This is a genomic window from Selenomonas ruminantium subsp. ruminantium ATCC 12561 (genome assembly GCF_000424065.1).
GTDB classification, from domain to species: Bacteria; Bacillota; Negativicutes; order Selenomonadales; family Selenomonadaceae; genus Selenomonas_A; species Selenomonas_A ruminantium.
In genome coordinates this window covers 1-51332 of sequence record NZ_AUJE01000031.1, presented here as the reverse complement: position 1 = coordinate 51332, position 51332 = coordinate 1, and the positions used below count along the sequence as shown (strand labels likewise).

Below are 51332 nucleotides of genomic sequence, written 5' to 3'. Positions count from 1 at the left end.
TGGAAAAACGCTTCGATTATGTAGTTAAGACCGATAAGATGATCTATGGTATCGAAACCAATTTCTACGGCAGCGGCGGCAGTAAGCTTAATGAAACCGCCAGAAGCTACAAAACGCTGTCCATGGAAAGCGATACGATTGATGGTTTTACCTTTGTATGGTTTACGGATGGCAAGGGCTGGACGAGTGCCAAGCATAACCTTGAAGAAACCTTTGACGTTCTGCCCCATATTTATAACATAAAGGATATGGAACAGGGCATTATGACCGAGGTATTTATCTGATGGCCAAGAAGATTACTAAGTGGGAGCCGGATGATTTCGAGCTGGAAATGACCACACATTGGACATTTCCCAAGCGCGGCGATTGGGCTACCCATGATGCCAAGTGGCGCGGGAACTGGTCGCCCTATATTCCCCGCAATATCATGCTGCGCTACTCTAAGGAGGGCGATTGCGTTCTTGACCAGTTCGCTGGTGGTGGCACTACGCTTGTTGAGGCCAAGTTATTGAACCGCAATATTATTGGCGTGGATGTAAACGATGTTGCCCTTGAACGCTGCCGGGAAAAAACGAACTTCGAGCATGAAGGAGCCAATGGTAAGGTCTATCTAAAGAAGGGAGATGCCCGTAATCTTTCTTTTATTTCCAATGAGCATGTTGACCTTATCTGCACCCACCCGCCCTATGCGGATATTATCAAGTACAGTGAGGATATAGAAGAAGACCTCTCCCGTTTGAAGATAGCCGACTTTTTGGAAGAAATGAAAAAAGTCGCCGGGGAATGCTACCGCGTACTCAAAAAGGATAAATTCTGCGCCATCCTGATGGGCGATACCCGTAAAAAAGGCTGCATGGTTCCTATGTCCTTTGACGTAATGAAAATTTTTGAGGAAGCTGGCTTTACCCTCAAAGAATTGATAATCAAAGAACAACATAATTGCCGGGCTACTGGCTATTGGAAAACCAACAGCGTCAAGTATAATTTTCTGCTGATTGCCCATGAATATTTGTTTGTTTTCAAAAAAACAATGAAATAAAGGAGTTTGTTTATGATAAAGAATGGAAAAGGTGGAGGAAATACAATAACGGGGCTAATATTCGAAGGGAAAACAGATTTAGGAACATTTCTTTCAACTCAAAAAGGGTATTCAGTTCGAGACGTTGAGGAACAAATTTATTCAAACGGAAATAAGGTCACCATAAAAGTACGAGCAGTGTATTATAATAACGAGAAGGTTGCAGAGTTATATAAGAAATATGAGTTTTATAAATCATTGTTGATAAAATTGGATATTGACTGGAAAAAGTATATATCAAAAAGACTTTTGCCAGACGATAGTATATTCGTGATAATTAAAAATACAGTATATATTATTGAATGTAAACATCAACAAGTAGGTGGCTCTGTTGATGAAAAACTACAAACTTGTGATTTCAAAAAGAAGGAATATAAGAAGTTGCTTTCAAAAGCAAATTTGGATGTTGAATACATATATCTTCTTGACGACTGGTTTAGAGATGAAAAATATAGAGATGTGTTAGATTATATTCATAGTGTAGGATGTGATTATTATTTCGAGTATATACCGTTATATCGCTTTGGGTTACCAGTGCCGGAATATAACAAAGATTAAGGAGAGTGGGGCGAATAATTTCTAAATCATAGGTAGGACAATAAAAAATCGCTGGACGAAAGTCCAGCGATTTTTTTATCTGCATATAAGCAACAAATGAAATTATTTGATGCCAGCGCCATCGAGAGCGGAACGAACGCTCTGAGCAGCTTTGTGCATCTTTTCGAGTTCATCGTCAGTGAGGTGAACTTCGAAGGAGCGCATGATACCATCAGCGCAAACCATACGAGGAATGGAGAGGGCAACGTCTTTGATGCCATATTCGCCTTCGAGAACTGCGGAGCAGGGCAGGATGGTGTGTTCATCATAGAGAACGGACTTGATGAAACGGCAAGCAGCCATAGCGATACCGGTGTTCGTGAAGCCCTTCTTGTTGATAACATCGTAAGCAACCTGAACGAGTTCCTGTTCAACAGCTTCGTGGCTGAGTTTTTCCGTACGATGGAAATATTCATCCAGATCATCAATGGGGAAACCAGCGCAGCCAGTCGTGGACCAAGCAACGAAAGCAGCGTTGCCGTGTTCACCGAGAACATAACCATTGATGTTCTTCGGGTCAACCTGGTACTTGTCAGCCAGGATGCGACGGAAACGATAGGTTTCGAGCATCGTACCGGTACCGAGGATGAGGTTGCGCGGATAATCGAACTGCGTGGAAACAACATAAGTAGCAACGTCAAGCGGGTTGGTGATCATGATGATCATAGCTTCCTTCGTGCGCTTAACGATTTCGCCCATAACGGAGCTCATGATCTTAGCATTGGTGCCAGCCAGCTTCAGGCGGTCCGGAGTTTCACCCGGGCGGATGGACGGGCCAGCAGTGATAACGATGATGTTTGCATCTTTGCAGTCTTCGTAGTCACCGAGGTGGAATTTGATGTTGGTGCTGTATACGCAGCTCGTTGCATGGCTGGAGTCCTTAGCTTCGCCCCAAGCCTTGTCTTCGTTGAGGTCGATGAGGACTACTTCCGTAGCCAACTGGAAATCAGCAATCTTGTTTGCAACTGCAGAACCAACGTTGCTGGCGCCGATAACGACGATTTTTCTTCTGTTGTTCATTTTGTTATTACCCCCTGATTGAAATGTGAAATATATCCCTAAGTCGTGTTAATCGTAGCACTATTAAGACCTAGTGTCAATAAGGAAATGCAAAGAAACAAAAGCAATATTTTTCGCAAAATTAGTGAAATGTTGTAAATGAAGGGAAAATGTGTAAATTTTTGCAGGGGAAAAAAATAAAGCGGATTTTATGAAGGAAAGCTGTTGTAATTGGCAGGGTTTTATTATATATTATAGATTGTTTGTTGTAAAAGAATGAGACCTTCGGAAGGAGATTGTTCCATATATGTTTGGTATGTCGTTGGATATTGGTATTGACTTGGGTACCGCGAATGTGTTGGTGTATGTGAAGGGGAAGGGAATCGTCCTGCGGGAGCCCTCAGTTGTAGCTGTGGACAGGGATTCAAACCGTGTTTTGGCTATCGGTGAAGAGGCCCGGCAGATGATTGGCCGTACGCCCGGTAATATTGTAGCAATCCGTCCGCTGCGTGAAGGCGTTATCGCGGATTATGATATCACGGAAAGCATGCTGCGCCATTTTATTGAAAAGGTCGTGGGACGTCGTTTTGTGTTCCGTCCCCGGATTATGATCTGTATTCCTTCGGGTTGTACGATGGTGGAACAGCGGGCAGTACAGGAAGCTGCTGAACAGGCAGGTGCCCGTCATACACAGCTTATTGAAGAACCGCTGGCCGCAGCCTTGGGGGCTGGCCTTGATATCGTTGAGCCGCGCGGCTCCATGGTGGTGGATATCGGCGGCGGCACGACGGATATCGCGGTGATTTCTCTTGGTGGCATTGTTACCAGCGAATCGCTGCGTATTGCCGGAGATAAATTCGATGAAGACATCGCTGCTTTTGTGAAAAAAGAATTCAACATCATGATTGGCGAGCGCACAGCCGAGGAAATCAAGATGCGGGTTGGTGCTGCTTTTGTCGGTGCCCGTAATGAAGTTCTGGATATCCGGGGACGCGATATGCTCTCCGGTCTTCCGAAGACGGTGCAGATTACTACGATGCAGGCGGCAGAAGCCACGCATAGCAGCGTAGTGAAAATCGTCAGCTGCGTGAAGAAGGTGCTGGAGGAAACTCCGCCGGAACTGGCAGCAGACGTGATGAACTGTGGCATTGTGCTCACGGGCGGCGGTGCTATGCTTTACGGCTTAGATGAACTTATCCGCCGTGAGACGGATATTCCCACGGCACTGGCAGAAGATGCTATGAGTTGTGTGGCCCTTGGCTGTGGCATGGCATTGGACAGCTTCAGCAAATTTGATGGCAAGGCCAAAAATGTAAAAACCGGACATTAAGAAAAAAATTTACTAAAGGCGAAACCCCTGAGAGGAGTTTCGCCTTTTTGCACGAAATATACAGGCAAGGATAAGTTTGGAATGTGTTAAGGAGTGACCGATTATGTGGCGTGGTCTTTATACGGCGGGGACAGGCATGATTACGGAAACCAAGCGTACCGATACGCTGGCCAATAATCTTGCCAATGCCAATACTACTGGTTTTAAGCGGGACGAAGCCATCAGCCGGGAATTTGAACCCATGCTGATCAAACGTATCAACGATGGAATAAATAAGAACGATGTGACTAGTTTCAAACAGTTCCATGTAGGGGAAAAGTATCCCTCGGTGGGCACTTTGGGCCTGGGCTCTTACATTGACGAAATTGCTACGGAGCATAGTCAGGGCGCGTTTGAAACCACAGGCAATCCGCTCGATTTAGCCATTTCCGGCGATGGCTATTTTGCCATTCAGACCCCAAATGGCGTGCGTTATACCCGTGATGGTAATTTCTACAAGTCGGCAAGGGGACAGATTCAGACGGTGAACGGGCAGACGGTGCTGGGGCGCAATGGTCAGGGAATCACCATTCCGCCGGATACCACCAGCATCATGGTCGGTGCCAAGGGGGAAATCTATGCCGATAATGTGCAGGTTGGCCAGCTGCAGTTTGTGCAGTTTGACAATCGGCGGGCTGTGCTGAAGCAGGGGGATAATCTTTATTATCCGCAGGAAGGTGCAAGGCCTGCGCCTGCAACCGGCGATATCCAGCAGGGGCTTTTGGAGCGCTCCAATACCAATGTGGTATCGGAAATGGTGGAACTCATCAATAACCATCGGTTGTATGAAGCCGGGGCGAAGGCTGTCACCACACAGGATTCGATGCTGGATAAATCGGTCAATGAGGTGGGACGTCTTAGCTGATAATGCTTAAGTTTTTGTCCGTTTTGTTCGATATATATTGGAGATATGTTTCTATACTTTTTGTTATAGCCTTCTCACAGAGGAAGGTGCAAGGGAGGTTTTCTCATTATGATGAGAGCACTATGGTCGGCGGCTTCGGGTATGAAGGGGCAGCAGACGAATATGGACATCATTGCCCATAATATTGCCAATGTGAATACTTACGGCGGTAAAAAGGTCCGGGCTGAATTTCAGGATTTAATCTATCAGACGCTCCGTGATGCTGGCGCGCAGAGCGGGCAGGATAATCAGTATCCTACGGGCTTGCAGGTCGGTCTGGGGACGCGTGTAGCGGCAACCCAGCGTGTGATTACGCAGGGGCCTTTGCAGACAACGGAAAATCCAACCGATGTTGGTATTCAGGGCGAAGGTTATTTCCGCGTTACATTGCCGGACGGTTCTACAGGGTATACCCGTGATGGTTCATTTAAGCTGGATTCCCAGCGGCGTTTAGTGACGACGGACGGTTATCTGCTGGCTGATGGCATTACCTTTGGTGAAAATTCACCGGTAGATTCCATTGTTATTGCCGGTGATGGTCAGGTTTCGGAAACGCCGGCAGGTGGTACCCAGCAGAATGTAGGCCAGATTACGCTGGCGCGTTTTGTGAATCCTGCGGGTCTTACCGCTATTGGCAAGAATCTGTTTATCGTGTCAGAGGCATCTGGTGACCCCATTGAGAGCAATCCTGGTACAGATGGTGCAGGAACGTTGACGCAGGGGACACTGGAAATGAGCAATGTGCAGATCGTAGAGGAAATGGTCAATATGATTGTTTCTCAGCGTGCTTATGAATCCAATTCCAAGGCAATTACGACTTCCGATTCCATGTTGGAAATCGCCAATGGACTTAAACGCTGATGAAAACGAAAAGAAGCCGCTCAGCCATTCGCAGCATATTCTGTATGCTATGGAGTGGCTTCTTCTGTCTGTTTGCTTTTGCATTTCCGCCGCAGGCAGAAGCTCTTTATGGCGGCGGTATGCAGGCGGACGCTTTTCCCCAGGTAATCAGTTCGCAGAAACTGGCGGGGATTGCCCGGCAGCAGCTGGAATTGGAACTGCATAAAATGGGAGAGTCGCGGCGGCATGTGCTGACACTCACCAGTGCGCCGGGAAATATCCGCCTGCCCGCAGGCAAACTGCGTTATGAGGCAGAACTCCCGGGGAAAATACGCTATAGCGGCGTGCAGCCGGTACATATCCGTTTGTTTATTGATGAAAATCTCTATCGGCGGGTAATCTGCTATTATCGGGTGCAGGTTTTTGAAAAAGTACTGGTAGCAGGCATGGATTTGGGCCTGGAAAAAACGATTGCGCCCAACGCTGTACGCATAGAGGAAAGGGAAGTAGCGGGCGGTCAGGGCAGGTATCTGGAAAAATATGAAGATATTGCCGGACGTGTGCCGATACGCTATATTCACATGGGGCAGCCTATAGAGCAGAATATGTTGCAAAATCCCGTGGTAATCCATACCGGAGCTCCCGTAAGACTCGTAACGAACCATAAGGGGATACAGGTCAGTGCTGAGGGCATTGCCATGCAAAAGGGGCGTGTCGGCGGCCGGATAAAAGTTCGCAATGCACATTCTTCACGCATATTGCAGGGCAAGGTTATTGATGCCTCAACCGTGGAGATAGGCTGATGATAAAGGCAGGTAGTGACGATGAAACAATTATATAAGAAACAAATTGCCGGAGTCTTGGCAGCGGGAACTTTGTTTTTGGCGCTGGCACCGGTAGCAGATGCCCAGTCGCTTTGGGCTGTGGCTGGGGGCAGAACCCGCAATATTTTTGCTGACCGCAAGGCACAGGACGTGGGGGATATTCTGACCATTGTTATCAGTGAGTCCACTACAATATCGGATACCCGCTCCAATTCCAACAGCAAGAGCGGCAACAACAATTTGAGTGCAGGGGTCGGTATATTTGACTTCATCAAGGCCGCATCCATCAGTGGTTCGGATTCGTTCAAGGCCAATGGAGCGGCATCGTCAAAGAATACCACGACCGGTAATGTCACCGTGACTGTGGTCGATGTGCAGCCTAACGGCAATCTGGTGCTGGAAGGCACGCAGTCTATCTGGAATAACAAGAATGAACATAAGATAACGTTTAAGGGGATTTGCCGTCCGGAAGATATTACGGCGAGCAATACGATTCCCTCCACCAAAATTGCAGCGGCAACGGTGCGGTTTGATGGCAAAGGCCCGCTGAATGCCAAACAGCGGCAGGGCATACTTACGCAGATATTTAATTTCTTGTTCTGAGGGGATATGGAGGCATTTTATGAAAAAATTATTGGCTTGTTTACTTGCTGGGGCTTTGGTGCTGGGCGCTATGCCGGCACCGGCTTCGGCAGATAACGCGGTAGCCAGGATAAAGGATATTGCCAAGGTGCAGGGCGTACGCTCCAATCAGCTGATGGGGTATGGCCTCGTGGTGGGGCTTAACGGTACTGGTGACTCCAATAAGTCCGTGGAAACGGTGCAGTCCATCGTGAATATGCTGAAAGCTTATGGCGTTGCGGTAAACCAAAGTTCCCTGAAATCCGATAATGTGGCAGCGGTTATGGTAACGGCAACGCTGCCGCCGTTTGTACGGGAAGGGGACACCATTGATATTACCGTATCCTCCATCGGCGATGCGGACAGTATTCAGGGCGGTACCCTGTTGCAGACTCCCCTCAAGGCTGGTAATGGCGAAGTGTATGCGGTAGCGCAGGGGCCTGTATCTACAGGCGGCTTTGCTGCTGGCCGTGGCGGCGGCAACTCTACCGCTACCAAAAATTTTCCTACTGTGGGCATGACACCGAATGGTGCAATCGTGGAACGTACGGTGGAAGATGATTTGGGGCGTAATGGGCGTCTTTCACTTTCTCTGTCCAATCCGGACTTTACCACAGCTACCCGCATGGCGGAAGCCATCAATTCGCAGTATGGCGGCGTGGCGCAGGCGGTAAATCCCGGCCGTATCGACATCAATATTCCTGCCTATTATAAAGGCAATGTGGTCGGTTTTGTCGCTTCCATTGAAGAATTGCCGATTATGCCGGATAAAGTGGCTAAGATTGTGGTCAATGAACGTACAGGCACCATTGTTATGGGCGGAGATGTGACTGTAGATGAAATCGCCATCACACAGGGCGGCCTTTCCATTCGGGTACAGAAAAATGAGGAGGCTAATCAGCCTGAACCCTTCAGCTATGGCACGACCATTGTTACGAAAAAAAGCGATGTGGAAGTGACTGAGGACAAGGCCAGTACCGTAGTATTGCCGGCAACGGCGAACATCAATGATATTGTAGGTGCGCTTAACGCTGTAGGAGCAACACCGCGTGATACGATTTCCATTTTGCAGGCCATGAAGGCTGCCGGGGCTATTCATGCGGAACTGCAGCTGATTTGATGACAGGTTAAAGGCGGGTGATGGATATGCAGATACCACCATTGGCTGCCCCAGGAATGGGGGCACATAGCAACAACAGTTATGAGTCCTCACGGGCGGCGGCAGAATCGGCGAAATTTTCCCAGATTCTAAACGAACTGAAGAATAAGACTGAGAGTGCGTTAAAACCTGAAGAAGCCGCAGCACTCAAAGAGGCGAAAGCCGCTGAGAAGCGGGATAAGGACCTGAGAAAAGCCTGTGAGGGCTTTGAGGCGATGTTCCTCAATATGATGTACCGGCAGATGCGGGCCACGGTACCGGAAGATACCTTGTTCGGCGAGTCCAATGCCTTGAAAATCTTTCAGGATATGCGTGATGATGAGCTGATGAAAAATGTGGCTGCAGGCGGCGGCATTGGTATTGCAGATATGATGTACAAACAGCTTAAACCGCAGGTTGAGAGTCGCAATGCGGCACAAAATATGCTAAAATAAAGGGCGGCGGGACGGCTTTCCAGCCGTCCCTATTTATTGCTTGATTGCTTGGGAGGTTCTTTCTTTTGTTTATCAAAAAACGCAGTTTAGCTGCTTTGACCTTAGCGGTTTCTCTTTTGGGTGCCCCGATGCTGGCTGAGGCGGCTGACTTGAATTCTGTCCGCTATCACAGCGGTTCAGAGCATGACCGGATTGTTTTTGACTGGTCGTCTATGCCTCGTTACAACACGACGGTATCGGGGGATAAACGGCAGCTGACTTTAGATTTCTTTGGCGTTGACCGGAATAGCATCAGTGAGAAAAACTTCAGCAGTTCCCGGATTGAGAGCGTGCAGTTTACGGAAAAAAATGGTCATCTGCTGGTGACGGTGCGGCTGAAAGCCGGACTTTCCTACAAGGTGGAAAAGTTGGCAAACCCTGCCCGGATTTTTATTGATGTGGTGCCGGAAACTGCAGATAGAAACCTGAGTAAAAAGCCCGCTGCAGTTCGGCCTAAGCCGGTGGCAAAAAAGCCTATACCGGCAACGGCTGGCAATGTGCTGAATCTTAACTTTGACGGACTCTATACGGAGATGGTAGGCCCGGGGCTGGCCCGCCGGGAGTATGTCTACTGGGATTCAGCAGGACAGATTTCCGCTTATTTTATCGAAGCGGACAAGAATCTTTACAGTATTAAACCGGTGCTGGCCCGCGGGCGGGTGCCGGGGCTGCAGACCACAAGCGGCATGTCGGATATGACCGATGCTATTGCGGCGGTGAATGCGACTTATTTTGCCGGTAACGGTGATGCCATTGGCATGGTAAAAATTGACGGCGATATGGCAGGCACGACCTATTATCGGCGTACGGCATTAGGAATCGGCAAGGACGGCAAGCCCTTTATGGGACCGGTAAGTTATACGGGGTATGTAACGATAGGTGATGTGACCCTGCCGGTATCCGGCGTAGATGCAGAACGCGGCTATGACAATCTGACGTTGTACAATCACTGGTATGGCAGCCGCACCGGCACCAATGAATATGGTATGGAATATACGGTAGTTGACGGCGAAGTTACGGCGATAAATAATGGCAATTCACCCATTCCGAAAAATGGCTGTGTGGTATCGGTGCATGGTTCGGCGGCAGAAGCCTTTTCAGGCGTACAAATTGGTGACAAGGCGGTTATTTCTCAGGAGATGAGCAGTCCTTGGAATCAGGCTGTCTATATCATGGGGGCCGGGCCGCGGCTGGTGCAGAATGGCATGGTCAATGTGACGGCCGGCAATGAGCAGTTCCCCTCGGATATCCGTTATGGGCGTGCACCGCGCAGTGCGGTGGCAATCCTTAAAAATGGCAATTATCTGTTTGGGGTAGTGGACGGAAGACAATCTTCCAGCCGCGGGCTCACGCTGACCGATTGGGCCAAACTGTTGGTCAAGATGGGAGCAAGGGACGCCATGAACCTTGATGGCGGCGGCTCCAGTGCTTTGGTCGTGGGCGGCCTGCTGCAAAACTCTCCCAGTGATGGGCGGGAACGTTCGGTCGGTTCAGCTTTGATTATTACACAAAAATAATCTTGTAGGACTTTATACCTATAGTAAAACCGATGTGATGGCGTTATAATGAAGGGATAACGAATAAAGCGAGCAAATGAGGTGAATTATTTTGCGTAAATATATAAGGAAAATGGCGGCTTTAGGATTGGCCGCCATGCTGACGATTCCGCCGTCTACCGGATTGGCACTGGACCCCATTCTGCCTCATGATAAAGTTACAGAGGGAATGGTCGGTACGGCCTATACCGTTATCGACAGCAGCGGACAGCTGCGGGATTTCCAAGTGGATATCGTGGGCAATATGGAAAATGGCAAGGGCTCACAGCCGATGATTATGGCCAAGGCTTCAGGGCCGGTGGTTGAACAGACCGGCGGCATATTACAGGGAATGAGTGGCAGTCCGGTATATGTGGACGGTTATCTTATTGGTGCGGTAGCAGCCGGTATCAAGGATATGACGCCGTATACATTTTTTATCACGCCGATTGATGAAATGCTGCCGCTATGGTCCATGCCGGATAAGAAGAACAAGACCCATATCTCGACCATAAATATCAAGAAGGCTGCGGAAACCAGGGAAAAGGCTGCGGCAGAGAAGAAAAAGCAACAGGAAGAACGTGCTAAATCTACAGATAAAAAGGTCTATGGCGATGAACTGATGGACCGTGCGCGGGCAGCAGTGGTAGCCGATAAAGACAAGGAAAAAGCTGGGGCCCAAGAGGCTGCTTCAGAGGAAGAAACAGCGGAAAATGGACAGCCGGTGGAAGAGCAGCAGATGGAGCCGTCAGATGAGCAGGTGAAACAGGAGACTGAGCAGCCTGATGAGGCCGATGTGCAGACAGAGCCAAAGGACGTCATGTATTTTTCCGGTTTTAATCAGGCAGGTCTGGATTTCTTGAAACGGCAGATTGACCCACAGGGGACGTATTCCTTCCTGCCGATGGGCGCGCCCAGTGCAGCAGATATGAACAAGACAGAATATCATGCTACGCTGGAACCGGGAGCGGCTGTAGGCGTGGCTGTGACTTACGGGGATTTTGCAGTAGGTGCAACAGGTACGGTAACGGCAGTGGACGGTGACCGGATTCTGGCATTTGGGCACCCTTTCCTGCATCGGGGTAATGTCAATTACTTTATGACCGATGCTACGGTAGTAGGCACAATCAGTGGCCAGAGCAATGGCATGAAAGTGGCCAACATTGGTAATATTATTGGCCGGATCAGTCAGGACCGGGCGACAGGCATTGCCGGTACTTTGGGACAATTTCCCTCGGTGGTGCCCATCAAGGTAAGCGTCAGGGATAATGGGCTGGCCCGCAGTGAAAACTATGGTGCGCGGATTGCCTATGACGAGGATTTCCTGCCGCAGCTTTCCGGTGGTATTGCTTATGCAGCACTCTCCAAGACCAGTGACAACTTAAGCGGCAGCACTGCTAAGGTGGGCTTTAAGATTCGCACAGATGCCGTGAAAGACGGTGTGGTATCGCGGGATAATATGTTCTACAACACCGCTGATGTCGGACAGATTGCTATGGCAGAACTCATGCAGGCCATGAGCACAATCTGTCAGAATACCGACAAGGAATCCGATATCATTGATGTGCAGGTGGATATCACACTGGACGGCGGCAGAAAGACCGCGTCACTGATTTCCGCAGTGCCGGACAAGAAAAAGGTAAAACCTGGTGATACGGTTCGATTTACCACCACCATCAAGCCTTATCGCAAGGCACAGGAAACCTTGATTATTCCATATAAAGTGCCGGATGCACAGCCGGCAGGAACGTTGAATCTGGACATTCGCGGCGGCGGACTGGTGCCAGTTACGGCACTGATGCTCCTGCAGCAGTCGGGAGTAGATGTGGCTAACCCGGCAGAAAACAGGCTGACGACGGAAGACCGCCTGCGCAAGCTGGAGAAATCAGGGAAAAATAACGAAATCGTGATTGCGCCCGGGCCTGTACAGACTCCGCCCAGCAAGGAAGCCTTGCGCAATGCCCAGCAGGACGCCATGCTTAAGAGCAGATCCCAGGTCAGCAAGCTGGCTTATTTTGATAAGCAAGCGCCCACTCCAGGTGAAACAAAATTCGCTACCGGATATATAATTGATAACGTAATCCATTCCGCTCTGACAGTAGAGCGCAGCTAACGTACTTTCTGCTTAGCAAAGTGCAATCCCCTATTGTAAAGACTGGCGGTTAATGGTAAACTATTGGTTGGTGCTTTTTAGAGAGCATGACTATTAGGAGGATAAAGAACTTAATGGAAAAGTTGATTATACATGGGGGACGTCCGTTAAAGGGACGCGTAAAAATCAGCGGGGCCAAGAATGCCGTTTTGCCGATTATTGCGGCAACTCTTTTGGGACAAGAGTCGGCCAGCGTATTGGACGAAGTTCCGGCGTTGGAAGATGTGCATACCATTACCGAGGTTTTGAAAAAATTAGGGGTCAAAGCAGATTTTGATGAGTCGAAACATCAGCTGCGTGTAGACAGCACGGTTATTGGCAGCTGCGAAGCGCCTTACGATTTAGTGCGGAAGATGCGGGCATCGTTCCTCATCATGGGGCCGCTGCTGGCCCGCTGCGGACAGGCGAAGATTTCTCTGCCTGGCGGCTGTGCCATTGGCACCCGTCCCATTGACTTGCACCTGAAAGGGTTTGAGGCACTGGGGGCGCAGATAAAGATTGGTCATGGCTATATCGAAGCTACGGCTCCGGACGGTCTCAAAGGAACGAAAATCTATTTGGATTTCCCCAGCGTGGGGGCTACAGAAAATATTCTGATGGCCGCATCTATGGCTGAGGGCGTCACGGTGCTGGAAAATCCGGCACAGGAACCGGAAATCGTAGATTTGGCGAATTACCTCAATGTGATGGGTGCCAAAATTCGCGGTGCGGGTACGAATGTGATTAAGATTGAAGGTGTACCCAAACTGGTCGGCCGTGATTATACCATTATTCCTGACCGCATTGAAGCAGGTACCTATATGGTGGCTGCTGCGATGACGCAGGGCGATGTTTATATCGAAAATGCCATCAGTGAGCATTTGAAGCCCGTGATTGCCAAGCTGAAGGAAGCTGGCGTCACCATTGAAGAAGACGTGGATGGCATTCGCGTAACCTGCAGCAAGCGCACCCGTGCTGTGGACATCAAGACCATGCCTTATCCGGGTTTTCCGACGGATATGCAGGCACAGTTTATGGCTATGCTGGCGATATCGGAAGGCACAGGATTAGTCACGGAAACGGTCTTTGAAAACCGCTTTATGCATGTGGACGAGTTAAAACGTATGGGGGCCAATATCAAGATTGATGGACGCACTTCCGTGGTGGAAGGCGTGGATACCCTTACGGGCTGTCAGGTGAAAGCAACAGACCTTAGAGCTGGTGCTGCGATGGTACTAGCTGGGCTGGTTGCTGAAGGTGAAACCCAGGTGGGTTATATTCACCATATTGACCGCGGCTATGACAATTTGGTAGATAAATTAGTGGGACTGGGGGCAGATATCTGCCGCCGGGAATCGTAAATAGGAAAAGCCTTGGCATTTTGCGGCCAAGGCTTTTCTTTTGGGGATTTTTCTGTTATACTTATTATGTTGCGGTTGTAGCTCAGTTGGATAGAGCGTCCGCCTCCTAAGCGGCAGGTCGCGCGTTCGAATCGCGCCAATCGCACCAGTTTGTAAATGGAAAAGCTGTGAAGTCGAAATCGTACTTCACAGCTTTTTTTATTTCTGGCTGGGGTTATAACCGGCCAAGCGGCAAATTTTTTGGACAAACCAGCCTTCGAACAGGCCGATGATATTGCCGCCGTTGATATAGAGAAAGGCCAGTATGAGGTTGAACCAGTAATCCGGATGTACCGGAAAGCCGTTCAGATAATAACCGGCAAAGATGCAGGAGAAGGCATTGAAGCCAACCAAAGGCTGAATGCCGGGAATCTTGAACGTCAGAATCAGCAGCAGGATATTGGGAAAAACACCGATAATATTGGGCAGCAGCCAAGGAAGATAAGGTTTCAATAAATCGATGCAGACTACTGAGGACAGCGCCAGTACACCGCCTAAGATGCAGGTGATGGTGCCTTCTTTTATGGCGCGGACATTGGCGCCGATGGACAGATACCATGTCCAGCCGATGAATACAGCCCAAACGGGGATATCCAACAACATAAAGAGTGCGGTCAGCCCCGAGGCCGTTGCCATGATGAAGTCTTCCCGATTGGCATTCTTGATTGCATAGATTAATTTTTCCATTGATACACTCCGTTAAATGGTTTGTTTTTTGATGGAACGACCGTTTACATAAACTTCCCGGATATCCTGGGCTGTGCCGTGGTAAATGAAGTATTGCAGCTGTTCTTCAACGGTACGGTCTTGCTGGAAATCCGGTATGTCGGTTATGAGGAAGTCGGCGCTGCAGCCAGCTTCCAAGCTGCCTGTCTGCCCAAAGAAGGCACCGCCGGCCTTGGTGGCCAGATAGAAGGCTTCACATAGCTTCAAGGGCGTTTCTTCCGGATGGTAAAGGCTGCGGATTTTTGATATTTCGATGGCCCGGACAATCTCATGCGGCATATAGAGCGTATGACCGCCGCCGATATCGGTGCCCAGGGCAACATTGACTCCGGCGTTCAGCAGCTTGCGCGTGGGCATCAGACCGCTGGCAAGATTGAGATTGGAAGCAGGGCAATGAACCGCATAGACTTTGCGTTTGGCCATAATGTCTATTTCCTCATCGGACAGATGAATGCAATGAGCCATCAGGGTCGGTGTCTGTCCAAAAAGCCCAAAGCGTTCATAAACGCTCATATAGTATTTATCCTCTGGGAAAAGTTCCTTGACCAGCTGGATTTCACCGGGATTTTCGGATAGGTGACTTTGCACGGGGATATGATATTCCTGTGCAAGTTTGCCCAGACCGGTCATCATCTTTGCGGTGGTGGAAGGCACGAAGCGCGGCGTAACGATGGGCTTGACCAAATCATGCTTTTGCCATTTTTGGATAAAAGCTTCCGTATCGGCTAAAGACTGTTCAGTATCTTCGGTCAGAGCCGGAGCAGAGTTCGTATCCATATTTACTTTGCCGACATAGGCACGCAGACCTTTTTGGGCAAGAGTGTCGCACAGGATATCGGTGCTTTCTTTATGAATGGTTGCAAAGATGGCGGCAGAGGTAGTACCGCAGTTAGCCAGTTCGTCTACCAAGAGTGGATAAATCTTGCGGGCAAAGTTTGGATCAGCAAATTTTGGCTCTTCCTTAAAGGTGTATTGGTCGAGCCAGTCCAGCAACTGGTCATCCATGCCCATGCCAATCTGAATGTATTGTGGTGCATGGAGATGCATATCGGCAAAGCCGGGCATAATCAGTTTGCCGGAGCATTCCTTGAGGGGCAGGCTGCTGTAATCAGCAGGTTTTTGTGCAGAAATTGCTGTAATCCTGCCGTTTTCTATGACCAGGTAGCCGTCTTTAAGACTGACAAAATGATCTTTATCCGGTGTATAGATAATATTTCCCTGCAGAACAAAAGAAGTTTGTTTTTCCATAGCTAACACTCCAAATCAGGTTTTAATTTGTTCTATTCGTTTTCATCTTTATTTTATGAAAAAATGGACGAAAAAAGAAAGGACATATGACCGTGATTTGCTGGACGCCGAAAAAAAGAGAGAAGGCATTACAGGCGGGATGCCGTTCATTTTCGGCAATAAGAATAAGACACTGTGGGGAAAGTGCCTTCGCATTTCGTCACAGTGCCTTAAGTGCTGCTGATGGTTTTAGGAAATTGGACAGGAGGGCGTAGTATCGCCACGTTCTGCCGTATGCTTTCCCTCGAATAGTGCCTGACTGACTTTGCGCATCAGTTCGTCTTGTTCAGCGGCAGCAGAGAAGACAACCTGTTTGTTTGGCGTATCGTTTTCTGCATCAACTTCCGTAATGGCCAGCTGTAGGCGATGACTTTTGTCTTTGCGGAAGGAATAACTGCTGCGCGTAGCAAGCCATTCCGTAATCATTTCGATATTCTGAAAGGAAGCAACCTTATTATAATCCTTGTAAATTTCGGCGGCCATAGCAGCGGCCTTTTTTTTGTCGGCAGCAGCGCCGATAAGGGAGAACTCGGTATTACTTTCCTCTGTTATAAGACAGGTAACAATGTAGAGCATGATAAAACCTTTCTTTCTCAATATAATCATGGACGTATAGTCCGCTATTATTGTAACAAATATCCTCTAAATGTCAATTTACAGGAAGGAGTGGTGTATACAAGTTGTGGACATTTTGAATTGTTGTAGTCCTTAAAGTACATATTTACATATAAGATAAATTTTTTGTGTTATTTTTATAACATACAATTCTTTATTGAAGGATATATTGCTTGGTTATATGGATTATGGCAAAGAAAAAAGACAAATGTCTTTGATTTAGAGAGGAGAAAAATGTATAGTTGTCTATGTAACAGTTTTTACACTTATGGGCAGTTTGCAGATACTTCAATTTGTGCTATAATGTCTACTCGTAACAAACATTGTGAAAAAACGATGTTATGTGTGTATTTTTGTAAGAAGTTAGGAGAATGATTATGGTGGAATCACATCCAGTAAACCGTAAAAAAGCATTTAATATGCTCTTTTTCCTGGAATTCTGGGAGCGTTTTGGTTATTATGGCCTGCAGGCTGTGTTGGCAGGGTTCTTCGTTAAGAGCCTGGGCATGGAAGATGCAGAGTCCTTTGTTGTATTCGGTGCATTCAGTGCCATGGTATATGGTTATGTATCCATCGGCGGCTTTATCGGCGACAAGGTGCTGGGAACGCAGCGTACGATTACTTTGGGCGCCGTGGTGCTGATGATTGGTTATTTCCTGATGGGCATGGCCGGCAGCAACAAGGACATGGTGTTCCTGGCACTCGGTGCTATCGCCTGCGGTAACGGTATCTTTAAGGCCAACCCGTCCTCCCTGCTTTCTAAGCTCTATGAAGGGGCCGAGGAAGAACTGGATAGTGCATTCACCATGTATTATATGGCGGTAAATATCGGTTCGTTTATTTCCATGTTGCTCGTACCGATTGTTGGTGCACAGTATGGCCTTGATTTGGGCTTCATGATTTGTGCTATGGGTCTTGTGCTGGCTATTGGCGGCTTTGTGAGCTTCCGTTATCTGGTCAAGGGCATTGACTCTCCGGCTGGTGCTCAGCCACTCTCGATGGTGAAACTGGCGGCTACGATTGCCGGTGTTGTCATCATGACGTTTGTATCCAGCTGGCTCCTGTCGCATCTGTCTGTTGCGCATTGGCTGCTCTTAATCATCGGTATTCTCGTTTATGGCGTGTTCTTCAAGATGATTTTCCAGTCTACGGGGGCAACCCGCAGCCACATGATTGCGGCAATGATTCTGATTGTGGAAGCTATCGTGTTCTTCACGCTGTACAATCAGATGCCGACATCACTGAACTTCTTTGCGATTAAGAATGTGGAACACAGCATTATGGGGATTGATATTCCTGATGCACAGGTGTTCCAGACCCTCAATCCGTTCTGGATTATGCTGGCCAGCCCGATTTTGGCTTTCCTTTATTCCCGTTTTGGCAGCCAGGGCAAGGATTTGTCCATGCCGGCTAAATTTGCTCTGGGTATGCTGCTGACGGCAGCTTCCTTCCTGGTGGTTGGTTTCTCGGCTAACTTTGCCAGCGAAGCCGGTATCGTATCTGCTTGGTGGTTGGTGGGTTCCTACTTCCTGAGCTCCATCGGTGAGCTCTTGATCAGTGGTTTGGGCCTGTCCATGATTTCCAAACTCGTGCCGCAGAAACTCATTGGCTTCCTGATGGGCGCATGGTTCCTGACCACGGCTATTTCCTCCATTATCGGCGGCTGGGTAGCCAGCCTTACGGCTGTGCCGAAGGATGTTACGGACCCTGTGCTGACGCTGGGCGTTTACTCTGACGTATTTACGCAGATTGGTATGGTTACGCTGGGCGTAACAGTGGTTATGGCTTTGACGGTTCCCCTGCTCAATCGTTTGATTAACAAACAGGACGATGCTGAAGCTGTAGTGGAAACAGAAGCTGCTTTTGAAAAATAATTAAAAAAAAGTATTGACATCTGCTCTCGGAGTCGCTATAATAATTCTTGTTGATTGCGAGAGCAGTTGACCAATGACTCAGTAGCTCAGTTGGATTAGAGTATTTGACTACGAATCAAAGGGTCGGGGGTTCGAGTCCCTCCTGGGTCACCATATTGAAATATGATAAGGCTTCTATCCGATGGGTGGAAGTCTTTTTTGTAGCGAAAATACTTGCATATCATATTGTAATTGTGTTACTATTGATTGGAGACTGTAATAAGGGGAGGCTTATCTAATGCTTACCATTTTGATGATAATAGATGCTATTGTGGCCATTGGCCTTATCGCATCGGTACTGGGACAGGAAGCAAAATCCGCTGGCATGGGCGGCATGGGCGGCGGTGCAGATACCGTCTTCTCCGGCAAGGCACGGGGAATGGATGCCCTGCTGGCGCGGGTGACGGTGGTACTTGCCATCTTGTTTGCCATTATCACCATGGTGATTGCCAAAATGACAAGCTAATAGCGCTATCGCGGTAAAATCCCTGTTCTCTTACGAGCAGGGATATTTTGGGTTTTGGGGGTGGAATGATGATTTTACCGGGAGCGGAGCCCTTTTTTATGCCTGGTGGGAAAAAGGGGGTGCTCCTTATCCACGGGTTCACGGGGCTGCCGGCAGAACTTTTGCTGATGGGGCAGCATTTGAATAAGGCAGGCTTTACGGTACTGGGCGTGCGGTTAGCCGGCCATGGCACGACCGTAGAGGACATGAGCCATATGACCTGGGAAGACTGGATGGATTCGGTGCGGGATGGTTATGCCTTGCTGTCTGGTTATTGCGAGGATATTTCCGTTATCGGTCATTCGATGGGCGGGCTTTTTGCTCTGCTTTTGGCTACGGAAGAAATCGTCTCCCATGTGGTGACGCTGGCGGCCCCCATCTTTATCCCCGAAGAACGTGGGCTTGCGGCACTGCCGCCAAGGGAGGCCTGCTATGGCGGTTTTGTGCCCAAGGCGCGCCGCCGCCTGAAGGATGTTCCACCGGCTGCCAACTGTACCTATCGGAAAATGCCGTTGATTTCCATTCATGAACTGGTGGACGTTATTGAAAAGACCAAGGGAGCTATCGAGGAAGTAACGGCTCCGGTGCTCATCATGCACAGCCGTGATGATCATACGGCCGCGCCGGTGAGTGCGGATTATATCCTGTCCCATGTAAAGGGGCAGGCGCGAATCGTCTGGCTTAATGAATCCGGGCATCTGTTGCCTCTGGCCAGCGAAAGAGAGAGAGTTTTTGAAGAGGCTGCGGCCTTCCTACAGATTTAGTACTTTTCTTTGGTGCAAAGAAAAGTACCAAAAGAAACTGTGGCCTGAAATCCCATCCGGGGATTTACGGCCACGGGCACCCGTCCATGGGTGCCAAGGAAACGGACAACTGTGGGAGAATCGAAATTTGTAAGGAGAACAAATGGACTTAAAAGAAAGAATCCTCGCTTATATGCGGGAAAGTGCCTATAAACCTTTAACCGAAGAGGATTTAGGCGAAGCGATGGGGCTGACGGATGAGGAGTTAGTGGATTTCCCCGTGGCGCTCGAAGAACTGGAAAGAGAAGGCGCCATTATCAAGAACCGCAGTGACCTGTATGGTGTGCCGAGCCGGATGCATCTGGTGGTGGGGCGCATCTCCATGACGGCCAAGGGCTTTGGCTTCATTATTCCCGATGTGCGGGAAACGGAAGAGGAAACGGATGTATTTGTGCCCGCCAATGCTGTGGGCTCTGCCATGCATGATGACCGCGTGGTGGCCCGTGTCATGCCGGCACAGGAGGAAGGTCGTTCCCGCGAAGGGGAAATCATCCGCATTTTGGAACGTGCCAATGAAAAGATTGTGGGCACTTTCGAGCGCAGCAAGAACTTTGGTTTTGTTACGCCGGATAACGTGAAACTCACGCAGGATATCTTTGTGGCGAAAAAGTTTTTCAAGGGTGCCAAGACGGGCAGCAAGGTGGTCGTAAAAATCACCAAGTGGCCGAATGGCCGCCGCAGCGCGGAAGGAGAGGTCATTGAGGTGCTGGGCAAGGTGGGCGACCCCGGTGTGGATGTGCTCTCCGTTATGCGCCAGTATGATTTGTCAGAGACCTTCCCCGAAGATGTGCAGGCAGAAGCCACGGCTACGGAAACGGAACCGAATCCGGCCGAATACGCAGGACGCCGCGACAGGCGTGATTTGCAGATTGTGACCGTTGACGGTGAGGATTCCAAGGATTTGGACGATGGCGTCTATGCCCGCAGGAATCCCGATGGTTCCTTCTTCCTGGGCGTGTATATCGCCGATGTGAGCCATTATGTCCGGGAGCATGCGCCGCTTGACCGGGAAGCCTACGCCCGCGGGACGAGTGTGTATCTTGTTGACCGCGTTATTCCCATGCTGCCCAAGGAGCTTTCCAATGGCATCTGCAGTCTGAACGCCGGCGTTGACCGCTTGTCCATGGCCTGTGAAATGCAGATTTCCGCAGATGGCGAGGTAACAAGCTATGAGATTATCCCGACGGTTATTCATGTTTACCGCCGCCTGACCTATAATATTGTCAACAAGGTGCTCGTGGATAAGGCCGAGCCGTTCCTGTCGGACAATGAGGATATCCTGCCCATGCTGGAAACGCTGGCCGAATTGCGCCATGCCTTAAAGGCCAAGCGTCATCGCCGCGGCTCGATTGATTTTGACCTGCCGGAGGTCAAGGTGAAATTGGACGAAAAGGGGCATCCGGTGGCGCTGATTAAGCGCGAAGGCAGTCTGGCCGAATCCATTATTGAAGAATGTATGCTGATTGCCAATGAGACTGTGGCCCGCCATATGGACACGAAGAATCTGCCCTTTATGTACCGTGTTCACGAGCAGCCGAGTGAAGAAAAAATCGAGCGGCTCAACAATCTGCTGGCGGCTTTTGGACTGTTCGTCAAGCAGGACGAGCAGGGGCATATCCAGCCCATGGACGTGCAAAAGGTACTGGAAAAGGTCGAAGGCCGTCCGGAAGAACGGATTATCAGTACAGTATCCCTGCGTTCCATGCAGCAGGCCCGTTACAGCGAGCTGAGCCTGGGGCACTTCGGCCTGGCTGCCCGCTACTATACGCACTTTACCTCACCGATTCGCCGCTATCCGGATTTGATTGTGCACCGGTTGCTCAGGGAGACTTTTGCTACGGGCAGTCTGCCTGTAGAGCGTCAGGCCAAGCTCAAGATGGTTCTGCCGGAGATTGCCGACCATACTTCTCAGCGGGAGCGCGTGGCCATCGAGGCGGAACGAGAAACCACGGACATGAAGAAAATCGAGTACATGGCGCAGTTCGTGGGTGAGGAATTCACCGGCGTTATCAGCGGTGTGACCGCCTTTGGCATCTTTGTGGAGCTCGATAACGGCGTGGAAGGTCTGGTTCATGTTTCCACCATGACCAATGACTATTATGAATATGTGGAAGAACAATATGCGATGATTGGCGAACGCACCCGCACGCGGTACCGTTTGGGTGACGAGGTTGAAGTAATCCTTGCGCGCGCCAATGTGGAGGAACGGAATTTGGATTTTGTGTTAAAAGACAACGGCCAGTATGTGCCGGAGCGCCCTGCACAGAAGGGCCAGAACAGCAATAAGGGCAAAGGGGAAAGAAAGCCCAAGGCTCCGCGCCCCAAGAAAAAGCCGCTGCTGGAAGAGGACTTGATTGCGGAACCCATGTTGACGGAAGAAGAAATCAAGCAGAAAGAGCATAAACCGCGAAAGCATAATGGGCATAAAAAGCGCGGTGCTTCCGGGGAAAAATTGCCCCATACGGATAAGCGCGAGGGCGAAGTCCGTAAGCCTAAGGCTGACCGCAGCCGCCGTCAGGGCAAGGCAGAGCGCGCCGATAAGGAAAGCCGCATGGGCACAGGTTCTTTCCGTGGCGAAAGCCGCCGCAATCGCGAAGAACGCCGCAGCGACAAAGAGGTGGGCTACCATCGCGTTTATGTGACGGGGCTCAACAGCGCCGTCTGGCCGGATCCTCCCGGATACCATGAAAAGAAGGAACGGGAGATGGCAGCAGCGGCAGCTAAAGCCGAAAAGGAAAAGTCCAAGAAATCCCGCGGCTCGCGCCGTCCTCGTCCGCATCGCAAGACCGAAGGCGGTACGGCTAACAGCAAATAATGAGGTGATGAGATGGGCAAGAAAAATATCGGCATGAAGGTGGTCTGCGAAAACCGCAAGGCGCGCCACGATTACTTCATACACGAAACCTTTGAGACGGGGCTTGCCCTCGTGGGGACAGAGGTAAAATCCCTGCGTGCAGGCAAGGCCAACCTCAAGGACAGCTATGCCATGATTAAGGATGGGGAGATTTTCGTGGAAAATATGCACGTTTCTCCTTATGACCAGGGCAATATCTTCAACCATGACCCGCTGCGGGCCAGAAAACTCCTGATGCACAAGAGTGAGATTGTCAAGCTCTTTGCCAAGACTCGCGAAAAAGGGTTCACACTGGTGCCGCTGAAAATCTACTTCAAAAACGGCAAGGCCAAGCTGGAACTGGCATTGGCCTCCGGTAAGCACAACTACGACAAGCGGCAGGATTTACATGAAAAGGCCGCCAAGCGGGAAGTGGAACGCGCGCTCAAAGATAGACAGCGCTACTGATTTGTAATATTGTAAAGTACCTGCCTTTAATGTTATAACGACATGTTAACATGTCGTTGAAACGCTGCAAGGAAGATTTTGCCGATGGCAAAATTTGAACAATTGCGTTATAATAGGCAGGTACTTTTAATTTTGAAGGGGAATAATTTTATGAATGAGAATGGTAACTTAAAGCGGGGGCTCAAGAACCGCCACCTGCAGATGATTGCCCTGGGCGGTGCCATTGGCACGGGCCTGTTCTACGGTTCGGCCTCGACCATTGCGCTGGCAGGGCCGGCGGTGATGCTGGCCTATCTGATTGGCGGCATCATGATTTTTTTCATCATGCGCATGTTGGGGGAAATGGCAGTAGATGAACCGGTGTCCGGCTCGTTCAGCCATTATGCGACGAAATATTGGGGCAAGTTTCCCGGCTTTATGTCCGGTTGGAATTATTGGTTTAATTATGTGCTGGTATCCATGGCCGAGCTTACGGCGGTGGGCATTTATATGCAGTTTTGGTTCCCGGACTTGCCGCAGTGGATTGCGGCGCTCATCTGTCTGGTGGCCATTACGGCGTTGAATCTGATTAATGTACGGTTGTATGGGGAAACCGAATTTTGGATGGCGCTGATTAAGATTACCGCCATCGTGTTGATGATTGTGCTGGGCGTATATATCTTGCTCGGCAGTCCGCAGCCCTTCCCCGACAACCTCAGCAATCTTTGGTCCTATGGCGGCTTTTTGCCCAATGGTGTATGGGGATTGGCGCTGGCTATTGCGGTGGTCATGTTCTCCTTTGGCGGCATTGAGCTTATCGGTATCACCGCCGGTGAAGCGGAGAACCCCGACAAGACCATTCCGACGGCCATCAATCAGGTTATCTGGCGTATTCTCATCTTCTATGTGGGCACGATGGCGGTTCTTATGGCACTTTGGCCCTGGAAGGAAGTCGGCATGGAGGCCAGCCCCTTTGTGCAGATTTTCATGAGCGTGGGCATTCCGGCGGCAGCGCATATCCTCAATTTTGTAGTGCTGACGGCGGCAGTGTCGGTTTATAACTCCGCTATCTACAGCAATAGCCGTATGCTCTATGGTCTGGCGGCTAAGAATGAGGCGCCAAAGTTCTTAGGCGAGCTTTCAAGCCGCGGCGTGCCGGTGCGGGGGATTTTCGTTTCCTCGGGCATAACGCTTATCTGCGTGGCGTTGAATTACTTTTTCCCAGGACAGATTTTTATGCTGCTGATGTCCATTGCCACGATAGCGGCGACCATAAGCTGGCTTACGATTGTCATCACCCATCTGAAATTCCGGGCATATTGCAAGGCACACGGAAAGGACACAAAGTTCAAGTCGCCGCTCTATCCCTTCATCAACTATCTGTGCATTGCCTTCCTGCTTAGCATTTGGGGCTTAATGACCCAAATTGAAGGTATGGACTTAGCCGTTTATATCCTGCCGGCATGGCTTCTGTGCTTATGGCTCGGTTTTAAGTATCAGAACAATTAACCACAACGTTACCGAAAAGACCTAGATGCCTTTTTCATAGCTGACTCGTCAAGTGACGGGTCAGTTTTTTATTGGGGGTACCCGCCTTTTGCAAAAAAAAATTACAATCAAGCAGGGATATCCACGGGGGGGAGAATAGTATATCTAGGGAGTGTACATATACACAGATAAGGTCAACAGTCAGCCTGACCGTTAGGATATAGATGGTGTGCATTCATAAAATAATGGGGAGAGATTAGTATGCAAAACCATGGGAATAAAGAACTACATTCCGTTCTCTTGCAATCCTTAGCTGCCTTGAGGGAATACGATAAAGTTGCGCATTGGGACGAGGATATGCAGGATGAAGTCCGGGCTTTGCTCATGAAAATGACAAAAACCATTGAGAAGGAACGTCTCTTTTACGCTATGAATCGTGATATAAAACTGACGGATGATTAAAACAGCCTTTCGCTAAATATCTGTGGCTATATTTTACCCTTATAAATATCAGTTACAGATATTATTCTGTTACGATTTAGGAGATGCACCCGCTATGTATTTCCTTTCTGGTGACAGGCGTACAGGCAGCTCCTACCGCTTAATGTGGTAGGAGTTTTTATTTCATCTACGGAGGTTCGATCATGCTTGATGAAAATGATATTACCACCAGTCACATGGTTATCCTAAACTGTATCCGCCAGCTGAGTCAGTATGACATGCTGGACATTTGGGATGAGGATACGCGAAAAATGATTTCCGGTCTAGTAGATGACCTTCACCATCATGCCGAACTGGAAGCCAATTATTATAAGAAATTAATCGGCAGGGCTGTACAGCCCACAAAAGAAAAAATATTCCCGTGTGAAGCCGAAGACGATCAGACGTAAAGTCATTACCTGCCACGGGACGGATGAGTTCTCACAGAGCCTTTTTCGGGAAACTCATTTAGCCCGAATATTGACGAATACATCATAAAAGGCTGTTCCTGGCGCCCCATTCACCAGCTCGCCCAAATCCGTGGATAGTCCCTTATACAGGCGATTGAGCCCACCGTTAACGCTGGCGCCCTGCATGCTCAAAATGATATCCGGGGCTAAATCCTCGCGGAAGTGAACCGTTACCGTGATACTGCCCTCATCATTCCAGAGGATGGCCGGATGTTTATCCTGCAGGTTGACTTTTTCTCCTGCCGATGGATGGAGGTAAACCTGCGGATATTCCGGCAGATTCTTGAGCAGGGGATGGCTTTGGCTATTGATATGTTCCTGTGCATGTGGAGTGAGCAGGTGGAAGGGATATTCCTTGGTTGGCTGCAGCTGGTAAAATTTTTCCGGCAGTGTACAGCAGTGGAATTTGCCGTCAGCCGTGGCAAATTTTCCCTCCTGCCAGGGGGGCGTGGGTGGGCGGTAGCGGGCAGGGCCTTGGTAAAGGTCCTGCCATTTTTTTATCTGCAGCTTTTCGCAAATATCCGGCGTAAATTCTGCACTCAAAAATTCTTCATCACTCAGATGCGCCGGGAAAGTGCTGGTGCCGGGAGCTAATTCATTCAACCGTCTGGTCAGCAGGCGTGCGATGTCGATATCGCTTTTGGCCTCGCCGCGCGGAGGAATGGCCGGTTCGTTGATGCCTAAATGCTGGACAAAATAACCGCCGGCGACATCTAAATGTTCAAATTCTGTGGTAACGGGCAGCAGAATATCGGCCATTCTGGCTGAATGGGTCATAAATTTATCGGCGACGACCACGAATTCCAACTGTGACCAAAGCTTGTTCAACTCGGTCAGGTTTGCGTCCTGCCGCAGCACATTGCGTCCAGCTATCCAGAGGAATTTTATGGGCGGGTCTTGCAATGTTTTTAGGCTATGGGCAAAGTTATTGATATCGATAAAACGGGTATCGGAGCGCTCCAGCATGAACTTAAAGTCGATGTTTTCCACAAGTCCCATATCGGCATAGTTTACGCCGCCGCCGGCTATGCCGATATTGCCTGTGAGCATGGACAGGGCGTCGATAAGGCGGACGGCGATCCCGCTCTCTACATGGCGCTGCAGGCCATAGCCGCACCAGATATGGGCGGGATGATTTTGTGCCAGCAACTCCGTCAGAACATCGATGGCATCTGCGGAAAGTCCGGTGGCTTTGCGCAGTTTTGCAGTCGGGGCTTTTAGGGTTGCGGCAATGAGTTCATCAGCACCGGTGACCTGCTGCGGATTATAGGAAAGCTGCTTGTTTTGTGCGAGTTTTTGCAGCAGCAGGGTCGCTAATGCGGAATCGCTGCCGGGGCGCAGTTCAAAATAATAATCGGCCTTGCGGGCGGTTTCCGTGAACACGGGGTCGATTACCACAACTTTTGCCCCGCGCTCCTGCGCCGCATAAATCACGGGCATGGTATGGATGGAGGTCCAGGCAGGATTGGCACCCCAGAGAATAATCAGGCGCGATTCCCGCAGCTGGCGGATATCGCAGGTAATATTGGCACCGAAATCCAGATTTTGCGCATCAATGCCTGAGGAAAAACAGGGGCTGCCGATGGTCTGCGTGGTCGCACCCAAGCCGTTGAACATTCCTTCTACCGCATAGTGCAGCAGGCCGAAATTCCCCGAATATTTATTGAGGCACAGGGGCAGCGTGGAGTTATAGCGTTCTTTGAGGGAGAGTATTTTCCGGGCAATGGTATCAATGGCTTCCTCCCAGGTAATCTTCTGCCAGTTGCCGGAACCGCGGCCGTGCTGTTTTTGTGGGTAGAGAATCCGTCTCGGGTTGTAAACCGTGGCCAGAATATCCTCACGCTTGCTGCAAAGACGCGCAGAAGAACCGGCGCTTGTATCGCCGGTGATGTATTCGATTTTGCCGCCACGGGTATAGGCGAGAATAGGACAGGCATCATAACAGTTGCGGGGGCAAATATGGCGGGTTACCTGATAGTTGCCATGGAAAAACATGAAGGACTCCTTTCGAAGGTGATTTATTCGTTGTGCTGCAAGATTAGGGCAGATTGCGGACAGTTGTTGACACAAAGACCGCAGGCTGTGCATTTTAAGGGATTAAAATCAAGCGCAGGTTTATTGGCTTCCTGGCGGATGGTTAGCGCTTTTTCCGGGCAGAGCATATGGCAAAGACCGCAGACGGTGCAGTTTTTTGCAAGTGAGAGATGAGGAAAAAGTCCGTTTGGGGTGGTATTTTGCTTGGTTAGCCAGATTACCGGGTCAAAGGCATATTGCCGGTTCGTCTGTGCTGCGGCGATTTCAACAGCCGTTTCGGAAGCTGCATGGAACAGGGTTCGGAAAAAAGAACGGCGGGCGACTGGCTGGGGCGCAGGGGCAGATTCCTTGACATGAACCAGCTTTATCGGTGCTTTGTTTGCTTCTTGCAGCGCAGTATTGCAGGCTTCGATTTCACCGTCAAGCCAGCTGGCTACAGCAGGATTGCAAGTATGGCAGCGGCTGGTGTCGATGGCAAGTGCCTGTTTTTCCGCCAGTGCCCATAGCAGGCGGCGGTTTAAGGCACCTAAACAAGGCATGGCTTGCGGAGACGCTTTTTTGCACATCAAGACTGGCGGCGAAAGGTTTTTTACAGCCGTGAGCATGGTATCATAATCGGTATCGCTTTGGATGGCTCCCGTGGAACAGACAGCGGTGCACAGACCACAGTTATCACACTTTTCGGAATCAATTTTGTGGTTGCAGATGGCCTGCTGCGGACAGATTTCCTGACAGCGGTTGCAGGTGATGTTGGTATATTGAAAAAGACAGCGGTTAATGTCGATATTACGCAAGGCCATGGAACTTCACCTCTAAAACGGATTTTCTTCATTATACCGCTAGTGAAGAGGATTTGACAAATAAAAGGGCGTATAATTAACAGTGAAATATGCGTAGGATATAGGGGAGAAGGCGGGGATGTTATGCTGAAAGATGGTTTGTATGAAAAAGTAGTTAGTGATTCATTGTCAAATGAGCTGGCTGCTTTACCTCATAAGTATAAAGAACTGGCCGCTATTGATAAGGCTGAGGCAGCTAAGATTTTGGCGCAGTATGTAGCAGCTGTGGTCGAGCGAGGCTTAAAGTCGGTGCGGGATAATAGTGAAGATATTGCGAGCCAGGTATCTCTAGTGAATGAAATTATCACTACGGTTCAGGAGAAAACGCAGGAACAGGATTTTTCTGCTATGAAGGTAGATGAGACAGGACAGCAACTGTTGGCATTGTATGATCGGCAGGATAGCATTTTGGCTTTGGGGGCTAAAGGAAAGGATAAAGTTGACCGTCCGGAGACCTCGCTGGCGCAATCCAGTCTGTTTACCGGGGCTGTTCATGAGCCGCAGATGTATACGGAGTTAAAAAAGGAAATTGCCAGTTGTAATCGTATTGATATGTTGGTGTCTTTTATTAAGTGGAGTGGCTTGCGGCTGCTGATGGAGGAGCTGCAACATTTCACCCAAAATGGTGGCAATTTGCGGATTATTACCACTTCCTATATGGGGGCTACAGATGTTAAGGCAATCAAAGAGCTCAGCAAATTGTTAAATACAGAAATCAAAGTAAGTTATGATACCCAGCGTACGCGGTTGCATGCCAAGGCGTATGTGTTTTATCGGGATACGGGGTATACGACGGCTTATATCGGTTCATCTAATCTTTCGCAGGCGGCCATGTCCAGCGGTTTGGAGTGGAATGTAAAAATCACGGCGCAGGATCAGCCGGAAACTTTGGCTAAAATTGCGGCTACGTTTGCCAGCTATTGGGAAAGCCGGGAGTTTGAAACCTATACAGCAGCTGAGGAATTGCGATTGTATAGGGCCTTGCGTGATGAGAAATATTTTAAAGATGGTAACACCACGCGCTATACATTGGATGTGCGGCCCTATTCTTATCAGCAGGAAATACTGGATAAACTTGCGGCGGAGCGGGCTGTGCGGGGACTATATCGCAATCTCTTAGTGGCTGCCACTGGTACAGGCAAGACGGTTATTGCCGCCTTTGATTATGCCCGCTTTTGCAGGGAGAATCCTGGGAAGTCGAATCGGTTGCTCTTTGTGGCACATCGGCAGGAGATTTTGAAGCAAAGCCGTTCAACCTTTCAGGCGGTGCTGAAGGATAATAATTTTGGTGAACTTTTTGTGGGGCAATATACGCCACATGGTATTGACCAGCTTTTTATCTCTATCCAAACCTTTAATTCGCAGGATTTTACCACGAAGACCAGCCCTGACTTTTACGATTTTATCGTGGTGGATGAAATTCATCATGGACCGGCTGACAGTTACCAAAAGCTGCTGAATTATTACCAGCCCCAGGTTTTGTTAGGGCTTACAGCCACGCCGGAACGACTGGATGGAAAAAGTGTCCTGCCTTACTTCGGGGATAGGATTGCAGCGGAAATCCGGTTGCCGGAGGCCATCGAGCGGAAGCTCTTGTGTCCCTTCCAGTATTTTGGTGTTACCGATAATGTGGATTTGACGGATGTAAAATGGACGGCAGGTGGTTACGACAAGCAGGCACTTAGCAATGTGTACAGCCTCAGCGGCAAGGTCGCAGAACGGCGGGCGGATTTAATCGTCAACTCGTTGCAGCGCTATGTAACGGATGTAGTGGCGGTGAAGGGGCTGGGCTTTTGTGTCAGCGTCGAACATGCCAGATTTATGAGTGACTATTTCAATCAGATGGGGATTCCCTCCTTGTGCCTTACGGGGCAATCTCCCCAGGCTGATAGGGATAGCGCACGAAAGCGGTTGGCGCAAGGGAAGCTGAACTTTATCTTTGCCGTGGATATCTATAATGAAGGGGTAGATATTCCGGAGATCAATACGGTACTCTTTCTGCGCCCGACGGAATCCCTGACCATCTTTTTGCAGCAGTTGGGGCGTGGATTGCGTCTTTCGCCGGAAAAGGAATGTTTGACCGTACTGGATTTTATCGGGCAGGCCAACAAAAAATACAGTTTTACGCACAAGTTTGCGGCGCTTTTAGGCAATACTTCTCATAGTGTGCAGCAGGAAGTGGAAAACGGCTTCGTTTCTGCACCTAAAGGCTGCTATATTCAGTTGGAAAAACAAGCGGCTAAGTATATTCTGGATAACATCAAAGGGGCTTATGATACCCTGCGGGGGCTGGCTGGACATATTGCCAGCTTTGCCGATGATAGTGGGCTGACCTTGACGCTGGCAAATTTTTTGCACTACCATCACATGGATCCGCGCCAGCTTTACCGGCAAAAGAGTTGGCAAAGTTTCACCCGCATGTGTGTGCGGGCGGGCGTACAGGTCGATTTTGAGCCGGAACCATTGGAAGAGCAGGTAAATCTGAGTATCGTCTTTCAGAAACTCGCTGTGGCAGATTCCCAGCGGTGGATAAAATTTTTGCTGAACTTGTTGCCTCGCTTGGCGGAGACGGATTTTGACCGTCTTTCCTTGTTAGACGCGCGGATGTTGCAGATGTTTTACGTAACGGTATGGGGCGAATATGCAAGTGATTGGCAGGATGGGAAAGTGCAGGATAATCTCGCAGTACTGGCAGCTAGTCCTCATATTTTGGCTGAAATGCAGGAGCTTTTGCGCTATCAGTTGGATAGCATTGACTTTATTGATGAACCGGTGGATATTGGTTTTGACTGCCCATTGGATTTGCATTGCACTTATACTCGTGACCAGATATTGGTAGCGATGGATTTTGACAAGCCAAACACTGTGCGGGAAGGAGTTAAGTGGTTGGAAGATAAGCAAACGGATTTGTTCTTTGTAACCTTGAACAAGGCGGACAAAGAATATTCGCCCACGACCATGTATGATGATTACTCATTAAATGAATGGCTGTTTCATTGGCAGAGCCAGAGCGTAACGACGGTGGAATCGCCTACGGGGCAGAGGTATATTCATCATCAGGAACAGGGAAGTACCATCCTTTTGTTCGTGCGGGAGTTCAAGAAGGACAATCTGACTGGCGGCGCCGCGGCCTATACCTATTTGGGGCGGGCGAATTACGTAAGCCATGAAGGCGAAAAGCCCATCAATATCGTGTGGAAACTGGAGCAGCCCATTCCAGCAAAATTCCTGAAAAAGACCAATAAACTCGCGGTGGGCTGATATATTTTGGTGATAAAAAAGCTGTTGCACATTTTTGCGCAACAGCTTTTCCTGTTCGATTATTTTGCGGTCTGCACTTCCGGCAGTTCTTCATTGTTTATTTTGTTGGACAGATAATTGGCGGCAAGTGAGCCGGAGATGTTGTGCCAAACACTGAAGATAGCGCCGGGGATGGCAGCGGCAGGACCGAAGTGGAGCATGGCCAGGCTGGTTGCCAGGCCAGAGTTCTGCATGCCGACTTCAATGGAGATGGCCTTGGCTTTGGCAATGTCCATATGAAGCGCCTTGGCCAGCAGGAAGCCGGTGCCGTAGCCCAAAAGATTATGGCACATAACCACCGCCATAATCAAGAGACCTGTTTCCATGATTTTCTGAGAGCTTACGGCAACTACGCCGCCGACAATCAGCACAATGGCGATAACGGAAACGAGTGGCAGGACTTTGACGACTTTCTGTACCTGAGCCTCAAAGAAGGAATTGATGATAAGTCCTGCGACAATGGGCAGAATGACCACCTGTACAATGGACATCATCATGGCCGCCAGGGAGATTTCCACCCAGGCACCAGCCAGCCACCAGGTCAGGAGCGGGGTAACAATCGGAGCCAGTACGGTGGTGGTCATAGTCATGGATACCGATAGCGCCACATCCCCGCGGGCCAGGTACGTCATGACATTAGAGGAGGTGCCTCCGGGGCAGGTGCCGACGAGGATTACACCAGCGGCCAGCTCAGGTGGCAGGCCGAAAGCTGTGGCTAGAAAATAAGCCAGCAGAGGCATAATGGTGAACTGGGCTAGCGCGCCGATGAATACATCCCGGGGGCGTTGGAACACCAGCTTGAAATCCGCAAGTTTTAAGGTCATGCCCATGCCGAACATGACAATGCCCAGCAGCATGGTGATGTTCGGGGCTGCCCATTTGAAGCTCATGGGTTCAATCAGGGCAATGGCCGCGATGGCGATAACCAGTACCGCCATGTACTTGGAGATAAGAGCACTTAGTTTTTCCAGATAATACATAAGACCAAATCCTTTCCTTTATGATGTTTACAATGTTACAAGTGGATATAAGAAAAGTCAAGGATAAAAATGGATAATTGTTTCTATATAACGGAAAAATATTACACCTAGTATTGAACTGGGTGAGGAAAAGTGCTACAATGTGTCCATATTGAGCAAAAGGAGGAGTTTTATGCATACTTTGAATGTAGAAAAAAGCCGCTGGACGGCGCGAGAGATTAGTCTTACGGCGGCCATGACGGCTGTGGTGTTCTTATTGACGTTTGTGCCCAAGATTCCCATCCCTTTGGGCTATGCCCATTTGGGCGATGCGGCCATCTTTGTGATGGTCTGTCTGGCAGGGCGGCGGGAAGCCTTGGTGGCCGCCTGTGCCGGTTCCATGCTGGCGGATTTTATGGGAGGATTTCCCCTGTGGATAGGGCCGACCCTCATCATCAAATGGGCCATGGCTGAAACCTTCCTGCATGTATCTGACATGTCAAATGAGGATTTTATAAAATCTCCCCGCACGCTGTTGGCGCTCGTGCTGGCCTGCCTGGTGATGGCGGCCGGGTATACGGCCTTCGGGGCGGTGCTCTATGACAGTCTGGCCGCAGGACTCGCTTCAGCCCCGGGGCTTTTGGCTGAAGGTGCCGTGAATATTCTGGCCTTCTATGGTGCTATCAAGCCGTTGGAAAAACTGTTTCAAAGCCGTTTGTAATTGTATAAGTCATGAAAGACTGCTAACAAAGCAGTCTTTTTTACATCTTACAATGATATAAAAATAACAAAAATAATATATGATATTGTTTTTATCCTTGCAAATAACAGGAGGGCATGTTATAATGACTTTGTGAATGAAAGATATATAACATTTTATATAAGGAGTGATGATAGTGAATATTCAATATCGTCAGGAATCCGTTTGGATTGGCATTGATGTGGGAACCACCGGGGTTCGTGCTATTGCCTATGATATTACCGGCAGAAAGGTAGCGGCAGCAGAAGCCTTTTATCCGTTGCTTACGCCGCACCCGAATTGGGCTGAGGAAAATCCGGCGCAGATTTTTTCAGCAGTGCAGGAGGTAGTTGGCAAGGCCGCAGCTGACTTGAGATACAAGAGCCGTCAGCTGGCAGGTATTTCGTTGAGTACGGTCATGCATAGTTTTGCTGGCTTGGACGCGAACTATCAGCCGCTGATGGATATGCAGACCTGGGCAGACAGCCGCAGTGCGGAAATCGTGCGGGAGATGAAAAAAGACGAAGCGTTGTGCTGCCGTTTTTATGAAAAAACCGGCTGTCCAATCCATGCCTCCTATCCGCTTGCTAAAGTACTCTGGCTGCGCAAGAATCATCCGGATTTGTTTCATCAGATGCGTTATGTGGGTTCGTTGAAGGATTATCTCTTCTATGGGCTGACAGGCAAATGGCTCATTGATCACTCGGCGGCCAGTACCAGTGGCTTATACAACGAAGTGAAGATGGATTGGGATGATGAAATACTTGACTATGCGGGCCTAAAAAAGGCGCAGCTTCCGCCAGTGGTTTCCACGATACATATGGAGAAATTGCAGGACGATGCAGCTCAAGCTATGGGGCTGCCTGCAGGCCTGCCAGTGGTTATTGGTGCAACAGACGGCGTGCTGGTCAATGTGGGCATTGGGGCCGTACAGCCGGGGCAGCTCAGTGCAACAATCGGCACTAGTGGTGCTCTGCGAATGCTGACGGAAAAACCGCTGACGGATAAGAAGATGCGGACATGGTGCTATAATCTCGTGGACGATATGTGGGTAGCCGGTGGTGCTATCAATAATGGTGGCATGATTCTGCGTTGGGTGCGGGATAAGGTTTGCCACTATACGCCGCATCATCTGGAAAATCTCGATGTAGATGGTTATGATCTCATGACTATGAAGGCAGCTCATGTAGCGGCTGGAGCGGAAGGCCTCATTATGCTGCCGAGCTTTACCGGAGAACGCGCGCCTTATTGGAATTCGGAGCTTCGAGGGATGTTTTTTGGACTGTCTCTGAATCACAGCCGTTCCCATATGATTCGTGCCTGTATGGAGGGCATTGCTTATAGCATGAACGCGGTAATGCTGGCCTTGCGGGATTTTGGGGAAATCAAGGATATCCGGGTTAGCGGCAGTTTCACTAAGTCAGAACTTTGGCTGCAGATTCTGGCTAATGTTCTCAATGAGGAACTGATTTTACCCGATAACAGCGAAGGCGCAGCTTTTGGGGCGGCGGTGCTGGGCTTTATTGCCAGTCGTGAACTGGCAGGTATCGGTGCGACTAAAGAATTGGTTAAACCCAAGCGTATTATCCGTCCAGATGAGGACGACGTAAAAGTTTATCAGGAACTTTATCGGATTTATGACCAGTTGTATTGGAAATTGCAGCCAGAACTTGCGGCTATCGCAGCGTTCCAACAGGCGCAGGCATAAGGAGGAAGGATAATGGAGAAGAAAATGGATATCGGCATGGTGGGGATGGCCGTGATGGGCAGTAACCTGGCCCTCAACATGGCTGACCATGGTTTTGATGTAGCTTGTTACAATTACACGCCGGATTTGACAGAAAAAGTGTTGCGAGAGCATCCACATAAGCATATGCATGGTTTTTTCAATCTGCAGGAGTTTGTGGATTCACTGCAGAAACCTCGCCGCATTATGCTGTTGATTATGGCAGGGGAACCGGTGGATTCCATGATTGAGCAGCTCACGCCGCTTTTGGAGCCGGGGGATATTATTCTCGATGGAGGTAATTCTTACTTTGGGGATACTCGGCGGCGGCAGACAAAGCTCCAACAGGCCGGTATCCATTATTTTGGGGTGGGAATTTCCGGCGGGGAAAATGGCGCCCGCAGAGGCCCATGTATCATGCCTGGGGGAGATAAGGAAGCTTATGAATTTGTACGGCCGGTCTATGAGGCTGTAGCGGCTAAGGCAGATGGTCAGCCCTGCTGCAGTTATATCGGCCCGGATGGCGCTGGGCATTATGTGAAGATGGTGCATAACGGCATTGAATATGCAGATATGCAGTTGATTGCCGAAGCTTATCTGCTATTGAAATATGCTGGGGGCTATAGCAACAGGCAAATTGCCGAAATCGTTCATCAGTGGAATCAGGGAGAACTCAGGAGTTTCCTGATTGGCATTACGGCAGATATCTTCGCTGAAGATGACGAGGCAGGCGGGCAGCTGCTGGATAAGATTGTGGACAGCGCCGGACAGAAGGGCACGGGGCGCTGGACCAGTATTGAGGCCTTGCGGCAGGGCGTGAATACTTCCCTGATTACGGCGGCCTGCAATGCCCGGGTGATGTCGAATCTGCTGTCAGAAAGACAGGCGTTGAGAAGAATCATTCAGCCTGCCTGCGCGGAGGCAAAGGCAGATGCTGGTTTTGTGGAAATGGTGCGGCAGAGTCTGTACCTGGGCAAGATTGCTGCTTATGCGCAAGGTTTTGCGCTTTACCGTTCCGCAGATGTGCATTATGGCTGGCAACTGGATCTGGGGCAGATTGCCGCAATTTTCCGGGCAGGCTGCATCATTCAGGCAGACTTCCTGAATCGGATTACCGCAGCCTTTACCGCGACTCCGCAGCTGGATAATCTGTTGCAGGATGCGTTCTTCGCAGGCAAGGTTAATGAAAACCTCGCGGCTCTGCGCCGGACGGTGGCCAGTGCTGTGCAGCTGGGGATTCCGGTGCCGGCACTGGCTTGTGCGGTGGAATATATTGATGCCCTGCGTGGTACGCCGTTAGGGGCTAATCTGATTCAGGCACAGCGGGATTATTTTGGAGCACACACCTTTAAGCGTATCGATAAAGAAGGCTCGTTCCACCATGAATGGCAGAAAAATTTCTAAAATTCGCATTTACCTTTGACAAGGGAGGTCTATGATTATGCCGCTTATCATTTTGGCAGTTGGTATTCTCTTTTTGTTTTTCCTGATTGTGAAGGTAAGGCTTAACAGCTTTTTGGCCTTGCTGCTGGTCGCTGGTTTGGTCGGGTATGCCGAAGGGCTGCCCGAAGGCCAGATTATCCCTGTGATTGAAAAAGGTCTGGGAGGAACCCTGGGCGGCCTGGCTATCGTCGTGTCCTTTGGCGCCATGCTGGGAAAGCTCATGGCAGAAAGCGGCGGTGCCCAGCGCATTGCCACCACGCTGATTGATGTGTTTGGCCGCCGCTGGGTCAAATGGGCTGTGGCCTTGACCGGCTTTATCGTCGGTATAGCGTTGTTCTATGAAATCGGCTTTGTATTGCTGATTCCTCTGGTCTTTACCATTGCCACGGCAGCGAAAATTCCCTTGCTGGAAGTGGGCATTCCGATGGCAGCAGCTTTGTCCGTAACCCACGGCTTTTTACCCCCGCATCCCGGTCCTACGGCCATTTCCATCATTTACAATGCCGACATTGGCTTGACACTACTCTATGGTGCCATCATTGCCATCCCTACGGCCATCGTGGCCGGCCCAGTCTTTGCCAATACCACGAAGCATATTCAGCCGGAAGTGCCTGAGGGCATGCAGAGCAGCAAAGTGTTTGCTGATAATGAAATGCCGGGCTTTGGCATTTCGGTGTTTACAGCTATGGTTCCCGTGGTCTTGATGGCAGCTTCGGCTATTGCCAAGTTGACATTGGCTCCCGCTTCGTCGTTCTATCAGTGGCTGACATTTTTAGGCACGCCGGATATGGCGCTGACCATTGCTGTGGCTGCAGCTATTTACACCTTTGGCCTGCGGCAGGGTAAGTCTATTCCTGAAATCATGAAAATATGTGAAAGTGCTGTATTGACCATTGCCATGATTCTTCTGATTGTGGGCGGCGGTGGTGCGCTGAAACAGATTCTTATCGACAGTGGCGTAGGCAATTATATCGGTGAGATTGCCGCCAAGTCGCAGTTATCTCCCCTGTTGCTGGCGTGGACGGTGGCAGCAGTAATTCGTACGGCTTGCGGCAGTGCAACGGTAGCTGCCCTGACTGCAGGGGGCATCGCCGCACCGGTGGTGGCCGTGACCGGTGTGAATCCCGAACTTATGGTGCTGGCTACAGGTGCTGGCAGCCTGATTTTCAGTCCCCCGAATGATCCAGGGTTTTGGCTCTTTAAGGAATTCTTCGGCTTGACGGTCAAGCAGACCGTGCGTACCTGGTGCGTGCTGGAGACAATCATCTCCGTGATGGGGCTGGCCGGGGTTCTGGTTCTCGAAGCGATAATCTGACATTATACAAAAAGCCTTCCGTTTCATTGGGAAGGCTTTTTACATAGGGAAAAATCATGTATAATATCCCTGAAGGATGTTAGAAAAGAGGAACCAATATGAAGGATCAGGTTTTACCGATTTTACGCAGTGCTTATGAGGATTTGACAAAATCGGAAAAAAAAATAGCCGATTACATAACCGGCCATAAGGATGAGATTATGGGGCAGACAGTGGCGGAAATTGCCAAAAACACCGCCAACTCGGAAATTACGATTTCCCGCTTTTGTAAGAAGTTGGGATTCAGCGGTCTGCAGGGATTGAAGATTGCATTGGCCACGGAACTATCGGCGGCTGGTGAACAGTCCTATCAGGATATTCACAAGACGGATGATGAGGCAGCTGTGGCGGGGAAGATTTTCCGTAATATCACAGACGGTCTGCAAGATACATTGAAGATTTTGGATTTTTCCCTGATTGCAGCAGCGGTGGATCTTTTACAGTCAGCCCGCCGGGTGGCCATCTATGGTTTTGGTAATTCAGCAACGGTCTGTCAGGACATGGAAACGCGCCTTTTGCGTTTTGGCATGGCAGTACAAGCTTTCAATGATGTGCATATGCAGGTGACTTCAGCCGCGTTGCTGGATGCCCGCGATGTGGTGATTGCCGTATCCCATACGGGTGCTAATAAGGATATTTTGGAATCCTTGCGCATAGCTCGCCAAAATGGGGTGAAAATCATTGCTATAACCAGCTATGCGCAATCTGAGCTGGCCCGCAGTGCGGACATAGCTCTGGTGGGCATGGGCCGGGAGGTCCATTACCGTTCGGAAGCGGCTGCCTCACGGCTGGTGCATATGGCTATTGGCGATATCCTTTATACCTGTCTGGCTATGAAAATGCCAGAGCAGTACCATACCAATCTGCAGAAGATGAGAGAGGTCATTGCGGCCCGCCGCTTGTAAGCTGCTTCAGCAGTGCGTGGCAGCCTTTGTCGACATCTCGATAGGTGACTTCAAAGTTGCCTGTATACCAAGGGTCAGCAACTTCCCGTTCTTCGCCGGCAAAGGTCAGGAGCAGATGGCATTTGCCCTGTGGGTCACCGCCGGTCAGGCGGTGCAAATCGCGCATATTTTCCTCATCCATGGCGATGATATAGTCAAAAGCATCATAATCAGCCCGCTGAATCTGGCGGGCTTTTCGTTTGGTAAAGGGAATACCGTGAGCCTGCAGGGCTGATTTGGTGCCTTTATGGGTGTCATTGCCGATTTCATCGGTGCGGCAGGCTTTGGAATCGATGAAGAATTCCTGTTCCTTTCCCGCTTGGCGTACAAGTTCCTTCATCACAAATTCGGCCATTGTTGACCTGCAGATATTGCCGTGGCATACGAATAAGATTTTGTTCATTGTTTAAAAACTCCTCAATTGATTTATTCTTATTATAGCAGTGAAATAAGGACTGAACCATATAAACGGTCAGCCCTTATGGCGGAATATTTTATTCGACATTCATTTCTATGGCTGTTTTGTGCAGAGCCTGCAGCATCAGCAGAACGGTAGTGGCGCCAGGATCCTGATGGCCAATACTGCGCTGGCCGATATAGGCGGCTCGCCCCTTGCTGGCCGAAATGGTTTTGGTAAATTCCACACCCGTCTTGGCTGCTTCTGATCCGGCTTGGAAAATTGCGGACAGGCTCAATCCTTCTTCTAAGGCTTCCTGCATTGCTCTGCTGGCGGGAAAGAGCGCATCCAGCATAGTTTTTTCACCTTCGGTGCTGCGGCCTATCTGGGCAACACCCAACGTTCCTTCTTCAAAGGCTAATACCCAATTAGCGGATTCCATGGTGGTGTTGTTTGTGTTGCTCTGGCCGGCCTGCAGATAAAATTTGCCAAACAGCGGGCCGGCGGAGCCACCGATTTCGGTGATGCAGCGCATGCCGACATGATGCAGGATTTTGCCCAGGTCATCATTGCTTTCGGATAGTTCAGGCAGGTCTGTTAATATGATGCGGGAAAAACGCGCCATATTGGTGCCGTGGTCACCATCACCGATGGCATTATCCAGATGATTCAACTCTTCTTCATGCTCGATGATATTATGGCTTATGGCCTCTAAGGCTGCAAGCAGAAAATTTTTTCCGGTCATATAGCAATCCTCCCTCAACGCCTGATGATGGATGTTACTGCCGTTGCATCATAAAGAGCTTTTAGATGCGGGTCCAGACGCATGAGACTAATGGAAAAACCACCCATTTCCAAAGAAGTCATGAAATTGCCAATCATGGTGTCATAAATTTTTATGCCCTGCGCAGACAAATAGTCGTGTACGCATTCATTGACCACATAAAGTTCCATGGGAGGTGTGCCGCCCAGACCGTTGATGAGAACGACCACTTCGCTGTTTTCATAATTGCAGTCCAAAAGGATAAGTTCCAGCATTTGTGCGACGGTCTCTTTAGCGCTCATCATGTTGCAGCGCAGTACGCCTGGTTCGCCATGCAGGCCCATGCCGATTTCCATTTCCGTTTCTCCAAGTTCGAAACTTGGTTCACCATCTGTAGGAATAATGCAGGGACGGCAGGCCACGCCGATGGTTCTAAGGCCTGAGGCTGCCCATTCGGCAACTTCTTTGACTCGATAGAGGTCGGAACCCATTTCGGCTTCAGCGCCGGCAACTTTCATGACCAGCATTACACCTGCCAGGCCGCGGCGTCCTACAGATTTTGTCTTTTGGGTAGCAACATCATCGGCGATGATGACGGATTCCACAGCAATGCCTTCCATTTGGGCCATTTCGATAGCCATGCGAAAATTCAGTACGTCACCGGTATAATTGACAATCATGCAGAGCACGCCTGCCTCGTTATTGACTTCCTTGATTGCTTTAAGAATCATGTCCGGCGTAGGGGAGGAAAAAAGTTTTCCAGGAATGCCGGCATCGAGCATTCCATATCCCACATAGCCATTGGGAGCGGGCTCATGGCCGCTCCCACAGCCAAATACCAGAGCTACTCTGTCTGTTTTTTTATTCTGTCTGACCATGACATTGCAGCCCGGCAATTGTCGGAGAATGTTTGGTTTAGCCAAAGCCATACCGCGTGCGGTTTCTGTTTCCAAATTTTCCGCTCCATTGATGAATTTTTTCAAAATCTCACCTCTTTGCGTATCAGACAAAATTTTTTTCAAATGCTTAAAGGCAACAATAAAAGGGCATAAATGCACTCCCGTTATTGTTGATTTTTATTCGTGCCGGAACGGCGTATTTCCTGCTTGTGAAAAAAATAATTTCCTTTGCAGAAAGTGACAGAGTTTCTTGACAAATTGCATAATTAGCATTAATATTAACATTAGATTTTAATATATTGGGAATAGGTGTCCTATGGACTTAATAGGGAATCCGGTATAAGCCGGAGCGGTCCCGCCACTGTAAGATGGAGTCCTGCACAATATGTCACTGGGGTAGAAATGCGTACCTTGGGAAGGCGATGCAGGATGATGAAACCGAGCCAGGAGAACTGCCTGTTCTGACATCACCGTGATGCGAAATTTCGTGTCGTGCCTGCGAGCGATGGGTAGGGGATTGAATCTAAGCGTGGGGACTTTGTGCGCAAGTAGAGGGCAATCTATCTGTATTTCGCAGATGGATTGCCTTTTTTTGGTGTGCGGGTTTTCACAAGACAAGAGGAGGCTGTGCTATGAGTAAAGAAACTAGCGAGCTGGATTTACAGGCCATCTTGAAAAAGGCCGAGCAGCAGACGGACTTTCCTGATGTGCCACTTGATGAGTTCACTCCACCGACTTATGAGGAGTGGAAAGAGGCCTGTATCACCCTGCTCAAAGGGGCGCCCTTTGACAAGAAGATGTATACCAAGACCTATGAGGGCATCACCTTTGACCCCATGTACTTCCGCAAGGACACGGAGGACATTCTGCCCAAAGAGTCCTTCCCAGGAATGGGGGACTATTTGCGCGGTGCCCAGCCCAGCGGGTATGTGGGCAAGCCCTGGGGCATTGCGCAGGTTTGTGATGAAACCCTGCCGGAGGAAAATAACGAGCTTCTGCGCCATGAGCAGGAGAAGGGCTCGACCATCTATCATATCAAACTGGACAGCGCGAGCTTAAAGTCCGAAGATGTGCGCAAGGCCGCTGCACCCGGAGATGAGGGCGTGTCGGTGACGACCCTGGACGATATGCACACCCTGCTGAGTGGCTTGAAACTCGATAAATATCCTGTCTATCTCTATGCCGGAGAATCGGCACTGCCGATGTTGTCGCTCTTTGCCGGGGCACTGAAAGCCTCCGGGCAGGATTTGACGAAAATCCGCGGCATTGTCGGTGCTGACCCGTTGGGGGAACTTACGGCGAAGGGCAAAAACAGCAAGGACCTCGAAAGCCTTTACTGCGATATGGCCAAGTGCGCCAAGTGGGCAGTGAAACATGCACCGGGACTAAAAACGGTCTTTGTGCGCAGTGATGTGTACAGCCGTGGCGGGGCCAATGATGTGCAGGAGTCGGCTTATACGCTGGCCACAGCAGTAGCTTATCTGCGGGCTTTGCTCGAACGCGGCTTGACCATAGACGAAGCGGCCGGGCAGATAATGTTCGGTTTCTCCATGGGGGCAAACTTCTTCCTACAGATTGCCAAACTGCGTGCCCTGCGTCCGCTTTGGGCACAGATTGTCGAAGCTTTCGGTGGCAGTAAGGACGCGCAGCGCATGCATATCCATGCGCGTCCCGCATTGTTCTTCAAGACGGTCTATGACCCCTATGTGAATATGCTCCGCAATACCACGGAGATTTTCTCCGGTGTCGTGGGCGGCGTGGATTCTTTTGAAAGCTCGCCCTTTGATGAGCCCATTCGCAAGGGTGATGAATTCTCCCGCCGCATTGCGCGTAACGTGCAGATTATCCTGCAGGAAGAATTCGGCCTCTTGCAGCCGATTGACCCGGCCGGCGGCTCCTGGGCCGTGGAAACGCTCACGAAGCAGATGAAGGAAAAAGTCTGGGCCGAGTTCCAGGTAATCGAGGGCAAGGGCGGGATGCTGAAGGCTTTGCAGGAAGGTTATCCGCAGAGTGAGATTGCAACTATTCTTGCCGCCCGCTTCAAGGCTGCGGAAACCCGCAAGGACCGTATCGTGGGCAACAATATGTACCCGAATATGACGGAAAAATTGCTCGACCCGCGTCCCGAAGATGTGGAGGAGAACAAGAAACAGCGTACGGCACAGGTCGAAGCCTATCTGGCCGATATCGACGAAGCCTTCAAGGCCGAAAAAATCAAAGCCTTGCAGAATGGTGAGGGCTGCCTGGTCAGCCTGGCTGTCGAAGCGGCACAGGCCGGTGCCACGACGGTCGAAATCGCTGCTGCTTTGGCCGGCAAGGAAAGCGAAACGGTTACGGCTATTGACCCGCACCGCTGGAGTGAACGCTTTGAAGCCCTGCGCAAGACCACGGAGGCTTACAAGGCTGAGCATAACGATAATGTGAAGATTTTCCTCGCCAATATGGGGCCGATTCCGCAGCACAAGGCCAGAGCCGATTTCACCACGGGCTTTTTGCAGGTCGGTGCCTTTGAGGTGCTGGGCAATAACGGTTTCCCAACCGTGGAAGAAGCTGCCCAGGCAGCGAAAGAATCCGGGGCTGATGCCGTGGTTATCTGTTCGACCGATGCGACCTATCCCGAAATCGTGCCGCAGCTGGCGCCCAAACTCCATGAGGTACTGCCTGAAGCGACAGTGTTCTTGGCCGGTGCCGCACCGAAGGATTTGCTCGAAACTTACAACGAAGCTGGTATTGACGAATATATTTCCGTTAAAGCCAACTGTTATAAAATCCTGCAGCTCCTGCAGCAGAAGAAAGGGATGATTGCATAATGAGCTACCAAAATCCTGACTTTACCAAGATGAGCCTGCGGGAACCGACGGGAGCAGATGCCAAAGAGTGGGAAAAACTCTTTTCTGCGCAGGCTGGGGCTGAGTTTGATAACCTTACCCGCCGTACCATGGAACATATTCCCGTAAAGCCATTCTACAACCATGATGAATACGACCATATGAACCATCTGGACTTTGCCAGCGGTATTCCGCCATGCCTGCGTGGGCCATATTCGACCATGTATGTGTTCCGTCCCTGGACGGTACGCCAGTATGCAGGCTTTTCCACGGCTGAGGAATCCAATGCCTTTTACCGCCGCAATCTGGCCGCTGGTCAGAAGGGCTTGTCCATCGCCTTTGACCTGCCGACGCATCGCGGCTATGATGCGGATAATCCCCGCGTAGTCGGTGATGTAGGTAAGGCCGGTGTGTCGGTCTGCTCCATGCTCGATATGAACATCCTGTTCTCGGGGATTCCCCTTGACCAGATGTCCGTATCCATGACCATGAACGGCGCCGTATTGCCGATTCTCGCCTTCTTCATCCAGTCCGGTGTCGAACAGGGCGTGGATAAGAAAATCCTGGCCGGCACGATTCAGAACGATATCCTGAAGGAATTTATGGTGCGTAACACCTATATCTATCCGCCGGAAATGTCCATGCGCATCATCGGGGATATCTTCGAGTACACGACGAAATACATGCCCAAGTTCAACAGCATTTCGATTTCCGGTTATCACATGCAGGAGGCCGGCGCACCTGCCGATATCGAACTGGGTTATACGCTGGCCGATGGCCTGGAATACATCCGCACGGGTATCAATGCCGGCCTGCCGGTGGATGCCTTTGCCAAGCGTCTGTCTTTCTTCTGGGCGATTGGCAAGAACTACTTTATGGAAGTGGCCAAGATGCGGGCGGCCCGCGTGCTTTGGGCAAAAATCGTCAAGTCCTTTGGCGCGCAGGAACCAAAGTCCATGGCGCTCAGAACACATTGCCAGACTTCGGGTTGGTCGCTTACGGCGCAGGATCCGTTCAACAATATCTCGCGTACGGCGATGGAGGCCATGGGCGCAGCTCTCGGGCACACCCAGTCTCTGCATACCAATGCCCTCGACGAGGCCATCGCTCTGCCGACGGATTTTTCGGCGCGCATTGCGCGTAATACGCAGCTCTATATTCAGGACGAGACGCAGGTCTGCAAGATTATCGACCCCTGGGGCGGTTCCTACTATGTGGAAGCGCTTACCAACGAAATCATTCGCCGTGCCTGGGCGCATATTCAGGAAGTCGAAGCTCTGGGCGGCATGGCCAAGGCCATCTCTACCGGCCTGCCCAAGATGCGTATCGAGGAAGCCGCTGCCCGCCGTCAGGCACAAATCGACTCTGGCAACGAAACGATTGTGGGCCTGAACAAGTACCGTCTCGAAAAGGAAGACCCGCTGGAAATCCTCGCCATCGACAACACCGCCGTGCGCAATGCACAGGTGGAACGCCTCGAAAAATTGCGGCGTGAACGCAATGACGATGATGTGCGTCGGGCACTCGAAGCGATTACCAAGGCGGCTGACAGTCGCGATAACGGCAACTTGCTCGAATGTGCCGTGGAAGCCGCGCGAGTACGCGCATCCCTGGGCGAAATCTCCGATGCCGTCGAAAAGGTTTCGGGCCGCTATCAGGCGGTTATCCATACCATTTCCGGCGTGTATTCCTCCGAGTTCACCGACAAGACGGAACTGGAGAAAGCCCGCTCCATGGCTGACGAGTTCGAAGAACTCACGGGGCGCCGTCCGCGTATCTTCGTGGCCAAGATGGGCCAGGACGGCCATGACCGTGGCCAGAAGGTTATCGCCTCGTCCTTTGCGGACATGGGCTGGGATGTCGATGTGGGCCCGCTGTTCCAGACCCCGGAAGAAACGGCGCAGGATGCCGTGGACAACGATGTGCATATGGTCGGCTTCAGCTCGCTGGCTGCCGGTCATAACACCCTCCTGCCGCAACTGGTGGAGGAACTCAAAAAGCTGGGCCGTGAGGATATCATGGTCTGCATTGGCGGCGTAATTCCTGTACAGGATTACGACAATCTCTATGAGCATGGTGCGGTGGCGATTTTCGCGCCGGGCACCAATATCCCGGAGGCCGGTATTAAGCTCTTGACCCTGCTGATTGACCGGGCGAAGGAGGAACTGGCCGAAGAATAACCGACAAGCCCTCCCTGCATGTTGAGGGAGGGCTTTTTGAAGGAGGCAATGATGGAGAAAAGATACAGTACATCAAAGCCCAGCTGGGTGCCAGAGGAACCAAATGAAAAATTTGCCTGTTCGGTCATGGGGGGCATTGAAGGCATCAAGGATACTACCGTGGGGAATATCAATCCTGCACTGCAAAGCGGGAAGATGAAACCGAAAAAACGGCTGATCATGTCCGAAGATGACTATGTGGATGGGGTGCTGAAGGGGGACAGGATGACGCTTTCCCGCGCCATCACGCTGATTGAAAGCAACAGCCCTCGCCATTTTGCCAAGGCCCAAAGGGTGCTGCAGCGGCTTTTGCCGCATACGGGGAGCGCCCTGCGCATTGGCATTACCGGTGTGCCAGGAGCGGGTAAAAGCACCATGATTGAGGCTTTCGGCAATATGCTCTGTGATGCAGGGCATAAGGTTGCCGTGCTGACCGTTGACCCGACCAGTTCCGTCACCAAGGGCTCCATACTGGGGGATAAGACCCGGATGGGGACTCTGTCACGGCGGCGGGAGGCCTTTATCCGTCCTTCGCCGGCAGGCGGGACGCTGGGGGGCGTTGCCCGCAAGAGCCGCGAAACCATGCTGATGTGCGAGGCGGCAGGTTATGATGTGATTATCATTGAGACCGTTGGGGTGGGCCAGTCAGAAACCACCGTGCGCTCGATGGTGGACTTCTTCCTGCTCGTGGTGCTCACTGGCGCCGGGGATGAATTGCAGGGAATCAAGAAGGGGATTATGGAACTGGCCGATGCCATTGTCGTCAACAAGGCCGATGGGGATAATCTGGTCAAGGCAAAGGTATCGCGGGGCCAGTATGAGCGGATGCTCGAATACATCCGCCCGGCTACTCCGGGCTGGCCAACGCATGCCTATATGTGTTCGGCCCTCGAAAAGACGGGCTTAAAAGAACTTTGGGAAGTCATCAAGGGCTTTCGGGAGAATACCCAAAAGAGCGGCATCTGGGATAAGCGCCGGGATGGACAGCTTTTGGACTGGATGCACAGCATGATTGACGAGCATCTGCACAATCTGTTCTTTGAAGACCCGGTGATTACGGGGAGAATGCCGGAGGTGCGCGAGGCAGTGCTCGACGGCACGATTTCGCCCACGCAGGCGGTGGCCGAGCTCGTGAAACTCTTTGATGTGGAGCGGGCGGCGCATCGTCAGGTGGATATTTTCCATCCCGAGCAGGAAAAGGGGTGAGTGTTTGTATACCAAGAAAATCTACTTTTCCGGCGGGAATTTCCATGAACTGCAGGAGGTTTTTGCCCATATGCCGGGCGTTGTGGTAACTTGCACAGGCTATATCAATGGGGACGGGGATACAACCTATGCTGATGTTGCTGCGGGCAGGTGCAACGCCTATATGGGCGTGGAAGTGACCTACAACCCCAAAAAGATGGATATTTCTAAACTGCTGGATATCCTTTTTGCCGTGGTCAATCCCTATGTGCCCGATGGGCAGGGGAAGGCGCGGGGCGAGATGTACAGGGCAGGTGTATTCTATGTGCATGGGGAAGATGAGCCACAGATACAGCTGCATCTGAATTTCATCGCCAACCGCGGCAAGGCACCGGCACCAGACGGTGAGCTTACGCTCAATGACCCGAACAGCAATCCCAAACTTGCCCGTAGGTTTTGTGCAGTTTCCGGGCCATTAAGGCATTTTCAGGCGGCCGAAGAAGAACATCAGGATTATTTAACGAAGAATCCGCAAGTGGAAACCTATATTGATTTTCAGAAATTGCGGGAGTATGTAAAATTTTAGCGGTTTATTTTGCCCCCTTGTGGTATCATATACGTTATAAGTATGTGTTATCGCAAGGGGGATTTTTTATGGAAGCGCAGCAGTTGGGGTTTCAGGTGGACCTGTCCCGCTGTGTAGGGTGCAGAGCCTGTGAAAAGGCCTGCCATCACAAGCACCCGGATTTGCCGCAGGCCTTCCGTCATGTGGACGAGTGGTCGGGGGACAGACGGGAACAGGGCTTTTTATCCATGTCCTGCAATCATTGCGCTTCGCCGGAATGTATGCGGGTGTGTCCGTGCGGCTGTTATGAAAAGCGCCGCAACGGCGTGGTTTTGCATAATAGTGCCAAGTGTATTGGTTGTGGACGCTGTGTGGGGGCCTGTCCTTTTCATGCGCCCAGGATTCTGCCGTCTACAGGGAAGGCAGCCAAGTGTGATATGTGCCGCGAACGGCTGGCTGCGGGACGACAGCCCCGGTGTGTGGAAGCCTGCCCTGTGGAGGCCCTGCGGCTTTGCGAAATGGACGGAACCGGGGGGGATTGGCAGGATTATCCCTTGGTGCGCTATACGCAGCCGTCCTTGAAGTTCATCAAGGCGCGGCAGCCTGTATGTTTTTGGCGGGAGGATCGATAGATGGAAAAAGAACGAGTGGAACTATGGCAGGCTGAAGACATTGCAGGCAAGCTGGCCGTCGTTCACAACTACACAGGACTGGAACTCGTGGTATTGGACAATTTAGGTGATTTGCGGGGGAAAACCGCAGGTTTTCGCGAGGAAGATTATTCCCTGCTGCGCCGGAATCAGCAGGCGCTGCAGAAAAATGACCTGGTGTTCTTTGAAAACTTAACGATTATCCCTTTGAAACAAGAGCGGCAGCTGCGGGGGTGGCTGGCTGCTGATCGGCCGGCAGACACTATGACGGAGGAGGCAGACTGCCTGTTTCGGGAACTTAGCATGCAGCTGACTTTTTTGCTTTGGCATGAGGAGGAAATCCGCAGTATCGAGCGGAAACATCGGGAACAGTTTCTCTATGATATTCTCTATCATAATTTTTCGTCCTCCGAGGAAGTTATCCGCATGGGCAGGTTTTGGAATATGCGGCTGGAGAAACCACATCATGTGGTGGTGGTGGAATTTGACCAGCACATTGATGTGGATAAGCATGCCCAGCTTTTGGCTGAACTGGACCGGGAATGGATGCGGGTGCTGTCGGCCCGCTTTGTACAGCCGATATTGATGCTGCTGAATATGCAGTTAATCATTCTCTTTGAAGATGACCGGGAGCCGGCACGCAGTCAAGGGGAACTGGCTGCCATCATGGCCGATGCCATGGCTAAGGTTAAGGAGGACTTTCCCACGATTCTGCCCTTTTCTATAGGTATTGGCCGGCTGCATTATTCGGTGTCCGAAATCTGCCGCAGCTTTCAGGAAGCCAGACAGGCCTTAAGTCTGGGGCGTTTTCGTCAGCCGGAAAATGGCATAACCTGTTATGAGGATTTGGGCGTGTTGAAACTCTTGTCGCATATCCGTACAGAGGAGTTGGACGATTTTGCGCAGGAGACACTGGAGGCGCTGATTGCCTATGACAGTCATAATGATACGGATTTGCTTCGCACGCTGGAAATCTATTTTCAGGAAAATGAGTCTTTGTCGCTGGCTGCAGAAAAACTCTTTATCCATGCCAATACCCTGCGGAATCGCTTGAAAAAAATCGAAAGCATTTTGGGCGTAGAATTGAATCAGGCAGATGTGCGGGTGCGCTTCTATGTGGCCTGTCAGGCATTGCGCATAACCCGGCAGATTATGTGAAATGTTCTGACTTGTAAATTTATACAGTCGTATACTATATTTCTTGTAAAATATTACAGTATAATCATTGCTTATATGTCATATAATAAACGAGTAGTGTTTGAGCGGCATTGACCGATTCCCAATCCCCATTCGTCAATGCCCTTCGCGAGCTTCCCCAGTTCGCATAATAAATTAAGCCCTGGTTGGATTTTTCCCCAAAGTCCAACCAGGGCGTTTTATTGTGTAGAACATTATTTTTTTGCTTCCAACAGCGTACACATCATTTTTTCCAAATAGGTGATGGTCGTTTGCATTTGCTGAATGCGAGCTTGCAATTCAGTAATGCTTTCCGTCTGTATGGGACGACTGTCTGGAAGCGGGCTGTCATTGCTGTCAGACGTTTCGGACATATCCGGCTGATAGAGCACATAACGTCCTTTACCGCGGCGTTTGGATTCATAAAGTGCTTCGTCTGCCCGGGCGAACAACTCTTCATAGCTTTGTCCGTGGGCGGGATATTGGGCGGCACCAATGCTGATGGAAAAAGCATGGTGTTTGCCATCTTTATGAAGGACGAGGGAAAGTCTGCGGCAGAGAGCTGAACAATGCCTTTTGAGAACATCAGCGTTGCTCATGCCGGGCAGGAGAACGATAAACTCATCGCCGCCAATGCGCCCTTTGATATCGTTTTGGCGAAAGTTTTTGTTGATGGCCTGAGCAATTTCGCGGAGCACCTTGTCGCCAAAGAGATGACCGAAGGTATCGTTAATGGTTTTGAACTCGTCGGCATCGATAATCAACAGACTGGCAGAACCGGTCTCGGGAACCATTTTACGCAGCGCCGCGCGTATGCGGAGCTGTGCCGTTCCCTTGCTGAGGAGTCCTGTTAAATCATCGGTGTTGGCCCGGCGGCTGATGCGTTCCTGCCAAAGTTTTTCGGCCTGAATATTGCGGATGTTGCCAAAGGCCATCATGGGATGCCTGCCCTGATAGTAAGTTACTAAATGAACCTCTGACCAGAGCCACAGCGGGCGCTTGTTGCTGCGCAGACGGGCGGATATATTATATTGTTTCCGCCGAATGCGGCGTTCATGATAAATACGGTGTAAATATTGTTCAAGCATACCGGCATCATCAGGATGAACCAAGCCGCCCAGCGTTAATTGGGTAGATGCATGATTGAACTGATTGGGCAGAGCATAACGATGCTTGCTGCTGGTGTCGCGGAGCTTGAACGTATCGGCAGTCAAATCCCATTGGAAAAAGATAACATTATCTGCTGATTCTAGTGCTTCATATACGGTAGGATTAAAATTGCTAGGGATGACTGCAGCGGACTGAGTCATAAGCTGCTCCTTGATGTAAGTGAAATTTTCTCTAAATATTACTTACAATTATAACAATTCATCAATGAACATGCAAGCAAGAATTGGGACTAAAGCACTAATATAACGTTAATAAAGTACTAATAAAGCACTAATAAAAGGCTGTATACAAACAAATCTGCATACTGATATGCTCCCCTTATGAGAGACAGTAAAAAATATAACTGTCATCATAGGGGGAGTTTTCTATGCCCAAACACCAGAAAATAGCAATAGAAGAAAAAATAGAATATGTAAGAGCTTATCTGCGCGGAGAAATTACTCAAGGTGATATTAGCAAAGCTACAGGAGTAAGATTATCCTCAGTACAAATGTGGATTAAGCGTTACGAGGCAGAAGGTGTTGACGGATTTTATACGGACAACGGTAACAGAGTTTATTCACCAGAAACCAAGACAATGGCCGTTCTAGAATACTTAAACGGTAAGGCTGGTCAGCTGGATATTTGTCGGAAGTACAAAATTCG

At 50.2% G+C, this 51332-nt stretch carries 45 protein-coding genes, 2 tRNA genes and 1 riboswitch; of the genes, 36 read left to right on the top strand and 11 right to left on the bottom strand.

Features of this window, described 5'->3' with window-relative positions; genetic code table 11:
- From G598_RS0111935 to G598_RS0111925, 3 genes are all read left to right on the top strand, one after another.
- A partial coding sequence (locus G598_RS0111935; RefSeq protein WP_026767153.1) for a DpnII family type II restriction endonuclease occupies window positions 1-284 on the top strand: 284 nt, incomplete at its 5' end.
- Window positions 284-1039 (top strand): TRM11 family SAM-dependent methyltransferase, encoded by a 756-nt coding sequence (locus tag G598_RS0111930; protein WP_026767152.1) that lies wholly within the window; start codon window positions 284-286, stop codon window positions 1037-1039. The genes G598_RS0111935 and G598_RS0111930, both read left to right, overlap by 1 nt.
- A 12-nt stretch (window positions 1040-1051) precedes the next feature.
- Window positions 1052-1636: a PD-(D/E)XK nuclease superfamily protein gene (locus tag G598_RS0111925; RefSeq protein ID WP_026767151.1), complete on the top strand. Its 585-nt coding sequence runs from the start codon at window positions 1052-1054 to the stop codon at window positions 1634-1636.
- 102 nt (window positions 1637-1738) lie between these two features.
- Here the strand turns inward: G598_RS0111925 and G598_RS0111920 are convergent, their stop codons facing one another.
- Window positions 1739-2695: an L-lactate dehydrogenase gene (locus G598_RS0111920; RefSeq protein WP_026767150.1), complete on the bottom strand. Its 957-nt coding sequence runs from the start codon at window positions 2693-2695 to the stop codon at window positions 1739-1741.
- Between the two features lie 286 nt (window positions 2696-2981).
- Between G598_RS0111920 and mreB the strand changes: the two genes are divergently transcribed.
- The 11 genes from mreB to G598_RS0111865 all read left to right on the top strand — a co-directional run bounded on the left by mreB (window position 2982) and on the right by G598_RS0111865 (window position 14039).
- Window positions 2982-4004 (top strand): rod shape-determining protein, encoded by a 1023-nt coding sequence (mreB, locus tag G598_RS0111915; RefSeq protein WP_026767149.1) that lies wholly within the window; start codon window positions 2982-2984, stop codon window positions 4002-4004.
- A 103-nt stretch (window positions 4005-4107) separates the two neighbouring features.
- Window positions 4108-4908, top strand: a complete 801-nt coding sequence (gene flgF / locus G598_RS0111910; protein ID WP_026767148.1) for a flagellar basal-body rod protein FlgF — start codon at window positions 4108-4110, stop codon at window positions 4906-4908.
- Between the two features lie 108 nt (window positions 4909-5016).
- Window positions 5017-5808: a flagellar basal-body rod protein FlgG gene (flgG, locus tag G598_RS0111905; RefSeq protein ID WP_026767147.1), complete on the top strand. Its 792-nt coding sequence runs from the start codon at window positions 5017-5019 to the stop codon at window positions 5806-5808.
- Complete coding sequence (gene flgA / locus G598_RS0111900) at window positions 5808-6590, top strand: flagellar basal body P-ring formation chaperone FlgA (protein WP_037364167.1); 783 nt, start codon at window positions 5808-5810, stop codon at window positions 6588-6590. Before flgG ends, flgA begins: the two co-directional genes overlap by 1 nt.
- A gap of 21 nt (window positions 6591-6611) precedes the next feature.
- Window positions 6612-7214: a flagellar basal body L-ring protein FlgH gene (locus tag G598_RS0111895; protein WP_037364165.1), complete on the top strand. Its 603-nt coding sequence runs from the start codon at window positions 6612-6614 to the stop codon at window positions 7212-7214.
- Between the two features lie 19 nt (window positions 7215-7233).
- Window positions 7234-8352, top strand: coding sequence for a flagellar basal body P-ring protein FlgI (locus G598_RS0111890; RefSeq protein ID WP_026767144.1), 1119 nt, complete (start codon window positions 7234-7236; stop codon window positions 8350-8352).
- Window positions 8353-8378: 26 nt separating this feature from the next.
- The gene (locus tag G598_RS0111885; protein WP_026767143.1) at window positions 8379-8825 is read left to right on the top strand and encodes a rod-binding protein; all 447 of its coding nucleotides are present in this window, start codon (window positions 8379-8381) and stop codon (window positions 8823-8825) included.
- A 65-nt stretch (window positions 8826-8890) separates the two neighbouring features.
- The gene (locus G598_RS0111880; protein WP_026767142.1) at window positions 8891-10381 is read left to right on the top strand and encodes a phosphodiester glycosidase family protein; all 1491 of its coding nucleotides are present in this window, start codon (window positions 8891-8893) and stop codon (window positions 10379-10381) included.
- 112 nt (window positions 10382-10493) lie between these two features.
- Window positions 10494-12512 carry a SpoIVB peptidase S55 domain-containing protein gene (locus G598_RS0111875; protein ID WP_169534991.1) on the top strand — a complete coding sequence of 673 codons (2019 nt, stop codon included), beginning with the start codon at window positions 10494-10496 and terminating at the stop codon, window positions 12510-12512.
- Between the two features lie 113 nt (window positions 12513-12625).
- A complete protein-coding gene (gene murA, locus G598_RS0111870; RefSeq protein WP_026767140.1) occupies window positions 12626-13891 on the top strand; it encodes a UDP-N-acetylglucosamine 1-carboxyvinyltransferase in 1266 nt (421 codons plus the stop codon).
- A gap of 71 nt (window positions 13892-13962) precedes the next feature.
- A tRNA-Arg gene (locus G598_RS0111865) sits at window positions 13963-14039 on the top strand.
- A gap of 50 nt (window positions 14040-14089) precedes the next feature.
- On the opposite strand, the gene G598_RS0111860 is transcribed toward G598_RS0111865, so the two are convergent.
- The 3 genes from G598_RS0111860 to G598_RS0111850 form a co-directional block, all read right to left on the bottom strand.
- Window positions 14090-14617, bottom strand: a complete 528-nt coding sequence (locus G598_RS0111860) for a DUF1097 domain-containing protein (protein WP_026767139.1) — start codon at window positions 14615-14617, stop codon at window positions 14090-14092.
- Between the two features lie 12 nt (window positions 14618-14629).
- The gene (gene guaD / locus G598_RS0111855; RefSeq protein ID WP_026767138.1) at window positions 14630-15904 is read right to left on the bottom strand and encodes a guanine deaminase; all 1275 of its coding nucleotides are present in this window, start codon (window positions 15902-15904) and stop codon (window positions 14630-14632) included.
- A 228-nt stretch (window positions 15905-16132) separates the two neighbouring features.
- The gene (locus tag G598_RS0111850) at window positions 16133-16549 is read right to left on the bottom strand and encodes a hypothetical protein (RefSeq protein WP_245582806.1); all 417 of its coding nucleotides are present in this window, start codon (window positions 16547-16549) and stop codon (window positions 16133-16135) included.
- A gap of 386 nt (window positions 16550-16935) precedes the next feature.
- Here G598_RS0111850 and G598_RS0111845 point away from each other — a divergent pair, with 386 nt between their 5' ends.
- The 9 genes from G598_RS0111845 to G598_RS0111805 all read left to right on the top strand — a co-directional run bounded on the left by G598_RS0111845 (window position 16936) and on the right by G598_RS0111805 (window position 25437).
- The gene (locus G598_RS0111845; RefSeq protein ID WP_026767136.1) at window positions 16936-18432 is read left to right on the top strand and encodes an oligopeptide:H+ symporter; all 1497 of its coding nucleotides are present in this window, start codon (window positions 16936-16938) and stop codon (window positions 18430-18432) included.
- 75 nt (window positions 18433-18507) lie between these two features.
- Window positions 18508-18585, top strand: a tRNA-Arg gene (locus G598_RS0111840).
- 124 nt (window positions 18586-18709) lie between these two features.
- Window positions 18710-18937, top strand: coding sequence for a preprotein translocase subunit SecG (gene secG, locus G598_RS0111835; RefSeq protein WP_026767135.1), 228 nt, complete (start codon window positions 18710-18712; stop codon window positions 18935-18937).
- Window positions 18938-19005: 68 nt separating this feature from the next.
- The gene (locus G598_RS0111830) at window positions 19006-19740 is read left to right on the top strand and encodes an alpha/beta hydrolase (RefSeq protein WP_026767134.1); all 735 of its coding nucleotides are present in this window, start codon (window positions 19006-19008) and stop codon (window positions 19738-19740) included.
- Window positions 19741-19882: 142 nt separating this feature from the next.
- Window positions 19883-22594, top strand: a complete 2712-nt coding sequence (gene rnr, locus G598_RS0111825) for a ribonuclease R (protein WP_026767133.1) — start codon at window positions 19883-19885, stop codon at window positions 22592-22594.
- 12 nt (window positions 22595-22606) lie between these two features.
- On the top strand, window positions 22607-23080 hold the full coding sequence (gene smpB, locus G598_RS0111820) for an SsrA-binding protein SmpB (protein WP_026767132.1): 474 nt from the start codon (window positions 22607-22609) through the stop codon (window positions 23078-23080).
- Between the two features lie 150 nt (window positions 23081-23230).
- Window positions 23231-24568 carry an amino acid permease gene (locus G598_RS0111815; protein WP_026767131.1) on the top strand — a complete coding sequence of 446 codons (1338 nt, stop codon included), beginning with the start codon at window positions 23231-23233 and terminating at the stop codon, window positions 24566-24568.
- Window positions 24569-24808: 240 nt separating this feature from the next.
- Window positions 24809-25009, top strand: a complete 201-nt coding sequence (locus G598_RS0111810; protein WP_026767130.1) for a hypothetical protein — start codon at window positions 24809-24811, stop codon at window positions 25007-25009.
- A gap of 182 nt (window positions 25010-25191) precedes the next feature.
- Complete coding sequence (locus G598_RS0111805; protein ID WP_026767129.1) at window positions 25192-25437, top strand: hypothetical protein; 246 nt, start codon at window positions 25192-25194, stop codon at window positions 25435-25437.
- Between the two features lie 54 nt (window positions 25438-25491).
- Here G598_RS0111805 and G598_RS0111800 read toward each other — a convergent pair whose 3' ends face one another.
- Together G598_RS0111800 and G598_RS0111795 are read right to left on the bottom strand one after the other, a co-directional pair.
- On the bottom strand, window positions 25492-27492 hold the full coding sequence (locus G598_RS0111800) for a molybdopterin-dependent oxidoreductase (RefSeq protein ID WP_026767128.1): 2001 nt from the start codon (window positions 27490-27492) through the stop codon (window positions 25492-25494).
- Between the two features lie 23 nt (window positions 27493-27515).
- Complete coding sequence (locus tag G598_RS0111795) at window positions 27516-28331, bottom strand: 4Fe-4S binding protein (protein WP_026767127.1); 816 nt, start codon at window positions 28329-28331, stop codon at window positions 27516-27518.
- Between the two features lie 123 nt (window positions 28332-28454).
- On the opposite strand from G598_RS0111795, the gene G598_RS0111790 reads away from it, so the two are divergent.
- Window positions 28455-31631, top strand: a complete 3177-nt coding sequence (locus G598_RS0111790) for a DEAD/DEAH box helicase (protein ID WP_026767126.1) — start codon at window positions 28455-28457, stop codon at window positions 31629-31631.
- Between the two features lie 59 nt (window positions 31632-31690).
- Here the strand turns inward: G598_RS0111790 and G598_RS0111785 are convergent, their stop codons facing one another.
- Window positions 31691-32650, bottom strand: a complete 960-nt coding sequence (locus tag G598_RS0111785) for a bile acid:sodium symporter family protein (protein WP_026767125.1) — start codon at window positions 32648-32650, stop codon at window positions 31691-31693.
- Between the two features lie 172 nt (window positions 32651-32822).
- Between G598_RS0111785 and G598_RS0111780 the strand changes: the two genes are divergently transcribed.
- The 5 genes from G598_RS0111780 to G598_RS0111760 all read left to right on the top strand — a co-directional run bounded on the left by G598_RS0111780 (window position 32823) and on the right by G598_RS0111760 (window position 38796).
- Window positions 32823-33350, top strand: coding sequence for an ECF transporter S component (locus G598_RS0111780; protein WP_026767124.1), 528 nt, complete (start codon window positions 32823-32825; stop codon window positions 33348-33350).
- A gap of 169 nt (window positions 33351-33519) precedes the next feature.
- Entirely contained in the window at window positions 33520-35076 is a 1557-nt protein-coding gene (locus G598_RS0111775) for a gluconokinase (RefSeq protein WP_037364157.1), read from the top strand.
- 12 nt (window positions 35077-35088) lie between these two features.
- The gene (gnd, locus tag G598_RS0111770) at window positions 35089-36498 is read left to right on the top strand and encodes a decarboxylating NADP(+)-dependent phosphogluconate dehydrogenase (protein ID WP_026767122.1); all 1410 of its coding nucleotides are present in this window, start codon (window positions 35089-35091) and stop codon (window positions 36496-36498) included.
- 37 nt (window positions 36499-36535) lie between these two features.
- Window positions 36536-37852, top strand: a complete 1317-nt coding sequence (locus G598_RS0111765; RefSeq protein ID WP_026767121.1) for a gluconate:H+ symporter — start codon at window positions 36536-36538, stop codon at window positions 37850-37852.
- A 98-nt stretch (window positions 37853-37950) separates the two neighbouring features.
- Window positions 37951-38796: a MurR/RpiR family transcriptional regulator gene (locus tag G598_RS0111760; RefSeq protein ID WP_026767120.1), complete on the top strand. Its 846-nt coding sequence runs from the start codon at window positions 37951-37953 to the stop codon at window positions 38794-38796.
- Here G598_RS0111760 and G598_RS0111755 read toward each other — a convergent pair.
- The 3 genes from G598_RS0111755 to G598_RS0111745 all read right to left on the bottom strand — a co-directional run bounded on the left by G598_RS0111755 (window position 38774) and on the right by G598_RS0111745 (window position 40978).
- Window positions 38774-39238 (bottom strand): low molecular weight protein-tyrosine-phosphatase, encoded by a 465-nt coding sequence (locus G598_RS0111755; RefSeq protein WP_026767119.1) that lies wholly within the window; start codon window positions 39236-39238, stop codon window positions 38774-38776. The two genes, G598_RS0111760 and G598_RS0111755, sit on opposite strands and share 23 nt — an antisense overlap.
- A 91-nt stretch (window positions 39239-39329) precedes the next feature.
- Window positions 39330-39977: a dihydroxyacetone kinase subunit DhaL gene (dhaL, locus tag G598_RS0111750; RefSeq protein ID WP_026767118.1), complete on the bottom strand. Its 648-nt coding sequence runs from the start codon at window positions 39975-39977 to the stop codon at window positions 39330-39332.
- A gap of 14 nt (window positions 39978-39991) precedes the next feature.
- On the bottom strand, window positions 39992-40978 hold the full coding sequence (locus G598_RS0111745) for a dihydroxyacetone kinase subunit DhaK (protein ID WP_026767117.1): 987 nt from the start codon (window positions 40976-40978) through the stop codon (window positions 39992-39994).
- A gap of 206 nt (window positions 40979-41184) precedes the next feature.
- Window positions 41185-41368: riboswitch (cobalamin riboswitch) on the top strand.
- 158 nt (window positions 41369-41526) lie between these two features.
- On the opposite strand from G598_RS0111745, the gene G598_RS0111740 reads away from it, so the two are divergent.
- The 6 genes from G598_RS0111740 to G598_RS0111715 all read left to right on the top strand — a co-directional run bounded on the left by G598_RS0111740 (window position 41527) and on the right by G598_RS0111715 (window position 49499).
- The gene (locus tag G598_RS0111740) at window positions 41527-43704 is read left to right on the top strand and encodes a methylmalonyl-CoA mutase family protein (protein ID WP_026767116.1); all 2178 of its coding nucleotides are present in this window, start codon (window positions 41527-41529) and stop codon (window positions 43702-43704) included.
- Entirely contained in the window at window positions 43704-45902 is a 2199-nt protein-coding gene (scpA, locus tag G598_RS0111735; RefSeq protein WP_037364152.1) for a methylmalonyl-CoA mutase, read from the top strand. Before G598_RS0111740 ends, scpA begins: the two co-directional genes overlap by 1 nt.
- Window positions 45903-45953: 51 nt before the next feature.
- The gene (gene meaB, locus G598_RS0111730; protein WP_026767114.1) at window positions 45954-47147 is read left to right on the top strand and encodes a methylmalonyl Co-A mutase-associated GTPase MeaB; all 1194 of its coding nucleotides are present in this window, start codon (window positions 45954-45956) and stop codon (window positions 47145-47147) included.
- Between the two features lie 4 nt (window positions 47148-47151).
- Window positions 47152-47712 carry a peptide-methionine (S)-S-oxide reductase gene (locus tag G598_RS0111725; RefSeq protein WP_026767113.1) on the top strand — a complete coding sequence of 187 codons (561 nt, stop codon included), beginning with the start codon at window positions 47152-47154 and terminating at the stop codon, window positions 47710-47712.
- A gap of 68 nt (window positions 47713-47780) precedes the next feature.
- Entirely contained in the window at window positions 47781-48323 is a 543-nt protein-coding gene (locus tag G598_RS0111720) for a 4Fe-4S dicluster domain-containing protein (protein WP_026767112.1), read from the top strand.
- Complete coding sequence (locus G598_RS0111715) at window positions 48324-49499, top strand: PucR family transcriptional regulator (protein WP_026767111.1); 1176 nt, start codon at window positions 48324-48326, stop codon at window positions 49497-49499.
- A gap of 233 nt (window positions 49500-49732) precedes the next feature.
- On the opposite strand, the gene G598_RS0111710 is transcribed toward G598_RS0111715, so the two are convergent.
- Complete coding sequence (locus tag G598_RS0111710) at window positions 49733-50827, bottom strand: GGDEF domain-containing protein (RefSeq protein ID WP_026767110.1); 1095 nt, start codon at window positions 50825-50827, stop codon at window positions 49733-49735.
- A gap of 227 nt (window positions 50828-51054) precedes the next feature.
- Between G598_RS0111710 and G598_RS0111705 the strand changes: the two genes are divergently transcribed.
- On the top strand, window positions 51055-51332 hold a 278-nt coding region (locus G598_RS0111705), incomplete at its 3' end, for a helix-turn-helix domain-containing protein (protein WP_026767109.1).

Excerpts from the sequence above, each read along its gene's own strand:
- guaD (WP_026767138.1), bottom strand. The coding sequence starts at position 15,904 with ATGGAAAAACAAACTTCTTTTGTTCTGCAGGGAAATATTATCTATACA.
- meaB (WP_026767114.1), top strand. The coding sequence starts at position 45,954 with ATGGAGAAAAGATACAGTACATCAAAGCCCAGCTGGGTGCCAGAGGAA.
- G598_RS0111790 (WP_026767126.1), top strand. The coding sequence starts at position 28,455 with ATGCTGAAAGATGGTTTGTATGAAAAAGTAGTTAGTGATTCATTGTCA.
- G598_RS0111925 (WP_026767151.1), top strand. The coding sequence starts at position 1,052 with ATGATAAAGAATGGAAAAGGTGGAGGAAATACAATAACGGGGCTAATA.
- G598_RS0111885 (WP_026767143.1), top strand. The coding sequence starts at position 8,379 with ATGCAGATACCACCATTGGCTGCCCCAGGAATGGGGGCACATAGCAAC.
- G598_RS0111760 (WP_026767120.1), top strand. The coding sequence starts at position 37,951 with ATGAAGGATCAGGTTTTACCGATTTTACGCAGTGCTTATGAGGATTTG.
- G598_RS0111830 (WP_026767134.1), top strand. The coding sequence starts at position 19,006 with ATGATTTTACCGGGAGCGGAGCCCTTTTTTATGCCTGGTGGGAAAAAG.
- G598_RS0111895 (WP_037364165.1), top strand. The coding sequence starts at position 6,612 with ATGAAACAATTATATAAGAAACAAATTGCCGGAGTCTTGGCAGCGGGA.
- smpB (WP_026767132.1), top strand. The coding sequence starts at position 22,607 with ATGGGCAAGAAAAATATCGGCATGAAGGTGGTCTGCGAAAACCGCAAG.
- G598_RS0111795 (WP_026767127.1), bottom strand. The coding sequence starts at position 28,331 with ATGGCCTTGCGTAATATCGACATTAACCGCTGTCTTTTTCAATATACC.
- flgF (WP_026767148.1), top strand. The coding sequence starts at position 4,108 with ATGTGGCGTGGTCTTTATACGGCGGGGACAGGCATGATTACGGAAACC.
- scpA (WP_037364152.1), top strand. The coding sequence starts at position 43,704 with ATGAGCTACCAAAATCCTGACTTTACCAAGATGAGCCTGCGGGAACCG.
- secG (WP_026767135.1), top strand. The coding sequence starts at position 18,710 with ATGCTTACCATTTTGATGATAATAGATGCTATTGTGGCCATTGGCCTT.
- G598_RS0111710 (WP_026767110.1), bottom strand. The coding sequence starts at position 50,827 with ATGACTCAGTCCGCTGCAGTCATCCCTAGCAATTTTAATCCTACCGTA.
- dhaL (WP_026767118.1), bottom strand. The coding sequence starts at position 39,977 with ATGACCGGAAAAAATTTTCTGCTTGCAGCCTTAGAGGCCATAAGCCAT.
- rnr (WP_026767133.1), top strand. The coding sequence starts at position 19,883 with ATGGACTTAAAAGAAAGAATCCTCGCTTATATGCGGGAAAGTGCCTAT.
- flgG (WP_026767147.1), top strand. The coding sequence starts at position 5,017 with ATGATGAGAGCACTATGGTCGGCGGCTTCGGGTATGAAGGGGCAGCAG.
- G598_RS0111930 (WP_026767152.1), top strand. The coding sequence starts at position 284 with ATGGCCAAGAAGATTACTAAGTGGGAGCCGGATGATTTCGAGCTGGAA.
- flgA (WP_037364167.1), top strand. The coding sequence starts at position 5,808 with ATGAAAACGAAAAGAAGCCGCTCAGCCATTCGCAGCATATTCTGTATG.
- G598_RS0111755 (WP_026767119.1), bottom strand. The coding sequence starts at position 39,238 with ATGAACAAAATCTTATTCGTATGCCACGGCAATATCTGCAGGTCAACA.
- murA (WP_026767140.1), top strand. The coding sequence starts at position 12,626 with ATGGAAAAGTTGATTATACATGGGGGACGTCCGTTAAAGGGACGCGTA.
- mreB (WP_026767149.1), top strand. The coding sequence starts at position 2,982 with ATGTTTGGTATGTCGTTGGATATTGGTATTGACTTGGGTACCGCGAAT.
- G598_RS0111815 (WP_026767131.1), top strand. The coding sequence starts at position 23,231 with ATGAATGAGAATGGTAACTTAAAGCGGGGGCTCAAGAACCGCCACCTG.
- G598_RS0111740 (WP_026767116.1), top strand. The coding sequence starts at position 41,527 with ATGAGTAAAGAAACTAGCGAGCTGGATTTACAGGCCATCTTGAAAAAG.
- G598_RS0111890 (WP_026767144.1), top strand. The coding sequence starts at position 7,234 with ATGAAAAAATTATTGGCTTGTTTACTTGCTGGGGCTTTGGTGCTGGGC.
- G598_RS0111860 (WP_026767139.1), bottom strand. The coding sequence starts at position 14,617 with ATGGAAAAATTAATCTATGCAATCAAGAATGCCAATCGGGAAGACTTC.
- G598_RS0111810 (WP_026767130.1), top strand. The coding sequence starts at position 24,809 with ATGCAAAACCATGGGAATAAAGAACTACATTCCGTTCTCTTGCAATCC.
- gnd (WP_026767122.1), top strand. The coding sequence starts at position 35,089 with ATGGAGAAGAAAATGGATATCGGCATGGTGGGGATGGCCGTGATGGGC.
- G598_RS0111780 (WP_026767124.1), top strand. The coding sequence starts at position 32,823 with ATGCATACTTTGAATGTAGAAAAAAGCCGCTGGACGGCGCGAGAGATT.
- G598_RS0111715 (WP_026767111.1), top strand. The coding sequence starts at position 48,324 with ATGGAAAAAGAACGAGTGGAACTATGGCAGGCTGAAGACATTGCAGGC.
- G598_RS0111920 (WP_026767150.1), bottom strand. The coding sequence starts at position 2,695 with ATGAACAACAGAAGAAAAATCGTCGTTATCGGCGCCAGCAACGTTGGT.
- G598_RS0111850 (WP_245582806.1), bottom strand. The coding sequence starts at position 16,549 with ATGATTATATTGAGAAAGAAAGGTTTTATCATGCTCTACATTGTTACC.
- G598_RS0111800 (WP_026767128.1), bottom strand. The coding sequence starts at position 27,492 with ATGTTTTTCCATGGCAACTATCAGGTAACCCGCCATATTTGCCCCCGC.
- G598_RS0111720 (WP_026767112.1), top strand. The coding sequence starts at position 47,781 with ATGGAAGCGCAGCAGTTGGGGTTTCAGGTGGACCTGTCCCGCTGTGTA.
- G598_RS0111775 (WP_037364157.1), top strand. The coding sequence starts at position 33,520 with ATGATAGTGAATATTCAATATCGTCAGGAATCCGTTTGGATTGGCATT.
- G598_RS0111785 (WP_026767125.1), bottom strand. The coding sequence starts at position 32,650 with ATGTATTATCTGGAAAAACTAAGTGCTCTTATCTCCAAGTACATGGCG.
- G598_RS0111875 (WP_169534991.1), top strand. The coding sequence starts at position 10,494 with ATGGCGGCTTTAGGATTGGCCGCCATGCTGACGATTCCGCCGTCTACC.
- G598_RS0111765 (WP_026767121.1), top strand. The coding sequence starts at position 36,536 with ATGCCGCTTATCATTTTGGCAGTTGGTATTCTCTTTTTGTTTTTCCTG.
- G598_RS0111805 (WP_026767129.1), top strand. The coding sequence starts at position 25,192 with ATGCTTGATGAAAATGATATTACCACCAGTCACATGGTTATCCTAAAC.
- G598_RS0111845 (WP_026767136.1), top strand. The coding sequence starts at position 16,936 with ATGGTGGAATCACATCCAGTAAACCGTAAAAAAGCATTTAATATGCTC.